The organism is Robinsoniella sp. RHS (genome assembly GCF_001029355.1).
Lineage (GTDB): Bacteria > Bacillota > Clostridia > Lachnospirales > Lachnospiraceae > Robinsoniella > Robinsoniella peoriensis.
In genome coordinates, this window is the sequence record NZ_JNGB01000015.1 from 57672 (window position 1) to 115342 (window position 57671).

General features: G+C 41.8%; 39 protein-coding genes and 1 pseudogene (1 of these 40 only partly in view). 2 read left to right on the forward strand and 38 right to left on the reverse strand.

The window, feature by feature from the left end:
• Positions 1-90: 90 nt before the first annotated feature.
• The 3 genes from RHS_RS07860 to RHS_RS30550 all read right to left on the reverse strand — a co-directional run bounded on the left by RHS_RS07860 (position 91) and on the right by RHS_RS30550 (position 2348).
• A complete protein-coding gene (locus tag RHS_RS07860; RefSeq protein ID WP_395021758.1) occupies positions 91-558 on the reverse strand; it encodes a hypothetical protein in 468 nt (155 codons plus the stop codon).
• 122 nt (positions 559-680) lie between these two features.
• Positions 681-1919, reverse strand: coding sequence for a hypothetical protein (locus RHS_RS07865; protein WP_047832856.1), 1239 nt, complete (start codon positions 1917-1919; stop codon positions 681-683).
• A gap of 297 nt (positions 1920-2216) precedes the next feature.
• Positions 2217-2348: a hypothetical protein gene (locus RHS_RS30550; RefSeq protein ID WP_395021760.1), complete on the reverse strand. Its 132-nt coding sequence runs from the start codon at positions 2346-2348 to the stop codon at positions 2217-2219.
• Between RHS_RS30550 and RHS_RS30555 the strand changes: the two are divergent.
• Positions 2307-2422, forward strand: a pseudogene (locus RHS_RS30555) (DUF6783 domain-containing protein); the annotation flags it as partial. The gene RHS_RS30550 and the pseudogene RHS_RS30555 sit on opposite strands and share 42 nt — an antisense overlap.
• 38 nt (positions 2423-2460) lie before the next feature.
• On the opposite strand, the gene RHS_RS07870 reads toward RHS_RS30555, so the two are convergent.
• From RHS_RS07870 to RHS_RS08020, 32 genes are all read right to left on the reverse strand, one after another.
• Positions 2461-4812 (reverse strand): alpha-L-rhamnosidase C-terminal domain-containing protein, encoded by a 2352-nt coding sequence (locus tag RHS_RS07870; RefSeq protein ID WP_395021762.1) that lies wholly within the window; start codon positions 4810-4812, stop codon positions 2461-2463.
• Entirely contained in the window at positions 4790-6244 is a 1455-nt protein-coding gene (locus RHS_RS07875; RefSeq protein ID WP_044294736.1) for a response regulator, read from the reverse strand. Before RHS_RS07875 ends, RHS_RS07870 begins: the two co-directional genes overlap by 23 nt.
• Complete coding sequence (locus RHS_RS07880) at positions 6244-7914, reverse strand: sensor histidine kinase (RefSeq protein ID WP_047832858.1); 1671 nt, start codon at positions 7912-7914, stop codon at positions 6244-6246. The genes RHS_RS07875 and RHS_RS07880 overlap by 1 nt, the downstream gene beginning before the upstream one ends.
• A 53-nt stretch (positions 7915-7967) precedes the next feature.
• On the reverse strand, positions 7968-8795 hold the full coding sequence (locus RHS_RS07885; protein WP_141728679.1) for a carbohydrate ABC transporter permease: 828 nt from the start codon (positions 8793-8795) through the stop codon (positions 7968-7970).
• Positions 8792-9652 carry a carbohydrate ABC transporter permease gene (locus RHS_RS07890; RefSeq protein WP_027294475.1) on the reverse strand — a complete coding sequence of 287 codons (861 nt, stop codon included), beginning with the start codon at positions 9650-9652 and terminating at the stop codon, positions 8792-8794. The genes RHS_RS07885 and RHS_RS07890 overlap by 4 nt, the downstream gene beginning before the upstream one ends.
• Positions 9653-9723: 71 nt before the next feature.
• Entirely contained in the window at positions 9724-11094 is a 1371-nt protein-coding gene (locus RHS_RS07895; RefSeq protein WP_047832859.1) for an extracellular solute-binding protein, read from the reverse strand.
• Between the two features lie 299 nt (positions 11095-11393).
• The gene (locus tag RHS_RS07900) at positions 11394-12947 is read right to left on the reverse strand and encodes a DUF5060 domain-containing protein (protein WP_395021765.1); all 1554 of its coding nucleotides are present in this window, start codon (positions 12945-12947) and stop codon (positions 11394-11396) included.
• A 145-nt stretch (positions 12948-13092) separates the two neighbouring features.
• Positions 13093-14169 (reverse strand): family 43 glycosylhydrolase, encoded by a 1077-nt coding sequence (locus tag RHS_RS07905; protein WP_047832860.1) that lies wholly within the window; start codon positions 14167-14169, stop codon positions 13093-13095.
• 78 nt (positions 14170-14247) lie between these two features.
• A complete protein-coding gene (locus tag RHS_RS07910; protein ID WP_377146953.1) occupies positions 14248-17220 on the reverse strand; it encodes a family 78 glycoside hydrolase catalytic domain in 2973 nt (990 codons plus the stop codon).
• Between the two features lie 81 nt (positions 17221-17301).
• Positions 17302-19662: a family 78 glycoside hydrolase catalytic domain gene (locus tag RHS_RS07915; RefSeq protein ID WP_047832861.1), complete on the reverse strand. Its 2361-nt coding sequence runs from the start codon at positions 19660-19662 to the stop codon at positions 17302-17304.
• 131 nt (positions 19663-19793) lie between these two features.
• On the reverse strand, positions 19794-22490 hold the full coding sequence (locus RHS_RS30560) for a leucine-rich repeat protein (RefSeq protein WP_395021768.1): 2697 nt from the start codon (positions 22488-22490) through the stop codon (positions 19794-19796).
• 81 nt (positions 22491-22571) lie between these two features.
• Positions 22572-24977, reverse strand: coding sequence for a glycoside hydrolase family 3 N-terminal domain-containing protein (locus tag RHS_RS07925; protein ID WP_047832862.1), 2406 nt, complete (start codon positions 24975-24977; stop codon positions 22572-22574).
• Between the two features lie 24 nt (positions 24978-25001).
• Positions 25002-25937 carry a nucleoside hydrolase gene (locus RHS_RS07930; RefSeq protein WP_047832863.1) on the reverse strand — a complete coding sequence of 312 codons (936 nt, stop codon included), beginning with the start codon at positions 25935-25937 and terminating at the stop codon, positions 25002-25004.
• A 45-nt stretch (positions 25938-25982) separates the two neighbouring features.
• On the reverse strand, positions 25983-26882 hold the full coding sequence (locus tag RHS_RS07935) for a carbohydrate ABC transporter permease (protein ID WP_027294483.1): 900 nt from the start codon (positions 26880-26882) through the stop codon (positions 25983-25985).
• Between the two features lie 11 nt (positions 26883-26893).
• Positions 26894-27835 carry a sugar ABC transporter permease gene (locus RHS_RS07940; RefSeq protein ID WP_044289415.1) on the reverse strand — a complete coding sequence of 314 codons (942 nt, stop codon included), beginning with the start codon at positions 27833-27835 and terminating at the stop codon, positions 26894-26896.
• A gap of 70 nt (positions 27836-27905) precedes the next feature.
• A complete protein-coding gene (locus RHS_RS07945; protein WP_047832864.1) occupies positions 27906-29570 on the reverse strand; it encodes an ABC transporter substrate-binding protein in 1665 nt (554 codons plus the stop codon).
• Positions 29571-29713: 143 nt separating this feature from the next.
• Positions 29714-30496 (reverse strand): response regulator, encoded by a 783-nt coding sequence (locus RHS_RS07950; RefSeq protein WP_027294486.1) that lies wholly within the window; start codon positions 30494-30496, stop codon positions 29714-29716.
• Positions 30477-32138, reverse strand: coding sequence for a sensor histidine kinase (locus tag RHS_RS07955; RefSeq protein ID WP_047832865.1), 1662 nt, complete (start codon positions 32136-32138; stop codon positions 30477-30479). Before RHS_RS07955 ends, RHS_RS07950 begins: the two co-directional genes overlap by 20 nt.
• 503 nt (positions 32139-32641) lie before the next feature.
• Positions 32642-37168, reverse strand: a complete 4527-nt coding sequence (locus RHS_RS07960; RefSeq protein WP_395021771.1) for a glycosyl hydrolase family 95 catalytic domain-containing protein — start codon at positions 37166-37168, stop codon at positions 32642-32644.
• Between the two features lie 376 nt (positions 37169-37544).
• Positions 37545-38759 (reverse strand): hypothetical protein, encoded by a 1215-nt coding sequence (locus RHS_RS07965; RefSeq protein WP_047832866.1) that lies wholly within the window; start codon positions 38757-38759, stop codon positions 37545-37547.
• The gene (locus tag RHS_RS30565; RefSeq protein ID WP_176731124.1) at positions 38759-38911 is read right to left on the reverse strand and encodes a hypothetical protein; all 153 of its coding nucleotides are present in this window, start codon (positions 38909-38911) and stop codon (positions 38759-38761) included. Before RHS_RS30565 ends, RHS_RS07965 begins: the two co-directional genes overlap by 1 nt.
• Positions 38898-39539 carry a DUF624 domain-containing protein gene (locus RHS_RS07970; RefSeq protein ID WP_047832867.1) on the reverse strand — a complete coding sequence of 214 codons (642 nt, stop codon included), beginning with the start codon at positions 39537-39539 and terminating at the stop codon, positions 38898-38900. Before RHS_RS07970 ends, RHS_RS30565 begins: the two co-directional genes overlap by 14 nt.
• 22 nt (positions 39540-39561) lie before the next feature.
• Positions 39562-41688, reverse strand: coding sequence for an alpha-L-fucosidase (locus RHS_RS07975; RefSeq protein ID WP_047832868.1), 2127 nt, complete (start codon positions 41686-41688; stop codon positions 39562-39564).
• 2 nt (positions 41689-41690) lie between these two features.
• Positions 41691-42797, reverse strand: a complete 1107-nt coding sequence (locus RHS_RS07980) for a Gfo/Idh/MocA family protein (RefSeq protein ID WP_047832869.1) — start codon at positions 42795-42797, stop codon at positions 41691-41693.
• Between the two features lie 2 nt (positions 42798-42799).
• A complete protein-coding gene (locus RHS_RS07985; protein ID WP_047832870.1) occupies positions 42800-43792 on the reverse strand; it encodes a zinc-binding dehydrogenase in 993 nt (330 codons plus the stop codon).
• Positions 43793-43805: 13 nt separating this feature from the next.
• Entirely contained in the window at positions 43806-44648 is an 843-nt protein-coding gene (locus RHS_RS07990; RefSeq protein WP_027294493.1) for a carbohydrate ABC transporter permease, read from the reverse strand.
• Positions 44645-45532, reverse strand: coding sequence for a carbohydrate ABC transporter permease (locus tag RHS_RS07995; protein WP_047832871.1), 888 nt, complete (start codon positions 45530-45532; stop codon positions 44645-44647). The genes RHS_RS07990 and RHS_RS07995 overlap by 4 nt, the downstream gene beginning before the upstream one ends.
• A 51-nt stretch (positions 45533-45583) precedes the next feature.
• Positions 45584-46930 carry an ABC transporter substrate-binding protein gene (locus tag RHS_RS08000; RefSeq protein ID WP_044294751.1) on the reverse strand — a complete coding sequence of 449 codons (1347 nt, stop codon included), beginning with the start codon at positions 46928-46930 and terminating at the stop codon, positions 45584-45586.
• Positions 46931-47022: 92 nt separating this feature from the next.
• A complete protein-coding gene (locus RHS_RS08005) occupies positions 47023-48534 on the reverse strand; it encodes a response regulator (protein ID WP_395021776.1) in 1512 nt (503 codons plus the stop codon).
• Entirely contained in the window at positions 48534-50285 is a 1752-nt protein-coding gene (locus RHS_RS08010; RefSeq protein WP_047832873.1) for a histidine kinase, read from the reverse strand. Before RHS_RS08010 ends, RHS_RS08005 begins: the two co-directional genes overlap by 1 nt.
• A 655-nt stretch (positions 50286-50940) precedes the next feature.
• Positions 50941-53088, reverse strand: coding sequence for a ferrous iron transport protein B (feoB, locus tag RHS_RS08015; RefSeq protein ID WP_047832874.1), 2148 nt, complete (start codon positions 53086-53088; stop codon positions 50941-50943).
• A 12-nt stretch (positions 53089-53100) separates the two neighbouring features.
• A complete protein-coding gene (locus RHS_RS08020) occupies positions 53101-53340 on the reverse strand; it encodes a FeoA family protein (protein ID WP_027294498.1) in 240 nt (79 codons plus the stop codon).
• A 122-nt stretch (positions 53341-53462) separates the two neighbouring features.
• On the opposite strand from RHS_RS08020, the gene RHS_RS30570 reads away from it, so the two are divergent.
• Positions 53463-53609: a hypothetical protein gene (locus RHS_RS30570; protein ID WP_176731126.1), complete on the forward strand. Its 147-nt coding sequence runs from the start codon at positions 53463-53465 to the stop codon at positions 53607-53609.
• Between the two features lie 37 nt (positions 53610-53646).
• Here RHS_RS30570 and RHS_RS08025 read toward each other — a convergent pair whose 3' ends face one another.
• The 3 genes from RHS_RS08025 to RHS_RS08035 form a co-directional block, all read right to left on the reverse strand.
• On the reverse strand, positions 53647-55776 hold the full coding sequence (locus tag RHS_RS08025; RefSeq protein ID WP_044289419.1) for a diguanylate cyclase: 2130 nt from the start codon (positions 55774-55776) through the stop codon (positions 53647-53649).
• A gap of 15 nt (positions 55777-55791) precedes the next feature.
• Positions 55792-56145, reverse strand: coding sequence for an Hpt domain-containing protein (locus RHS_RS08030; protein WP_027294499.1), 354 nt, complete (start codon positions 56143-56145; stop codon positions 55792-55794).
• Between the two features lie 218 nt (positions 56146-56363).
• On the reverse strand, positions 56364-57671 hold the 3' portion of the coding sequence (locus tag RHS_RS08035) for an ABC transporter ATP-binding protein (RefSeq protein ID WP_047832875.1). Its footprint extends 552 nt past the window's final position; only the last 1308 of its 1860 coding nucleotides appear in the window; its start codon lies off the right edge, out of view; the stop codon is at positions 56364-56366.

Consider the following 57671-nt stretch of genomic DNA (forward strand, 5'->3'; position numbering starts at 1 on the left):
AAAACTCTGCGGAAACACGAAATAAAATGTGTACCCGCAGAGTTTTTTCTTTCGGTTTAATATACATTTTCTGACTAATATCAGGAATTTCTACTTGCATGAGGCTCCAGCCTGTACATCATATAGAGATATGTTCTCAATAGTTCCATCGTCTTCTAAGATGTACGAGATCATAAACCAGTCATTGGCTTTTTCCACACTCAAAGGATCTACCGAAATATCCCCGTCAAAGGCAATTAATCGTCCATTTCCTTTCGAAGCTACGTTTTTCAGCTTTCCTTCTACATCGCTCCATTTGTCACCCACGTGAATACCCTGATAAGTACTATACTGTTGCATGTCTATGATAAAGAGTACAGCTCTCTCCTCTCCCCCATCTTCTCGGTATAATACGTTGATGTCATCGTTATATTTCAAATAGTTGTACATTCCCGTCAGCACAAGCTTACTATTCGTTCCCACAATCTCTTCTACAGTCTCTTTCGTATCCCCGTAGTAAAACACATCATCATCTGTTGTTGTCACTGCGCGTGGATTTAGTAGCACATCCTTTGACATCGTCTTGTGCCCGCAGCCACAAAGTAGTAAAAGCATGAAAATACATGTTACGAATAATTTTTTCATTAAATGCTCTCCCTTTTTAATATTTTAATCATTTCGTTCTTCAATTTATTCGCGTCTTACTTATTTGAAAGCCTTGGTTTCTTTATATAATTTCTTTCTGCTACATTTTCAAGTTTCTTTCCTAATTGCAATTCTTGAATTACATCGACTTTGGCATGAAACCAGTTCAGCAAATTTTCCATTCTTTTGCTTTCCATGTTATCTTTTTCTAAAAGATCTATAATCAACCGGTCAGATGGAACCTTCGACAAATCAACTGCCCTGAAATCCCTTATATACTTTAGAAGCTCTGGTTCACTTTTTTTAAAGGAAGTCACCGGAACTGAAAACAGACTTGATTTTATTTTTTCTTTTTCGGGCAGAAAACGACGATTCCACAACATACTGTTGCCACTGTCAAAAATTGGTGCCATTTCTATATACTTTAAGGTATTTACATCACGAAGAACACCAAAGTTATTAAAATGCCGGTCTGTGTTCGTTATCATGAAATCAGTCAGTATTTGATATTCCAGGAAGTTACGAACATAATCCATATCAAGTCCATTTATACCACATATGGCTATAAAAGATTCATACTCCGAAAGGTCATTTCTTTTCTTAACGCTTGAAACCACATCATATGCCGGTATAAACTCAACATTTTTATTGGCAAAATTTCTGCACACGCAGCCAAGTGCCTGTTCTTCGTCTAATTCTATTTGAATAAGATCATATGTTGTATAGGACATTTTATTCTGTTTTTCATGAATCCTTGTTGCTATTACTTCATTGATGCTCTGCTGGAAAGACAAGCCATAATTTCCTTTTATCAAATATCTGTCCCCGTCATCACCAATTACCCATTTTTTCTTCAACTCCCCTTGCAACGATGCTCCCGGAACAAATGACGAACCATTATAATCAAATTGGCTGGAAGGGCGAAACTGTATCTCGCCTATGGTATCCCGGAAATCATTCTCATATGGATTTATCTGTTCCCATGATAAACTATAATCGACAGGACATATCCAGTAATGGTCTGACAAACTGATTCCAAGATTTTGAAGCAGTAAACTTTGTGTATTGATTGTACCTGATTCTTCCAGTACTTTTTTGATATTTCCACGAAGCTGTGGTACCGCCCTGCGTATCCACCAACGCCTTAATTCCTCTGTTGAAAGATTGCCCCCTGGTGGCAGCAACTCTCCATTTTCTATTTTAACCTTACGGATAGAACCATCCAATAAATCCATATGCAAAGATGCAACTATTTCATTTTCATGTTTAAGTAAAAATAAATTGTTTTCTGACATTTACTTCCCTTTCTAAAACACACATTTCCTGTAAACTATATTTTCTCTAATACTCTTTTATTGTACTATGTTTTGCATTTTGTGTATAGATATTATAATCAAAAGTATGTCAGCTCTTTCTGTGCATCCTTCATTTGACAACTATTAGTGCATGTAAATAGGTAAAACACCCTGTAAATAGCATACTTTTTCTTCAATATTGACGTTTCCAGCGAAAAGCACAATCATAGTTATGAAGATACGTTTCAAACATAAATTCAAACTGCTTAGAATTCTCTTCATCAGAACATCATTTTTTCATGCAACAGGATCAAACTTTGTAGGATTCAACTTTATATCACCCCTCTTTATTATATCAAAAGCTAAGGGATTATTCATTAAAGAAATGTGCGTTGTAGTAGTTTTAAAATTCATTCCTGCCATCTGCACGCCCCACTTTGCGGCATATTTGCCCCGAATTCAGGTTGCATAGCCCGCTACGCGACTTCATCCGGGACAAATCTACCACAAACTGTGACGCACATCTGTCAGAAAGCAATTTTCAAACACACTCAAGAACTGTGACTCCTTCTCCAATTGGTTTTCGGCATCCATCCGGCATAATGAACTCTCCAGTTAACCCTTTTGGTATATTTACCCTATACCTTCCTTCGCACTTGCAGAAGTCAAAATTTATATTGCCCCTTGGAGTTACTACACTACCTGCTATATCATCTGCATAGTCGAGATTTGGCTGGATCAAAACAGTCTCCCACCCTGGACTTCCCATCTTGATACCTGCAATACTTCTGCTAAATTCAAAAAGTGGTAAGGCGCTCCATGCATGGCATTCGCTTCGTCCGTTTTCAGGCTCTTCCGGGCAAGTTGTACAATCCCACTCAATCAGGCGTTTCCATTTCTCCATAAATCCCTGCGTTAGATAATAGTCTCCAACCCACTCAAATGCCCTGAATAATTCATAAGAGGTAGAAAAAGAACACGGAAGAATATTTGGATAATCAAGTGTTTTCTTCAGTATAATACTTCCTTCTTTTTTGGTAACCATTCTATTTAAAATGGCCCAAGCCTGTGCATGCTGGCTATATTGGTCAGTATCTGGACCTTCTTTATATAAACCATTCTTTTCATCCCAGCACAACTTCTGAACTTGGATCAATACATTCTGTTGCCGCTGTGTGTATTCTTCTGCCATACCATATCTTCCGGTAATTTCGTTAATGCGGGCACCACATTTTAATGCGTACGCATACATCAGATTGATAATCGTTGATGGTCCGGTTAAAGCAGCCGTTGGAACCCCCATATTATCTCTCCAGGCTTCCTGCCAGTCAACAAATTGCCAGTAACCAAGATGTTCCACTAATCCTTCATTCCCAATATGCAGCTCGTAGTACGATAAAATAGAATCAACATCAACCCGGTAACGCAGTAACTCTGTTATATCTTTTGTATGTAGATAATATTCTTCCAGCATATAAATAAAATGTAAGGAAAATGTCGAAATAATTTGTGGAAATGCACTTGGATATTTCCCTTGAATTAATCCATCCGGAATCATTGAATAATGGAAATCCTTGAGCGCTTTCTTTACCAGTCTCACATCACTGCTCACCGAGTAGGTAAACAGCGCCTGTAACCGGGTATCCATAATAAACTGCATTTGTTCATAAAAGGGACAGTCCATATAGGTTTCCATCATACAATTTTGCAGTGTACGAATACACATGTCCCATAATCTTTCAATCCAGATTGTCGAGGATTTAATAGTAGATTCAATCATAAGCGGGTATCCCGTTCTATACATCTGAGGAAGATAAAGCTGTACTTCTTCTTTAGCGGTCTGAACCTCGATACAAATAAATCGAAAGGTCTTCACCCAAAAAGGCTCATAAGTAAATAATTGACCGGGCAAAATTATTTGGTGCGTTTCTCCCCGGAGTTCTCCGTTCTTATAATCTGTCCTTTTTATTTCACTTCCTGCTGCACTATATTTCTCACTATATGTAATACGAACTTTTGCTCCGGTTCCCTTTGAAAACTGAAATTTAAGATAGGCATTCGTATGCTTCTCTGCATCAAGAATTATTTTCTGACAGCTGTCAGGCTTTATCAACATGCATTTTTCTCGTACCAGAAGCTCCGGATTACATTTTTCTGTAAACAACTGCTGTTCTTCATAAAGCAACGGTATCTCACGCTCCTGTATTCTGAAAGCACCATAAAGACCCACCTTTTCCATCAACCCATCCGCTTTTACCAGCCCCCATCTAAGCGGTTCTGCCCATCCTTTGCTATCAAACTGCTCCGTCTTCCATCCTAAAGGGTGTTTTCTAAAATCAATATTTTCTAAAACAGCCCCCAGATTCATTGTTATTTCATCTGATATCAAATAAAAACTACCATCTAGATATACCCGCCAGGGTGCTTTTCCCGTCGTCAGATCTACATCTTTTCCTTTACCGTAAACCTTCCCCTCTACTGCCAGTAAATGCCCTGCTGGCAGCGATGATACTGCAAATATAGGAGCACGTTCCTGATATTGGTGTGATACTGCATTAGGATCACAAAATAGCACCTGAACTGCCAGAATATTTTTACCGGTCTTCATATATCTGGTAATATCCACAGTTTCATAATACTGTCGGTTACGATCTCCTTTACAGGGACCAGATAATACTGAATGACTATTGACCCACAAGCGGTATCTGGAATTAGCGGTTATATTAATTACCGCTTTATCGATTTCTCCACTCTCAACTACGCATCGATAATATGCATAACGTCCATTCAAATCTCCATGCAGAATATTCCATCTGCGTTTCTCACTCATTGGTATCCCCAGCCACATTGCTTCTTTCCATTCTAACTTTTTATCCATCATTCTTGCTCCCATACTCTGTTGGCCTCACATTTGTATACATTTTAAAAACTCTGCTAAAATAAAATTGATCACGAAAACCTACCATTAGAGCTACATCTTTAATTAGAATATCCGGGTCTCTCATGAGAATCTGTTTTGCTTTTTCAATTCTTTTTGATGTTAGATACATATTAAACGACTGATTGGCATATTTTCTAAAAATATAACTCAAATGACTTTGTGACACATGGAATTCATTTACAATTGAATGTAATGAAACATGCTCTGCCAAGTGACTCTCCACAAAACGGCAAACAGATTCGAAATACTCAGGTGTATCCAATTTTCCTCCTTCTTTCTCTTCTTTAAACAGAAAATCACAGATATTTTGAAATAACTCCTCTATACTTAAAGAATGATACAATATCTCATTCAGGAGATATTCACTATCATTGTTATAATAACTACAGCGGCAAATTTTTTTGATCGCAGTTTCTACCTGTACTTGCACAACTCGACGTTTTTCAAAACTTAAACACAGTATTTTAAGCTCTGCTTTTGCTTTAATATATTGTTTTTTACTTAAATAAAATACAATCTTCTGTATTCTGTCCTGCTCTTCCTCATTAATATCAACCGGTTCTTGTTGTTCTCTAAGAACAATATTTTGACTGATTCCACAGATTAAACATTGTTGCAGTGTCTTATAAACTTCACCAATTAATGTCGTCATCATATCGATACCGAAAGCTCTTGGAATTTCAACAATTGTTAAAAATCCCTGTTCCTGATAAAATTTCTCGCTGCACTTCTTTATTATTAATTTCAGTTCTCTTTTTGAATTCAAGCAGCTCTTTGGTAACAGATAAAATGCTTCCTCCTCATCCCTGGCATATAGAAAGTATGAACCATAGATATTAGTCACTACTTCCGCATTTTTATTATCCCGAAACTGAGCAGGCAAATGATTTCTTCGCAACAGAAATGCATAATATTCTTCATTTCCAAAAAATCTCTTAAGTTTTTCTTTTTCCACTGCGATTCCCTGACATAAGTCCTTGAACAGCTGTTTCTTCTCGCTGAGTTCCAGATTTTCCAACATTTGAAAAAGCCTTACCATAATATTTGTAAATTCTTCCGGATCCACGGGCTTTAAGATATATTCAAAAACCTGATTGGTAATCGCTTTCTTTGCGTATTCAAATTCTGAGTAGCCACTTACAATAATGAGCTGAATATCCCGATTTCTTCTTCTTATCTCTTCAATTAGCTCCATTCCACCTATACCAGCCATCTTAATATCGGTAATTATCACATCTGCTCCCGAACGCTCAAAAACTTCAAGGCACTTTTCTCCGCTTTTCGCTGTTCCCACTACTTCAAAGCCTGTGCATTTTGACTCAATAATCCCTTGGATATATTCGATTGCTGCAACCTCATCATCCACTAGTATTACTCTATACATTATTTATCCTCCTGGCATATCTTCACAGTCACTAATGCACCGATGTCATTATTTTCTATATTAAAACTCAATCTTTCTCCATATATCAGAAAAAAGCGCAGATAAGTATTTACAATTCCCATTCCTCCAATTTCAAACCCAGGCTGGCTGCATAACAGTTCATTACGAGCTTCTTCGATTTTCATTCTAACATTCTTTAATTTCTCTTCTTGAAATCCACAGCCATCATCCTGAATAGCTAATAACCAACCATCTGTTAACTTTTCGCCCCTAACCACAACATTCATCTTAGATCCGCCAAAACCATGTTTAATGCTGTTTTCAGCGAGTTGCTGTAATCCAAGTTTGGGGATCATCATATTTTCCATATCTTTGTCAATCATAAATTCATAAGTAAAATCTTCTTTAAACCTCTCACGTATCAGAAAGAAATAATTTTTGAGATACTGTATTTCCTCACTTACAGGGGCTTCCCGTTCCCGCGTATTAGTGGAATAGCGTAAAATGGCACCAAGCTTGCTGCAGATGCGGCAAATCATGTCATCATTCGCTTTCATTCCCCGGTTTGCTATAATATTTAACACATTGAAAATAAAGTGCGGATTAACACCCGCCTGCAACGCATCAAATTGAGCCTGCATCTGCAGCTTCACTGCCCTATTTTCAAGTTCCAGTGAATGATCCAGCCGCTTCAGCAGATGATCAAATGATTTTCCGAGAGATTCAACTTCTTTAATATTTGAATGAAAAACAAAAGGGTCTCTGAGATTTTCAATATCCTTCTTTTCAATTAAATCCGATATCTCAATAATTGGTTTCGTTAAATAACGGGTTGAAAGCTGAACAAAAATCAGAATAACGATAATAAATACCAGGATAATAATTACATCCGGATACGATGCCATACGTGCCTTTGATTTAAGTATCTTACCATCAGCAAGAACAGACGCTTTGATTCCTGTCAAAGATGATGAAAAACTATTAATAATTTCCTGATCATTGCTGTTTTGAATATTATCAATCAGGGGATTCCCCTGACTATCGTGAATAATATAACTTATGTCATCTGGCAGTTCCAACTTTGTAATGTCATATTCTACCTCAATATAAGTACCTTGATATCCTTTGACTTCCTGTACCATGGATATGACATGTTTATTACTGTCATCCCAATTACTTGGATGAACCGAACGAATTATCCTGCCCTGTTTCTTATGTTCAGTCATCTCCTGATAATTTTGTTCCTTTAATTCAGATTTCACAAATTCTTCATTCAGTTTACCTGATTTCGTTATAGCTGTCCCATCTTTGTTGAATACAATTACATTAGAAAAATTACGATTAAGATACCACGCCCCCAAATTAATGCGTATACTTCTAATGGCTTCTGCCACATCATATTTCACTTCAGGACGTTTATTTTCAGATACTAGTATCTTCATGCCGTTAAGAACATCTATATCAGATAAAATAAAGCTTATTGCAAATTCCATCTGTTCCACCGCCGTATTCATCTTGTTACCAATCTGTTCCGCCTGCTTTTTTAGTACCGCCTGTTCTTCCTTTTCATATACTTGAATTTTATGGTTATAGTAAAAACTAAATGATATCACTGCAATAATAATTCCCATTGCTGCAAAGAGGAAAAATACCTTCCGGCTATATTTCATATCATAACCTCCTAATTTAACCTAAGTATATCGGAAGATTCAGCTGCCTGCAATCATCCTTTTACGGAACCTGCCACCATTCCTTCTACAATTCTTCTATTAAAAATCAGAAACAAAATAAGCATAGGAACTATAATTATAATGATATCAGCAAACAATAAATTGTATGAGCTCTGGAAAGTTCCTTTATAATTAAATAAGGTTAACTGAACCGTCGAATTTTCATAACCCGGAAGAAAATATAACGGATTTGTAAAATCATTAAATACTGTTACGGCATTTAAAATAATCACTGTTGCCGTAACAGGCTTAAGCAGCGGGAAAATAATTCTAAAAAACACTTTCCATGATGAACATCCATCTATATAAGCAGCCTCTTCAAGTTCGACCGGAATTGTTCCCACAAAACCACGATACAGCATTATTGTAAACGGAATTAATAGCGAAGTTTCAATCAAAATCATTGCAAACATTGTCTTGTAGATATGAAATATTTTAAGCAGCCAAATCGTTGGTAAGATGGATGGCGGCAGCATTAAACCAATCATAACCATCAGATTAGCTATTTTAGTCATGCCGCTTCTTCTTCTTTGTATCACGTAGCCTGCCATCGAGCAAAAGAAAATGAGTAAAGTCACTGCTCCCAGTGTTAAAATTGCACTGTTCTTAAATGCCATAACAATTTGGTAATTGTTATTTGTGAACACTTCAATATAATTCTGAAAATGCAGTTCCGTCGGCAGAGAGAAACTCAATCTGTTAGCTTCAGGTCTGCTTTTTAGAGAATTAAACAGCATAAAGAGAAAGGGGAGGACAAAAATAAACGTTGCCATGAAACATCCGATACCTTCTTTTAACCAGCATATCTTATACTTTTTCATAATTGTGCCTCCTTACGGTATAAATAGCTCTGCAGCGGTACTGCCAATACGATAATCAGCACTAGCATAATCACATTGCCTGCTGTTGAAAGTCCATAAAAACCACTGACATACTGTTTGTATACTATTGACGCTAACGTATCTGTTGCAAATCCAGGACCACCACCTGTCATAGACCATATCAGATCAAAACTTCGAATTCCCCCAATAAACGATAGAATTATTACAGAATTTCTGGCACTTGCAGATAACGGTACGGTGATATACCTCATCTTCTGCCATTTATTGGCTCCATCAATCTCAGCAGCTTCATAATAGGTACGATCGATTGACTGTATTCCAGCAATATATATAATTACTGCAACACTCAACCCTTTCCATATATCCACTAAAACAACAGAATATAATGCAATATCCGCATTTCCCAGCCAATTCACGCCAGCTAATCCAAACAACTCTATTATTTTATTAATCATACCTTTTGTTGGATGCATCAAGCTGCTAAACGTAATCCCAACTGCAATAGTACTAACAAGATTCGGAAAAAACACAGCAGATCGAATATATGTCTTGCTCTTTAATCTTCCTGTTAAAAATAAAGCGATAACAAATGCCAGCAAAACTTTTGTACCACTCGTTAGAATAGAATAAATAAGTGTGTTTTTAATTCCTATCGATAAAGATGAATCATCAAAAAACATTTTATAATTATCAAATCCACAAAATGTAGCCGTGTCAAAGTTCCAAACCGTCATACTATAGTAAATAGATATAACAGTTGGAATCATAAAGAACACCCCAAATACAATCATTGCCGGCAGTAAAAATTTATGTGAATACATTTTTTCCTGTTTCATGCTCAATTCCTTTCTGCTTTAAAACAGGCTGTGAGCCTTATTATTCAAGACACACAGCCCATATCCTTTTGCTATTCACTCCAATCCAGTCCCAGCTGTACAGCTTGTTTATAACAATCCTTATCATATTTCACAGCTGCTTCCTGACCAGTCACTTGTCCGTTAGCTACTTCAACACATATAGATTCACATCCCGGTCCCTTCACTGGTGTTTCATATTCCTGCGCCAGCGCTGTTCTCCCCTCGTCAAAATACACCTGCATATCTTCTTCTACCGCTTTAAAAGCTTCCCCTTTTGATGCATATCCAACGACGCTGTAAGGACCTGTTGGTAACTGAATTTCACTGTATGCATCCAGGGCTTCATCAGATATGTAAAACTCCAGAAATTTTACCGCTGCATCTATTTTGTCACTGTCCTTGCTTACATATACTGCATTTGGAGGCCATACAGTCATTCCGTTTTTATCTGCATCATCACCAGGAACCGCAAAAAAACCAATCTTGTCTACCACATCTTTACCGTATAATGAATAAATATTAGATAATGCCTGTGTTTGCATAAAATAATGACACCCTTCTCCTTCGGCCAGCATCACACATCCATCATCATAGGTAGCCACTGCATAATCTTCATTGTAATAAGGAATAATATCTGCATATTTTTCAAAACTGCGGACTGCTATTGGTGTAGTTGCATATTTCGCTTTTCCAGATTCAAATTCTTTTGAAAAATCCGGTTCTTCAGCAGTGATATTGTAATAATCCGCCAAAAATACCAGCTGGCTTGTCCATGAAGAGCCAAAGGTTCCTATCACTGCAGTTTCTTTTGCTTCTTTTAGTACTTCACAATTCTGTAGGAACTCATCCCATGTTTTCGGCACTTTCAATCCGTATTTCTTATACATTTCTTTGTTGTAAAGAACCCCTCCACCCATTGATGCAGACTGAGGTATTCCATATACTGCTTTATCTACTGTCACAGAACTCTTAAAAGTATCCTCGATTCGATTCATCAGGTTTTCATAGGTACTTATATCAATGAAATATTCCGAGGGATTCAAACGCTTCATAAGACTTCCAGAATTATAAAATATCAAATCGGGTGCCTCACCGCTGGCCAGCAGCGAACGCAGGGTTGTCTCATCTGCATCGGAATACGGCTGAGCCACTATTGTTATCCCCATCTGCTCTTTCGCCATCTCTGCCACTACCTCAAAAGCATCCGGTACAAAACTGGTAGGATATCCTACTGTCAATGTTACTTCTTCTTCATTTTCAGTTTCTGGTCTATCCGTTTTCTCAGTGTCTTTTCCCTTATCTGTAACCTCCGTCGTCTTAACTGTTCCCGTATTACCACCATTGTCATTTCCACAACCTGCCAATGCAGTAACTGTAATAATTACTGATGCCATAACTAATGTTACTAATTTCCTTTTCATATAATCCTCCTTTAACATGATACATCGATGTGTACTTTGTAGTGCTATTCTAGATGATTATTAAAACTTTTGCCATAGAATTTTAAAGGAAGTTGCATGTAAAATCCAAGGATAATTTTTTAATACAGAACGTACAATGGAATGTGTTTTAAAATTGCTTCTGACAGCATGCAGATGGCAGGTATGAATTTTCAACGCGTTCTATCCGCACTTAATCGAAATAAGCCAAGTATCATATTGATACCCGGCTTTATTTCTCATGTTAGAAAACATATTAATATTGCATAGCAATCCCTTTACTATTCCCCAGTCTCCCTTGCCGCCAGTATGGCAATCCCCGGTTTTCCCGGAAGTTTCACTTCAAAAATACCATTCACATGTTCAGCTGCAACTGTCCTAGTCATCTCCCATACATCGATGATCTCCACGGTATAAAGATGTTCTTCCGGTAATTGCATTTTACCATAAATCGTACACATGTCTCCAAAGTACTTCAGATACACCTCTTTCCCCACATGAATAACCGGATCTGTGAAGAACTCCAGCATATGGGTGAATTCTTCATCTGTCATGTTCGACATGCAGATATATACAGGATTATCACTGACGCCGGGTATATTCTGTTCCAGCATTTGTTTTAACTGCGCCCGGTTCTCTATTTGCAGACTGTCTTCCGGCTTAAATAAAACCGGCGTTCCCGGAAATGACTCTGTCAATTTTCTTAAGAAGCCTATCCGCTCCATACTTTGCCCTTTTAGGATTCCGCCCTTACTCCACCATAGACATTGATCATCATTCATCTCGTCCATATAAGTCTCCCCATGAGTGGCATATCCCCCATAGCAGACGATCTTCCAGAAACGGTTCACCATTTCAAACGCAGACAGATTTCCCCAGCTGTAGGGAATATTTCCTTCATAGCCAAGTTCATCATAGATAACCGGTTTACCAAATTTCCTGAACAATGCCGGTATTTTGGGGGCATCCGCATCCTGCAAGCAGACATGGGTGGTATCCGTATTGGAAAAATCCCACGGATGTACAAAATTGTGGTTGCTTAACAAATGCCCGCCCCCATCATTTCTTCCTAAAAAGGCCGCCATTTCTTCCCAGCGTTCCTTTGTAAAATCTGTCATCTGTTCGTATTCATTAGCCAGTGACCACCATACGTTTGGATATGCTGAAATCCTTCGCATCACATACTCCAGATAAGTAAGGCATTCTCCCTGATTAAGATGCATAAACCCCCAGTGATCATAGGGATGGAATAAAATTAAATCTACCTGTACCCCCATTTCATCAAACTGTGAAATGCGCAGCTCCAGTTCTTCCCAGAATTCCATGCATGGACGGTTCACATCCCAGCTGCCCTCTTCATTTTTCTCGAATGCAAAGAGCTTTGGTTCGTTATCATTAAATGCATAGTGTTTGGGGAATACGCAGAAGCGGATCTTGTTAAATGGTGAACCCTTCATGGTCTCCATAGTTTGTTCCACTACCTGATGTTCCTGGTGCAGCAAAGCATACACAGTGGTACCAAAAGGCAGGTATTTTGTCCCGTCCTGGTATCGGAAAACAGTTCCTTCAGCCTTTACCATCCCGTGCCTGCCATCGGATGCCGGTTCTACCTGTTTTTGTCCAGCCGCCTGCACAATCCCGCTCACATTATAGTGCAGAATACCCGGCTCTTCCGGCATAAACCGCACTTTGTATCTTCCCTTTCCGGCATAGAAACCTTTTCTGGTATAATGCTTTCCATTCAGTACAAATTCCGCTAAAACATTTACATGCACCCAGTCATTTCCGGGATCGCATCCTATTAAATCTATTTCTAATACATCATATTGCTTCATCTATATACCTCCTCAATAGCGCAAGCTTGCTTTCTTCTTTACCATTCAACCGTTTACTCATAATCCTCGATCTTCCATTCCTCTTTTCCATTCAGCTGCTTACTCATAATCCTCGATCTTCCATTCCTCTTTTCCATTCAGCCGCTTACTCATAATCCTCGATCTTCCATTCCTCTTTCCAATCCACATATACCATGCCGTCCGTAAACCGCAGTGGCAGCCATACATAATCAGCAATAGAAGTATTTCTGTTTACATCATGGACCAGATGCCTGTCCAGCCCTTCTGAGGATATGATTTCATCAATATCCTTCCTTTTCTCTTCATCCGGATGAAATGCCATCTCAAATACTTTCCGGTAATCTTCGTAGCCGGTGTGTACGAATTCAGGCAGCCATCTGTCGGCGCAGGCGATATACAGGTCTTTCTTTCCCTGCACTTTGAATACCGACGAAATTTGTGAATGATAAGATGTCCCTGATTCATCATTGGGATGGGGATTTCCAAGTACACGAAACGGACCGTGCCAGGTATCCGCCACAGCAACTTCTGAAGGATTGGGAAGGTAGCCGCTTGTTCCCGATGTAAGCAGGTAATGTTTGCCTTTTCTCATGAAATGTGCTGTTGCCTCCCTTACATAGGGTGGTCCACTATGGGGAAAATGCGTACTGTAATATCCGGTTACGTCCGTATAGTCAGGCGTCAGATCAGCACAGATCGTCTCACTGTGTACCCGTTCAAAATAATAATAGGCTTTTCCATCCGGTGCCACCGCTAGGTCGAAATCCCCGGCACTCATATTTAATGGTTTCAGCCCTTCCCGGACTTTTGTATATGGTCCTAATATGTGATCGGACGTCAATATCGTTTCTGTCTGGGAGCCATTTTTGTTCATTATTTTTAACCAGCAAACATACTTTTTGGTATCCGCGTTGTAAATAATATGCGGGCGGTCCATCATCGCTGTGGGATGCAGAGAAGATGCAGGAGCTTCTGTATCCGGTTTTATGATCAGCCCCTTATCCTCCCAGTTATACAGGTCTACCGATGCATAGCACCGCACTCCCCAATGCCAGATATCATCTCTGCCGGTTGTTTTTTCCTTATTTTCACCGTACCAGTAGTAAACGCCGTCCAGATATATTACGGAACCACCGTGTGCCTGTATTCTGCTGCCGTTTGTATCCAGCCAGATTTGGCAGGGACGTATTGTATGATACATTTATATTACCTCCTCAAGTCTGTCTATTGATTCATTCCTGATATCCGTTCGCTCAGGAACCGGTCTGAAATTGCATGTTCACCTTATTCTTGTTACCGGTATCATTTGAAGCCTGCGTTCCATTTGCTCAAGGTCCATAAGTTCCCGAATTTGTTCCAGGGCAGCCGGATCCATTTCCTTAAGGGCATCACTCAGTGGTTTATTAAGATCCGGTGCCAGATCCTTTGACATGATCCCAATCCTATCCGTCAGATCATATAAAACATCTGCCGCCTCGGGTACCGATATCATTTCATTCACCGAATAATCAAATGAATAGCACGCCCCTGCATCCCATTGTAAATCATAGGTTATCTGATACTCTCCTGCCGGAAGATCTGCGTACCTGTACCCGCCGCTGGCTTCCTGCAGGAGCTGACTGTCGATCCCCACAATTGTTTCCGGTTTTGGACAGGGAAGGTAAACTGCCGCCTTAGCATCAAAGGGTATCGTAATATTCATCTGCATCTTATTATCCGCCACCTCCCAGCGGCTGTGAATAGAGCCTGCCGGTGACTGATAGTCTGCCTGTGCATATTTCAGCTTTTTGCAAAGAGTGGGTTTTATCACAAACTGCTTAAATCCCGGATATTGTTCCTGAATCTGCAGTCCGCAAACGCTTTGGTACAACCACTCTACAATTGACCCATAGGCATAGTGATTCAATGAATTCATACCGGTGTCTGATATTCTGCCATCCGGTAATATGGAGTTCCATCTTTCCCAGATGGTTGTCGCTCCCATCCTGATCTCATACAGCCATCCCGGATAATCTTCCTGAAAAAAGATTCGGTATGCATGATCTGCATAGCCATGCGCAGACAATACCCGGCAGAGATACGGTGTTCCAACAAATCCTGTTGTCAGGTGCATGTTATCCTCTTCCACCCGCCTTGCTAAGTCCTCCACCACTCTTGTTTCCCACTCTTTTGGTATCAGCTCCATATATAAGGCGAGAATATATGCCGTCTGGGTTTTGATTGTCAATCTGCCGTTGGGTGAAAAGTATTCATTTAAAATCGCTTGTTTTACCCTCTCCGACAATTCCCGGTAGTATTCTTCATCATCCGTAAAACCCAGTACCTTAGCACTTTTGCTGACCAAATCCGCCGAGTAGGAATAGTAGGCAGATGCAATGTAGACTTTATCTGTGCCTCCCTGGGTTCCGCCTGCTGTCCTGCCATCCAGAGCCAGCCAGTCACCAAATTGAAATCCTGTCCTCCATAGCCAGGAACTGCCATCCGCCTCATCCTGTCGCCTGATCCAGTCTACCCAGGCCTTCATGCTCTCATACTGGCGCTTAAGAATCGTGATATCCCCATAATGCAGATACAGGCGCCAGGGTATTATAACCGCGGCATCCCCCCATGCAGCAGATCCACCCTGAATCGGATCGCTGACATCCGTTTTCCTTTTCGTAAAAGATGGAATGATATTTCCGACCATTCCATTCTGAAGTTTTTGTTCATTCCAAAGGTCCTGCAGATATTTCGTATAAAATTCGTAAGTTTCCATATTATAGGAGGCAGTTTCGCTAAAAACCTGAGCATCTCCTGTCCATCCCATCCGTTCGTCACGTTGCGGACAATCCGTCGGGACGTCCACGAAATTTCCTCTCTGACTCCATTTGGCATTTTCAAACAGTTGATTGACCTGTGGATCAGAAGTGGTAATCTGACCGGTTTCTTCTAAATCAGAATACATCGCATATCCGGTAAAATCCTCTATGACCGGCTCTTTCGTAAATCCCTCCAGTTTAACATAACGAAAACCATAGAATACGAAATGCGGCTCTGCAATACGTTCTTCCCCATTGGCAATATAGATGTACTCCTGTTTTGCACTTCGTAAATTCTCATTATAAAAGCAATCATCCTGCAATACTTCTCCAAAACTAAACTTTAACCTGGTACCATATGGCTCATGTATCCGTACAGCCAGCCCCCCTGCTAAGTTCTGTCCCATATCAAGCACCAGTTCGTTCTTCTTCGTTCTAAAAAGCGAGACAGGTTTCACCGTTTCTTTTTTGCATACCGGCAGCGACAGCCGGTCCACAATCCTGCCTAAGTTTTCCGGCTCCCACCGCCGTACTGCATCCAGGTCTGCATTGTCCGGTTCAAGTGTACCAGAACCTTTATCCAAATTGTCCGGTTCCGTTGTTCCAGAACCTTTATCCAAATTGAATTCAGACCTCTGACCGTCACGGATTTCTTTGCGGGCATCATAGATTTCTCCGTCATAAAGGCTATCTGCTATGACCGGTGCTTCTATACATTTCCAGTCAGTATCCGTCCCAATCTCCATTTCACTGCCGTCTAAAAGAGTGATACGCAGTTCCATCCGTAAAGCAAACCTGTCTGATGCCTGTGAGTGCACATCCGGACCAAAGACACCGAAACGTCCTTTTGCCCAGCCATTGCCTAAAATAGCCCCGATTACATTTTCTCCTGTTCCCAAAAACTTTGTGATATCATAGGTGTAACACTGTATTCCCTTTTCATATACGGTACAGCCCGGTGCAAAATACTCATTGCCCACTTTGGACCCATTTAACATTAGTTCATACATCCCCACGCCAACTGCATAGGCTCTGGCTGATCTGACCGGCTGTTCCAGGGTAAACTTGTGCCAAATATATGGATGAATGGCGTTATCTTCCCATGCAGGTGTAATCCAGTGAAACTTCCACGGTACATCACGACGCCCCGTCTCAAACCACGAAACCTTAGAAACCCCTTCATCGCCCCCATCTCCCCAAACTGATACCTGCCAGTAATATCTGGTAAACGGCAAAAGTTCAATGGGGATGGTCGTACCTAAGCCAGACAGTGTGTTATCCTTACCGGTGTCATATATGATCTTGTTCAATTGGGCATCCAATGCCACTACTATTCTGGCTGTTTTCTGCTTCTTATCCAAGGTTTCCGTTACTGTCCATGATATAACAGGCTGTTCAAACCAAAATCCCAACGGGTTTTTCATATGATTTGTTCTGCATCTTACAATTTTCATTATTTTCTCCATTCTGAGTCTTTCAGTCCACAAAGGTTAAATTCATGGACTATCTCTGTAATGCCGGACTTTCCCCGGCAATTAAGCTTTACTCTCTTCTCTGATCTGATGGCCATCAACAATAATCTCATTACTTTCTCCCATATTTAATGGTATTACTGCCCCTTCCCCGTCCGTATAAGATGCTTCCATACCCATAGGAACAAAGATTTCCCCGCGTATTGCCCCCTGCTTCTTTTCCATCTGAAAACGCAGAATCCCTTTTGGTGTGATCATTTCCCCTTTCAGATCACTGACAAAAGATAAATGGGGTTTTATGCTGATCTTTTTCCAGCCCGGTTCTTCTATTTGGATTCCCAGGATATGATGAATCAGCTCATAGATCGGCTGGGCACTCCATGCATGACAATCACTCCGGCTGTTTACCGGCACCTCAGGACAGGTTGTACAGCCCTTGCCCTTAAGATCCTGCCACTGTTTAAATATGCTTTTAGCCAGTTCATATTTTCCGGCAAGGGCAAGTGCTTCTAGCAGCTCGAAGCTGGTGGAAAAAGAATACGAAACCACACCGGTACCAGCTAATGCCCGTTCCATTAACTCCCCTGCCAGGCGCCCTTCCTTCATTTTATTTAAGACCGCCCATGCCTGTGCATGAACGCTGTATTGTTCAAACTCCGGTCCTTCCCGATATAGCTTCCTCTTCTCTGACCAGCAAAGTTTCTCCACTGCATCACATATGCTTCTCTGGCGGTTACGATACTCTGCTGCCACGCCGCACCGCCCGGTTTCCTCATTTATATCCGCCCCACAGGATAGTGCATAAGAATACATCAGATTAATAATCGTAGAGGCACCATAAGCCGTGGCCTCGGGGGAACCATTTTGTGCCTCCCATTCAGGCTGCCAGTCAACAAATTCCCAATAGCCCAGATTTTCAACAAGCCCGTTTTTGATCTTGCGGTCATAATAATCTAATATCAGATCCACATCCGGGCGATATCTTCTGATCGTCTCCCGGTCACCGGTCTGGATATAATATTCCTTAAGCATAAAGATGTAGTGCAGTGAAAATGTGGAAATAATCTGTGTATGGGAACAGGGGTATTTCCCCTGAACCAGCCCGTCCGGAATAATACTATAATGAAAATCTTTAATTGCCTTTTTTGCCAGCCGGGTATCATTGCTGCAAATATAGGTGTACAGTGCCTGCAGACGGGTATCCATGGGAAACTGCATCTGTTCATAATAGGGACAATCCATATAGGTCTCATTCATGCATCTCTTTAGCGTATTTACACAGATTTCCCAGACTTCCTTCACCCAGCTGTTAGAGGAATCCACCCAGGTCTGTACCTCAATGGGATATCCGGTTTCCATAAAATGCGGTTCTCGAAAATACACCTCATTGTCACCGGTTTCTATTACAATCTTAATAAAACGAAACGTGCGGTACCAGAAAGGTTCATATAGCAATTCCGTACCATCCAAAAAAATTTCATCCTGCATCCCGTCCAACGTGCCGTTTATATAATCATCCCGCCTTACATCCACCTGCCCTCCCATAAACCGTTCTGCATATGTAAAACTTACCTTTGCATCTTTTCCAGAGGAAAATGCATATTTCACAAAGGCTGTTTTTATTTCACCCGCATCCAGGATAAACTCCCTTCTGGTATTTTTCCCGATATGAATATCCCCTGGAATAACCTGCTCCAGCAGTTCTTTTTGAAAGGTATTCTCGGTTTCATAGAGCAGCGGTATCTCCCGCTCTTTCATTACAAGGGCACCGATATTACCAAAACCTGCATTCCCATCATCTGTCTGTACCGGTTCCAGCATCTCTGCCCTTTGAAATTCTATCCGGCTTTCTGCCTTCTTCCAGGAAAAAGGCACTGCTGTCTTGGGAATACGCTCTGCTATTGCCCCAAACCAAGTGAGATATGGTTCCTGAAACTCCAACTGATAGCTTCCTTCCAGACGCACCCTCCAGTCAGCGATACCTGTTGTAATATCGGCAATTTTTTCTTCCTTTGCGTTGAATATACCTCCCTGGACTGCAAGACGGTGTCCCAGGGGAAGACCTGCATAGGCAATCAAAGGCTGGGTGCCGGTTTTCATCCTGTTATTCACAATATAAGAATCGCATGCCAGCACCTGAATGGCAATTCTGTTTGTTCCTGTCCACAGGTATTTTGATACCATGATTTCATCGTAATACTGTCGATAACGGTCTCCTTTGCAGGGTCCTGATAATATAGAATGCCCGTTTACCCACATGCGGTACCTTGCTGCGGCAGATAAACATATCTTCAGCACACCGGTTTCTTTTAGCGGGATATCCAGATAAAAATAAGCAAATCTGTTGTTCTGTTCTCCCTGTAAAATATTACATCTTTGAAGCTCCTGCTTTGGAACTCCAATCCAATTTGCATTTTTAAACATTGACTAAAACTCCCTTCACTCATCATACATTTCTCTTTCTGATTATGTAGAACTCTTTATCTCCACTTTAAAATAGTCTCCCGGAAAATCCGCTTTTATCAGAGATTCCGAGAGGCTATACTTGAATCAGTTTATCTGTTTTTAATCTTCACGGTATTCTTTTGTCCTTTATTTTTCAGAAGATCTGTATAAGCTTTTAATTTTTTCCCGGGAACTATGATTTTGGCATTCCTGTTGATTCCTTTGAGCGCTTGTTTTCCCGTTTTCCTTAACACTGTGCTTTTTATTGTAATCTTCTTTAATCCTTTACAATTCTGGAATGCTTTTGCCTCAATCGTTTTCACATTTTTTCCAATGGATGCTCTGGTAGCTTTTTTGCAGTTCTTAAATGCACCAGTTCCAATGGAAGTTATCTGAAATGACTTTCCTCCGATCTTTACGGTATTCAAAACGGTGATGGATTTTAATGCTTTTGTTTTAACACCGGTTACGGTTACCGTTCCTTTTCCATTGACACTGGCATTCGTCACTTTATACCTGTAGTTGCCTATTGTGTAGCTCCTGCCTTTTTTCATATTGATTGCAAATGTGGTGGACAGGCTGCCCTGGTAATTACCCTTGCCTGTTATTACCACTTTTGCTTTACCGATATTGACATTTTTGCTGTAAGAAATTGTATAATCTTTATCTTTGGCCATTGTCTTGCCATTGCATGTTAATCGAACCTCTGGTGTAATGGCTTTTCCGGTAAATACCTGTGAGGCAATTTTACTTAAAACAGACTTGGAGATATCAATTTTAGCATTTTCTGGTCCTTTTTCAGTCTCTTGTTCTGTCTCTGGTTTTGTTTCTGGTTTCGTTTCTGGTTTCGTTTCTGGTTCCGTTTCTTCCGGATCCGGTTCCTGGGCTTTTACAACAACACGTGCACGTCCCAGATTCTCTACCCTTGCAAATGGTGTGTCTGAATCCCCTTCACGCTGAGAGGCTACCCGCACCTGGGGATAAAAAGTACCAGGCTGGGTATATACTGCAGAGCCCCTGACGATTACACTACCGTCAGACAGCGTTTCATAATCTGTATCAACGAAGTTACCATCACCATATAAATCCCACTTGGCACTTACAATAGAACCGGTTCCGGGCGGTACCTGAACTGCTGCTTCTAACGTAACGGTATCGCCCGCTGCGATGTCTGCCCTCTTGGCACCATCTGCATACAGATCAACTACCGGCTGTATTCCCCAGCGTGACGCAGCATCATCCGGCAATACAAACTGACTGTCAACTACTTCATAACTGGATGACTGAGGAGGTTCCACACCTTCCTCCACCCAAGCCGACAGATCACGCAGCGCCTGTTCCAGACTGCCCACATAATTGATTAAACGCTCCGGAAGATCTTCCAGGGGATATGGATGATCTAAATGCATATATTTGTTCTCCTGATGATCCGCATACTGGTTAACCCAGATTCTAAAATCTGATTCAAGTCCCTGTTCCCTTACCCTTTGCCTGTACCAGTCCCCGTCCGTTGGAAAGGAATCAACGTCCATCAGATTCTGAATCATAATAACCTTCATGCCAATCATCCCGGAGTAAGAGGCGCCGCCTGACATCATAGACGCTGTTCCAACGCCTGAATGCTGTCCTCCGATCTGTGCATAGTAAGGTGTCCCCTCAGCATCTTTTAAATGATCCCAGGTATGATAGGTCATCCCTGGATCTATATGCCTGTGATATGCAATATTCGAAAGTCCGTCCTGGTTGATACCCGAATCTCTTAATTTTCTAAAAAGCCTGCCAAGCTCTGAATCTTCCGTCCCCAGGTACCCCGGCTCAGTCCAGAATTTTTCATTATATGAATTGGTCGTAATACCTTCTGCATCAGCCAGGGCATCTTGCAAAGTTTTATGATTATTCATCAAAAGCAAATATTCATAATTCTCCCATGCCTGCAAAGGCAAGCCTAACTTCGTAACTTCACGCAGAACTTCGCTTTCCATATCATTTAGCACCGCGTAAGGGTCACCGCTGCCTCCGGGACTCACCGCATCCTTAATAAGCGGCGCTTTCTCTTCCAGAACAGCACGGGCAAATAATCTGATATTAAAATTGCCAAGTGAAACCGGAGAGGCTGTAATATACGGTACCGCTCCATCCCATATATTCTGCAGTTTGGTGTTGGTGGTTTCCATTGCCCCGACTACTTGCATGGAACCGCCGCTGCCACCATAAATATAGCCATAAATCTTATCCTCATAACCATAGTAATTTTTCGCAATCGTTCTGGATATATGCGCTGCAGCCGCGTCAAGATTAATTCCAACCTTAACAAAGCCGCTTCCGCTTGTCTGCAGGGTATATGCCCCGCTGTCATAAGCAAGCGCTATATTATGATCGGACACATTCCGGTCCAGAAATGTTGGGTGCACCAATTGGTAAAAGCGTCCCTCAAATTTATCTTTCGGAGGAAGATGCACATCAAATCCGCCTAAGCTGCCAATTGTAACCATAACTTTAAGATGCGGTACCGGTGCAGTAAGTTCTTCTATAGACGTAATGGTGGGGCTGTCAGCCTGGTCTATACCCGTCGTATTGGCATAGCCCTCCAACAGACCCTCAGCAGTTACTTCTCCTTCTGCCACACCCTTCTGTTCTGCTGCCATAAGGTCTGATTGCGCTTCCACTTCTATTCCCGTTTTACTTTCTGCCTCCCTTTCCAGAATGATATCTGATTCTTTAGCCAATGCCGGCAATCCGGCATTCATCACCATTGCAAAAGCCATAAAACCCGCTAACACTTTTTTCATAAGATTTAATCTTCTCAATTTCCTTCCTCCCAATATTCCTCTTTCATTTTCAAGTAAAAAAATCTTCTATCCCAATAAACTCATCCCGTCACTTCTAATCTATCCCTCCACCTTTGCATAAAATCCCCGCTCATTCCCCTCAATAAAAAGGCTATCCGTTATTACAAAACAATCCTCTAAATGAATATCTTCTGAGGAACTGCCTATCATTACTTTGAATTCACCTGCTTCAATCTTCCATTTCATATCTTTATCCAGAAACGCCAGCTGTCCGGGCTCCACTATAAATTTCACCTGCTTCTTTTCTCCCGCCATCAGAGTCACCCTGGCAAATCCCGCCAGTTCCTTAACGGGTCTTTGTAAACTGGCATAGCTGTCGGAAAAATACAGCTGTACCACTTCTGTTCCATCCACAGATCCGGTATTTTTAACTTCGCAGGTTATCATAATGGTTTCATCCGGAGAAACCTCTTTCGCTTGGATATGCAAAGCGGAGTACTCAAACTGCGTATACGACATGCCATAGCCAAAACAATAGCGTGGTGAATGAGGTAAATCCACATAATCCTGAAAACCTATGCTGCGTCCCGTATGCCATGCTGATCCCCAGGGATGATTATAATATACAGGCAGCTGTCCGGTGTGGTAAGCGACTGACACGGGTAACTTTCCGCATGGATTAAATGCTCCCAGCAGCACTTCGGAAATTGCTCTGGCACCGCCCTCAGCTGGTGCCCAGGCTTCCAGTATTGCGTCCAGGCATTCATCTGCTGCATCACTGGATATGGGACGGCCGTTAAAATGTATACCCACCATGGGCTTTCCAAGCTTTGCTGCCTCTCTGATAAAATGTTCCTGACACGACGGAAGATTAATATCTGAACTGTCTACACCTTCCCCCATAGTCGCAATGGAACAGCTGCAATACCTGCCGCCAAGGGTCATAATTACCAGGTCGGCTGCTGCTGCAACCTCCAATGCTTTCCCATATCCGGATTCATCGCTGCCCGCTGCGGGATAACCGTATGCACTGCTAATTTCCACATTTGGCAGATCTTTTTTCAGTTGATCCAGTAAACTCAGAACATTTGGTTTCTGAAGCTTTAATAACTCCATAAATTCTTCTGTCTCATCACTTTGAACCTGGGTGCCCGATATCAGAACCGCGTCTTTATTCCCCGCAGTTCCTGATTCACCAATTCCTGCTATGGAGTTTGCCACTGCCAGCACTGCTGAAGACATACTCAAATGGGTATAGTCACCAAAGAAGACCCTGGCATTCTCAGCATGACAACCAATAACGGCAATCTTTTTTATACCTCCTTTGAGCGGAAGTATTCCATTATTTTTAAGGAGGATCAGAGACTCCCTGGCTGCCTGTAAAGCAATTTCCTCTTCATCCCCTGCCAGAAATGTCTGCTTTAATTCCTGACCGGCAAGTGCATAAGGATTTTCAAATAATCCCATTCTGAACTTCGCAGTCAGCACACCCAGAACTGCCTGATCTAAACGCTTTATGCCCTTCTCACTATTTTGCAGCCTGATCATTAGTTCATCGTTAAAAGCCATACGGTTTGGCGTCTCCACGTCCATTCCTGCCAGCAATGACAGCTCGCCTGCATCTGTATAGCTTTCACAGACATGCTGCACTTCGTGAATATTGCTGATTGCACTGTAATCCGAAACGGTCACGCCATCGAACTTCATTTCATCCCGCAGCAGCCCGGTCAGAAGTTTTGCCGATGCTGATGCCGGTTCTCCGTCTATGCCGCAATAACAAGGCATAATTCCCTTTAGCCCGCTTTCGCTGATTGCAGCCTGAAACGGCTTTGCGTGCACTTCACGCAGCAGACGATCCGGAATTTCCAGGTGAGTGCCATGAATTCCTCCCTGCGTATGATGGGATCCCAAAAAATGTTTCGCCACTGCTTCAGACTTTCTTCCTGCAGTTTCTCCCTGCTGAATCCCCCTCGTATAGGCTGCTCCCATTGCGGATACCAATGCTGCATCTTCCCCGTAGGACTCACCTTGCCTTCCCATGCGGGGATCTCTTGCCACATCCAGTACCGGAGCTAACGTATGGGTAATCCCCACTGCCCGTTCCTGCCTCGACACAACATCTGCAATTTTTTCCTCCAATTCAACATCCCAGGATGAGCCTCGTGCAATTCCAGCCGGGAAACTGGCTGCTTCCTGTATAAACGCACCGCATAAACCTTCCATATGAAAAATTGCCGGGATGTGATGGCGGCTCTGTTCCATAATGATTTTCTGAACATCCCGCTGAAAATCAGCCACTGCTTCCAGACTTTCAATATTTCTCATTTCCAGCGTACTGATCTCACCAATACCATTCCTGCACTTCTCCTTTACTTCCGCCATCCGATCCTTTGCAGGCAGGAAACAGGTCAGCTGTGCAAGCTTTTCTTCTGTGTTCATTTCCTGTAAAAGCAATTCTGCCCGCTTTTCACTGCTCAGTTGCGTATCCCTATATGATTGATTCATAAGCTTTATTTCTCCATTCATTTTTTACATATTATCCCGTTCGTTACGGGATACTCCATTCTGTGCAAACAATGCCAGCTTGCAATAAAAGTCTTCCAGCAGAAGCCGATGGTCAATTTGATCATACACCCGGATGGGACGGCTGACTCCATGATGTACATAGGTCATATCAGAAGCTATCCGCGGTGCCTGCCGCCACTCATAACTGGCGCTGTCTCCATACAAAAGCACGCCAACCGCTGGAGAGTCACCCAGAATATACCTTTCTCCGGTAAAATAATCCATCTTACGAACACCTTCGCATTGGTTGAATTCATCCAATTGCTCAAACAGATATTTTCCGATTTCACCCTGAGGACGAACCCGGTATTCCAGTTCGGCAAGCGTAACCGCTGCCTGCTTATATACATTTTGTGGAATCTGCCACAATTCAATTGGCGAGGAAAACACAACATTTGCTGCATTGATATCATTCCAGAGATTAAATTCATTCCCTCCGAGGGGATATGGCCCTCCTCCAATCCAGACAGCGGTTAAACGCTTTGCAATTCCAGGCTCCATCAGATAGGCACTTGCCAGATCGGTTATGCCGCCCAGGAACAGTACAAACAAAGGTCGTTCATCCTCTTTTAGTGCTTCTTTTATAATAAATTCTGCCCCCTCAGAAATCTCTGGGGTAAGCTCATCCCTTAACGCACTCTGCGCCCCATGATACAACATATCCTCTTTCTTTAAGCCCATCAAATCAAATATTTTCTCCAGTTCAGCATAACTTCTGTCCACACTGTCCTCTAAGCATCCATAACGTGCGGCAATGAATCCTACATTGTCCAGCTTCGGACTCAGTAAAGCCTGTACAATGGCATACTGGTCATCTGCTTCATTCTTAGCATCCGTATCAATAATAACCCGGACCTGCTTTTCCTGCGGGATTGTAAATGAATAATTACTGTAAATCATCGGTTTCTTCCTCCTGTATTTCATACCGTGTAATAAATAACGCTGCTACTCCTTTACACCTCCAAGTGTAATTCCTTTTACTAAATATCTCTGGAAAAATGGATAAATGGCCACTATGGGGATGATACCAATCACAGCAATAGACATCCGAATTGTTGTGGATGGCAATTTTACATTCGTCGCCATTGCCGCACTGCTCGTTGCTGCAGCGGAAATCGCACGAATATCATTGCTGATATTATTCAATACAATCTGAATGGTATAATACTCCGAACCACCTCTTGCTGATAAATAGTACAGACCATTCAGCCAGTCGTTCCAGTAGCTTAGAGCAGTCATCAGTCCGATGGTTGCAATGATCGGTTTACTAAGTGGAATCACGATAGATATTAAGATCCGCACCGCACCGGCTCCGTCTATTCTCGCTGCTTCTTCCAAACTGATGGGAATACTGTTGATAAAATAATTCCGGATCAGTATGATATTAAATGCATTCATCATCATATTCGGGACAATTAATGCCCATATGGTGTCCTTAATATTCCAGATCTTGTTATAACAGTAGTAAGTGGACACCAGACCTCCATTGAACAGCATGGTAAAAATCAACAGAAAGCTTACAATTTTCATACCCGGAACCCACTGCTTGCTGATGCCATAAGCAAATAAGACGCTGATGAAAAGGCATGCCACTGTGCCTGCTGCAGTTACAATAATGGTCATCAAATAAGCATGGCCAATCGTCTGCCATTTCATAGCAATGTACTCATATGCTGATAAGCTCCATTCCTTTGGAAAAAAAGTAAATCCGTTGACGGATGCCCAGCTATTATCTGTAAATGAGGCAATAATCAAAAGAATGAATGGTAAGAGTGCAACGGCAGTCGCAATGATACAGATTGCATTCGTGATGATTTGTGTCCTCATATTTTCTCTTGTTTTCATTTATGCCTCCTTTAGAACAGCGCACTGCCTGCCTGATACTTTTTCACAATCTTATTTGCGATTAAAATTAGGATGAAACCACAGATAGACTGGTACACACTTGCTGCTCCTGCCATTCCGTAATCCGCATTCTTCATCAATGCCTGATATACATATACATCTATTGTTCTGGTGAATTCATACAGCGGCCCGCTGTTTCTTGTCACCTGATAAAACAACCCGAAATCAGAACGGAATACCTGGCCTACACTTAAGATAAACAGCGTAATTACAGTAGGTTTTAATAAGGGCAGCGTGATATATCTGATTTGTTTCCATTTCGATGCTCCGTCAATCCGTGCTGCTTCAAAAAAATCCTGACTGATTCCCACGATACTGGAATAATAGATAATCATACTGTATCCTGCATTTTTCCATGTATTTACAAATATCAGAATCAGCGGCCAATAAGTCTTATCCTGATACCAATTAACCGGTTTCAGCCCCATCGCCGGAAACAATGTCTTGTTCAAGAATCCGCTTTCACTGGATAAAAATGCATATCCCAGATAACTGACAACAACCCAACTCATGAGATAAGGCAGTAAAATAAATATCTGGTACAATTTAGAAGTATGCTTTGAGCGAATTTCATTGATCGAAATCGCCAGCAGTACTGCACAAACAGTTCCAATGACAAAAAAGGCTATATTGTAACAAATTGTATTTCTGGTGATGGACCAGGCATCCTTTGATGCAAACAGAAACCGAAAGTTATCCAGGCCACTCCAGTCACTTCCAAAAATACCTTTGGTATAATTCATTTTCTTAAATGCTATGACAATACCAAACATCGGCAAATAGTTATTAATCAATAAGTAAATTAATCCAGGCAAAACCATCAGATAAAATGGCAGTACCTTTTTCAGTCCTATTCTCTTCTTTGCTGCCGGTAATTTTCTTTTTCCGATCATGTTAATCTCCTATAATATTTCAGGCTGCCGCTAACTTTTGTAAGTAACAGCAGCCCTTTGTCATGATAGATTATTTACTTGCTGCCCATGCATCAAGCTGCTTTTGGTTTTCTGCAATTATTTTATCAATGCCTGCTGATTTTAGCGCGGCATTAAATTCCGGCAAAGCTTTTTCAGGATCCAGTGCTCCTGCATTAAAGCTATAGCAATACTGTTCCATCACGGTCTCAACTGCAGCAATTTCGGTGGTTACGCTGCTGGCATTAAAGCTGTAACCCATCGCCGGTGAATAACGGCTTTTGGGCAATGCATTTTCATAATCAAGCCATTTTTTACTCAGATCGATATCAGCAGGATATACAGCCGGCAGAGTCAGGCGATTTCCCCAAAGACCGTATACATTGCTGTAAGGAAGCTGTGTAATGTCATCAGCCAGATACTTAATTACCTGATATTCTCCATTATCCTCCACTACTTCATACTCTTCCCCTTCAAATCCGTATTGAATTAAAGTACCTGCTTCATTATTTGTAAGTACATATGCGATTGCTTCTACTGCTTTCCCCGGATTTGCAGAGGTAATAGGTACATTCCAGTTAACATTAGACCCGCCATTCAGCCTGATAAATCCATCAACTGTACGGAACTGGACTACATCCTGTCCCCAGGTGGAGTTTGTTGTCAGCATACTGCTCTCCGGCTCACAATAACCAAAGCTTCCCAAATAATTTTCTTCCATAGCACGGTTTGAAAAGTCTGTATCCACTGCTGCATCAGGTGCAATATATCCCTTTGCTGCCCAGTCGTACATCATTTCACAATATTTCTTATATTCCTCTGTTTCAAAATAATTATAAATGGTCGTATCCTCAAAACTTCTGTTTAACATCAATACGCCGGCTGAAAAACTTCCCGATAACATATCGTATTCCTGATAGCTGTAGTTCAAAGGCTCATATGTATTATTCCAGGGAGTCATCATATAGAAATCCTTGCCTTCTCCTTCTTTTACAATTTCGAACATCTTTTCAATTTCTTCTAACGTATAAATTTTATTGTCATCCTGTTCAAATCCATACTTATCACAATATTCTTTTTTCATATTGAATCCATAAGTCTGATACAGTTTGTTTACGCAAGATGGAAGGGAATACAGCTTGCCATCATAATAATTTCCACTGATCCAGTTTGGCTCAATCTTACTGCCATACTCCTCCATGTATTCATCCAGAGGTAAAATCAGACCATCTTCAACCAGATTTCCCACACTTGTGAAGGCTGTCAGTGAAACATCCAGCTGTTCTCCGGATGATATCATCAATGTAGCATCCTGCTGGGAAGTCATAAGATCTGTGGGTACAAAGGTTACGTGAACACCGATGTCTTTTTCCATCATCTCGTTCAGCGCGTCTTCCATCCGGTAAAATCCTTCCGTCACCTCGCTGGTTGCCGGATACTGCCAGAAAATTTCTACAATATCTCCATCTGCTTTCGACTCGGTACCAGCAGCTTCCTCTTTCCCTGTCTCTGAACTGCTTTTCGCTGTATCATCCTGCGATGTCACAGCTTCCGTCTTTGTTTCATTATTTGATTCCTCATTTGTTTCTTTATTTGTATCTTTATTTGTTTCCGCTTTTGTCTCGTTCCCGTTCGTCTCCTTTTGTTGTCCGCATCCTCCTAAAATACTTACCGCCAGGCTGCTGCATACTAATAAAGCAACTACTTTCCTCTTCATAAATTTCCTCCTTAATAGGTATTTGTTTCTATGCTTTATTTATACTTTTTTTTGACTCTAAATACCATACTATTTTCAAACTGGAATCTCTCGAAAACGAACTACTTTTTTTATTGCATATGAAAAACGGCTCTACTTATCCTTTAATCTTCTCCACTATATTGGGATGGTGAACACCCAAATGATTTCTTAAACATAGAATTAAAATTAGCATAACTCTTATAGCCAACCAGCTCTGACACAGCATTTGCGCTAAGATTCCTGGTCTTTAGCAGCTCTGCTGCCATCTTCATCCGCTCCGTAATTATATACTGGCCAACGGTTATATTCTTTTCCTTTTTAAAAATCCGATTTAAATATGCCGGATGTATGAACAGCTTTTCAGCTATTTCATTTAAAGAAAGCGTCTCACTGGACAGGTTCTCTACAATATAGCTTATCGCTGCATCCACCGATTTTTCCGTTTTCTTCTGTCCGAAATTTTCTGTTGCCAGTTCCACTTTTTCCTTAACCGCCTGCCTGCCGTATTCCTGAAAACGGGCAGACTCCCGTTTGTCTTTAATCCGGTTAACCACCTTAAGAACAGCCGCTCCGATATCCTCGTACATGGCTGGCATCAGCAAATAGTCCTGGCAGCCCAGCTGAATCGCTTCCTTTGCGTATTCAAAGCTGGCATGGCAGGTTAAAAAAATACATTCAATCTCCTTTTTGTTCTCCCTGACCCAGCGCAGTACTGCTATCCCGTTTTCACCAGGCATCTCAATATCACAGAGCATCAGATCAATGGGATTTTTCTGGATACAAAGCTTGGCGGCTTCTGCATCATAAGCGGTAAATACCTCTTCCACCCCATACTGCTCCCATGGAATATCTGTTTTCATTGTCTCAACTGTTAAAATAGCATCATTAATCAATAGTAACTTCATTTTCTACCTCCAAATTGTATGGGAATTGTATGATCACAGAGGTCATTTCCCCCTGTACTGACATTATTTCAATCTTTGCTTCCGGACCATAAAAATGCCTTAATCTCCGTATGGAATTGGATAATCCGATGCCAGAGGTAAAATTCTCCGGCTCTGTGTCTCCCTGCAGCAGCTTCCTGCATTTCTCCAGGGACTCCCCGCTCATGCCATTGCCGTCATCCGTAATCTGAAAGATCACTTTTTTATCCGCATATCGTCCTGTAACCGTTATATGGAGCATGGTTCCCTGCTTCACTCCATGCTTAACTGCATTCTCAATAAAATTATGTATCAGCAGCGGCGGAACCCGGACATATTGAACCTCCGGTTCTATATGATACTCTGCTTCCACGTTTCCTGAATAATTGATGCAAACCATCTTTACGTAACCCTGAATCAGCTTAAGCTCCTTGGGAAAAAGCTCTAATTCCTTCTCACTTCGGAAAATATACCGAAAATATTCTGAGAGGTATATGATAATCTGCTGAACCGCAGTCATCTCTTTGCGCTGTGACAAGGTATATATCAGGTTAAACGTATTCAGAAGGAAATGTGGACGAATCTGCAGCTGCAGATTGCGAAGTTCTATTTTCTGCCTTGCAATTTCCTTTTCATAGCCTTCAATCCGCAGGGCCTTGATGTTATCCGCCATCTGGTTAAAAGACTGGTATGCTTCCATATACTCCACAGAATTAGCTTTATCACTGATTCTGTAGTCCTGATTGCCTTTTTTTATCTGGCGGTGTGCATGATTTACTATTTTCAACGGCTTTATTAAAATGATTTTCAAAAATAAAAACAAAAGCGGTATCAATGCCAAATATAAGAATGCCATGGTCTGCAATGCCGTGACATATTTAGATATTCCGCCTACAATTTCACTTTTCTTTACACTAATCACTAAATTAAGCTTCTTCAAATTCGCTGAAACAACAATGCGATCGCTGGTATTCGGAGGGCTCATACCCTCTGACAAATCAATTGAATAATCAGTATAGCTCAATCTGTGTTCCAGTTTCTTCATAAGTGCATCCAGATTAAACCACCCTCCATAGACCATACTTTTTTGCTCCACTATTAAAAACAAGTATTTATACGAATTGAATTCATAAATATGCCACCCGCCTGTAATTCCGTCATCCAGCTGTTTCTCTATAAATTCATTCATCGTATGGTACAGGTTATTACTATCCTTAGGGTTTTCATCATAAACAACCACATCTTTCATCTTCTTCATATAATAAAAATAGCCGTCTCCACCATCCGTCATGCTTCCCATAGATTTCAGGCTGAAAAACAATTTTTGCTTCGAGCTTTGATATGTATAATTATCTTCTTCCTGAAGTTTCATTTGGATACAATCCGGATTCTTGGTTAAAAAATAATATAATAAGGTATGGGTATTCGTCATCTGGGTTTCGATTTCTGACGTAAAAGTATCCGCCAGAGTCTGGGCGGACATTTTATTTTGGTTTACCATGGTATCAATCACCTTCTCATTTGCGATGATGGCAATCAGATTCAGCGGCAGCACCATTACCAGCATAATCAAAATAACCTTGGTTGATATGGAGTTAAACAAATGGCAGACTCTCTTCTTCATAAATAATTCCTCCCTTTTCAGGTTAATTACAGCAACCTTGAAACCAGTTATACATACTTTGAGTTCCTGATTTGCATTAACCTTAGTTTATCATATCTTGACCAAAAAACCGAGTAATAATCTCTTTTGAAATTAAAATATCATACATTATAAGGTAACAAAGAAAAAAATAAACCCTCTTTTAAAAGACTAATCTATAGTCAGATAAAAGAGGGTTTATTTTTCTATATTTTTCTATATTTTTTATTATCTTTGCAGGAGACGTAAGTCCTCCTGTGAAATGTCTGTTATTTCTACCCAGTCATCCTGTGTGTTATGGTAGTAATAAGCCTTGCAGGATTTTGGGAACGTGACATTCCCCTTTGCATTAAGGCTGCAATATCTGCCCACCAAATCACACGCATTTAATTTATCAACTAAAAAGGAATTGTCACACTGCAATAAACACTGCAGTGCGCAATCCCTTAGTCCCTTTATTTCAACCGTATCATGTCTTTCCGAGCTCAGAATGACTTGATTTTCTCTGATGCATACTGGAGGATGACAGCTGTATCGCTTCCGTCTGCCAATCCATCCCTATTTACATCTGCTGTCTGGATTTGTACTTTTGAGAGTTGTTCCAGTTCCGCGCTGTATCTAAGCAGCTTTGCCGCATCCCGGGTATTCACCATACCGTTCTGGTCCACATCACCCATGAGGCGTACCTCCAGGATTTCTCCAACAAGTTTCTTCAAAATTTTCCCTATTTCATCTGCATCTGCGTTCTGATTCTCATACACAGCATGTGCACTGTCTGCCACTTCCCGGAGACCTTCCATACTGCTTTCCAGATATTTTCCGAACTCTTTCAGAATCTCATCCGCTTTATCCAGTGCGGCCTTCAACTCTTCTTTGTTTCCTTTTCTCACAAGGGAAGTCATTGCCTCTGACAGGTTCCTATATGATTCATTGATGTCTGCTTCTTCTGCCTGTCCACTCTCCGCAATTTCCCTGGACGCTTCCAGTGCGTCTCGAAGCTTCTGTACGCTTGCAGGTGTGTACTGATCTTCTTTCTCCAGAATCTCTTCTGCCGTCTGTATAAGGATGCCAAGTCTTGTGTCATCTTCTTTCACCAGCATAGACGTTACCGCAGTGAGCAGATTTTTGGTCACATTGTTGATCGTTCCCTGGTCGGAACCGCTGTTTTCAAATATCTGCTGCGCTGCCAGAAGGGCTGTTCTGACCGCCTCCACACTTTTTTCTGTGTACTTTGACAAACTCTCTGTGTCTGCAAGTATCGCCTCTGTGCCTTCTATAGCTGCTTTCAATCCCACCTTCTGTGTCCCGTTTTCCAGCATATTACATGCAGTTATGAGTGCCAGAAAAGCTTCGTCAGCCTGTTTCTGATTGATATCCTGGTTTTCCATAAGTTCCTTGGCTGCGTATAATGCCTGCTCCACCGAAGCCCAGCTTTCCTCTGTGTAACATTTGTTTTCTTCCTGCTCTGCCGCCATACTTTCCGCCATAACAACCGCAAGTTTCAGGCTTGTCAGATCTGTATCTTCGGAAGGTTCCGGCATTTCTTCGCTGCTGCCGGTAAGCATATAGGTGCTTCCTGCTTCTGTGATGAAGGAAAACCTTCCCTCTTTTTCTCCGGTAGTTTCCACTTTTACCGGAGTTCCGTTCTGATCCGTAATAGAGACACTCTTCCATCCTTTTCCCTGGACCGTACATTCACCTCCGTTATTGGATATGATTTGTGCTGTCTTCAATTCACCGTTCTCCCAGCTTTCACTGATTTCAAAGTTTCCTCTTGCAACCAGACCACTCACCGATCCGGAAACCCATTGATTCTCAGGAAGTGCAGGAAGCAGATTGATATATCCCGCATTCGACTGCATAAGCATCTCAGCGACCCCACTGGTATATCCAAAGTTTCCGTCAATCTGAAAGGGTGGGTGAGCATCCCACAAATTGGTATAAACGCTGTTGTTAAAGTAGGAATTGATAATCTGGTAAGCACGGTTTCCGTCTCCGACTCTTGCCCATGTGTTCAGCCGCTGTGCCACACCCCATCCTGTTGCATCGTCACCTCTGTCGTTTAAGGATACTTTTGCCGCTTCCATATACTCCTCATTTTCCACTGTAATCAGATCTCCCGGATACAGTCCCAGAAGATGGGACATATGTCGGTGTCCCCCTGAATGATTAGGAATAGTGCCTGATGTGTTCTGTCCAAAGCTTGTCTCGTCATACCATTCTTTAATCTGTCCGCTGTCTCCGATTTCTATTGGTTTTAGTCCATCCATAAATTCTTTCCAGGTATCAATCTGTTCCTGCGATACTGTTCCCGGTTCTGTTTCGTTCAATATTTCTGCTGCCTCTATGCAATCGTTAAATAACTGCCATACTAATGTATTTTCATATGTATTTCCCGCCGTATATGGACCATGTTCCGGGGAAAAAGCAGGTATTGTAACATAGCGCTCAGTTCCGTCTGGATCCACTGCTTTTTTCAGAATGGACTGATAGAATTTTGCCTCCTCTTCCATCATAGGAAAGATTTCATTCTTCAGTTTGTTAACATCTCCTGAGTATTCATATGCCTCATAAACATTCTGGAGCATCCAGGGAACACCTGCCGGTGACCACCCCCAGGAAAATGTCCAGCCCGGACAGGTCCAGCCAAAAGGCGTATTCTGGGTATTTGCTGTGAATCCATTCTGCTGTCCCTCTGAATTATCAACTCCGAAGTATACCTGGGCCGTCTGCCGTCCCGGTTCCCGCAGTCCCTCCATGTACCGGATCATTGGTTCAGCACATTCTGCCATATTGGTCACATAAGTAGGCCAGTAATTCATCTGCATATTTACATTCAGGTGGTAATCTGATCCCCACATTACCGGATCGTTGGCAGCACCGGAATTGTTCAGCCATACCCCCTGGAGATTGGCCGGTAGTTTATCCCCTTCTCTGGAGGATGCAATCTGCAGATAACGCCCGAACTGGAACATCAGGGTTTCCAGATAACTGCGTGCAGCGGCATCGGCGCTACCCTCCTTATAAGACGCCATTAACTGGTCCGCGGTCATACCTGTTTCCTGTTGACCCAGATCAATTTTTACTCTGTCATAGATTTCTTTATAATCAGCAACTGCATCTTTCTTTACTGTTTCATATCCTTTTTGACATGCTCCCTCCAGAATCCCCTCCACACGCTGTGACAATTCCTCTGATGTTTCCCCTGTACGGTAAACCGGATAATTGGTGTCATAATCCGTTCCCGCTGACACGAAAATGTAAGCTTCCCTTGCACCTGTCACCGCAAGTGTGTCTGTGGTACCTGCCAGCGGTTCCACCTTTCCCTGTCCATCCGGCAAAACGACCTTCAGTCTTCCATTGAACTGCATTCCATTATCCCTGAGTTTACCGGAAACGATAATACTGTCCCCTGATGCTTCATAAAGAACATCCTTACCCAGGCTTTCCGCATTTTTTTCGGGCTGATCTATGGGGAAATTAACCTCAAATTCCAGTGGACGCATCTGCGTATCCTCCCCAGCGCCTTCTGCCTTTTCTGCAGTCAGCTTCATCGCAATGACCCCATCGGGATAGCTGGCAAGATATTCTCTGTGATAATGTGTGTTATCCCTGTCAAATGAGACCTCTGCGATGGAGTTGTCCAGATTTAGCTCCCTGCTGTAATTCGTTACTTCCGTATGCTCAGGACGGGGGAGCTCCGCCTCCATATCGTAAGGGTTGACTGCAATACCGTCAAAGGATACCTTACTTCCCTCCACACCCCTGATTTTCAGAGTATGCTTTGTGTTCTCCAGGTTGTTCACCTGCAGCTGGCATCTGCGGCTGTAGTAATCAGAGTAGGTATTGACTGCCGTGTATTCCTCTGAGTCATCCAATGCATATTCAAATGTACCTACCTGAAAACTCATAGCGCCAAACAGCTTAAATCCCGTTCCCGTAAATGTGTAGGTCAGTGAAGCATCCTTCGCTTTATCGCCATCCACATAGACTTCGTCTGTTCCAAACCAGGAATTCCCGTCAGATTCCTCTGTACGGTCCCATCGTTTCCATTCTCCTGTAAATTCCAGACCTTCTTCGGGTGCTTCCACATTCCAGTTTACATTTGTCTCTCCAAACAAAACCTTCAGGTAATCAAAAGATGTTTTCTGTGCTCCACTTTCATGTTTCAGAGACTCAAATGTGAGAACATGCTTCCCGTATTCCAAATCACATATTTCAAAAAGTACCTGATTTTCCATTTTTTCAGAAGCATTCATAGTTCCTGAATCTACCACTTCTCCGTCCACGGTTACCCTGTAGTCTCCCATATTGGAAGCCTTTACCCCAATCATCTGCATTCCGGTTCCCTGAAAGTTCACTGTAAAAGTACCCGGTGCCTCATTGTAATGCTCTGAACCTGCCTCCCAGGAGCCCTGGTCCCATCTTTTCCAGCCATCTCCATATCGAATACGGTCGCTGGTATCGCTGATAACACCATCAGAAGATTCTGGTTCATACATATAATCTCTGTTAAAATCCAGATATATATCTCCCCATGCCTGATAAGCACCGTATTCCCTGCTCTCTTTTCCAACCAGGGAATCACACATGGAAGCCGCATTTCCATCTCCGTTTAGAAATGCATTCTGCACAGACTGCATATATTCAGCCATAGGCTGACCGTTTACTTCCTCAATGTTCCCACCGGTATAAGGCTCTGTCTCTGAGGGTCCTCCATTCCACATTTCCTTGTGATTGAAAGTAAGATGTTCTTTCTCAATCTCTCCATAGACATTTGCACCCATGTAAGAATTTCCTATAGGAAACGATAACTGCTGCCACCGTTCCGTATCACTATCCCCACCACTTACATGCCCCTGTGATACCGGTTCATCAAATACAATACTCATCGGAGCCTGATTAACCTTTTGATACGCAGCCTGCACAGATACACTGCCGCTAAAAGGAATTGATGCAACTGTCAATACAATTGCCATACCCTTGCTAATCCCTCTTTCTCTACTCTTCATAATTTCCTCCATTCTACTATAATTTATTTATGATTATTAATGCTATCATATGGGCAATAAACAATTCTAATCTTATAGTAGCGCGGTATTAGAAATTTCTTTAGTACTTTCTTGACCAAATTTTTCAATTTTTTAATGTGATTGTTGAGTTTTAGAATTTATTTATGAATTTAGTATTTTGTTAAGGATGCTAATCACAAAAAACTATTTCATAAGCTATAAGAGGGACAGCCCAGATTCTTCCCAGTCTCTGGTTCGGTTGGTGATTGCTCCACCTCCTATTGCTGCCCTGCATCCGCTCCTTCGTCTGCCCCGGCAGGCCCTGTGGCTATGTATTATTGATTCTTTAGTTCTCATGCTGTATGCACTTGAAAAGCTATTCCAAAACCAACTCTGGATTTTCCGCAAAGTGTTTTAGAATTACAATGTTTTCCGTGGATGACTCATTGATAATTTCTACTCCTACTTTTGCAGCACGTTCTGTCACGAAAAATTCATCATTTGTCAATTCGCCCAGATGAATCAGAGACGGTGTTTCCAATTTCCACTGTCCAAATGTTCCATGTCCCTCCAAACAGATAATACCGTAGGCAGCCGCATCTTTGATTACCACTTTCTGTTCCGGAAATACAGTTAAGCGCTTTGCAGAAACGGTACTGCATTTATAGCAGATCCACTCCTCTATATACCCTTCTGACAGCATATCTTCTACCACCCTCACCGGTTTTGGCCTCATATAATGTTTCTTATGGAAATCTGCATCTGTATTTTCCTCCCAGTCAATTACGTCCAGCAAATATTCATAGTTTCCGACTTCTTCTTCCGGAGTGTTCTTCCACAGCAAATCTTCTCCGATTACCTGACCGTTTAGCAGCACTGACTGATACATGGCATACACGTCTGAGGCAAACTGCGGTTCATAGGTACAGAGACTTCCGGGAGCATGCATCACTCCGGGGGGAACATCAAATCCTGTATCCAGTTCTAATTTATAAGCTCTGGATAAACCAAGAATATTATTGTCTCCTTTGGTGAAATTTTTGAGTACATCTAATACTTCTTCTTTTTCTGTTTCCGGATTAAATCCAAAGAAAGTAAAAGGAAACTCTCCACCATGGTTATTAACCTGGGATGGAAAAAAATACATCTCTGGCTTGCCGGAAGCCCCTACCCTGGCTGCGTGTTCTGCCCGGTGATGAATATGGTGAGAAAGAGGCCCTGCATTGTCAAAGAATTTGGAAAACATGGGCCACCCCCTATACTTCTCCCACAGATAATCGCCCACGATTTCTGCTCCCAAAAGCTCTATTGCGTCCTTCAGAAGGATTTTTTCTTTGCCTTCCTGATCCACCACAATATAACTCATGCCTTCATCTTCTGGTGTCCCTTCTCCGTTTTCCGCCCAGGTTGTGGATGCAAACCATCTTTCATCGATACCGCCCCTCTCTGCCCCCAGTGCATAGTAATCATCCGGATGCAGCTTAATCCTCTTTCCTGGTCTGCAAAATGACCTGGGAACCCAGGTAGGTGCCAACCGGAATATACCTTTTCCTTTCTGTAATGCTTTTACTGCTAATTCCTTTTTCTCCATCAATATCCTTCCTTTCTAGAGTACTCTGCCCTTTCCTTGTACAAGGCAATCTTTTCTTCCTCTTCTAAAATTTCCGCCGTAAATGTAAACGCCTTTGTTTCTTTTGGTTTTCCCATATAGGCAGAAAGCTTCTCCCGATCAGATAACTTCATGTCTTAACTCCGTTGCCCTTAACACACCATATTTCTGAAAAACATGCCGGTATATGACGCTCATCATATAAGAAATACCTGCCACACCTATAAAAAGCAGCAGCAGCGCCGCTGGAAGTGGATAGCACAGTGTGACAGCAATCAAAATACCACTTCCTAAGAGAAGCACTCCCGTCCAGGGTAGTGCCGCCACACCAAGGAAGGCTGATTTCTTCAGCAAACTCCCAAGTTTCCTGTCACCAGTCCATGCCAGAAGGGGAAAGGCAAAAACCGTACAGGCCAGGAAAAATACCTCTCCAATCATACTCCCTGCTACAATTACACTACTTCCCACCTGAAAGCCACTTGCAAAGAGCGCACAGAGCAGTGTCTGTACAGTCAGAAATAATAACCAGAGCTTTGTACTCTCTTTTTGATTTTTGGCAAAGTATCGGATATACGTTCTGACTACATAAGCTTCCTTATCCTCTGTCATTTCGATCAGGACATCAAATAATGCTGTAGTGGATGCCCCGATTGTAATAATCGGCAGGGAACAAATCATCCACATGAGATTCAACAGCAGAAGGTCTGCTGCCTTTGACATAAATTGATTGAACTTCCCATCCAGTGCAAATAATTTTTCCATAAGCATCCTCCTTCACAACTTTTTACCACTGAATCTGTAACATGGCAAAAACAGATATTTTATCCAGATGTATTTTTAAACATCCGTCTTCATAGCAGTAAGCTATTTCTTTTTTCTCCGGCAGCATGCATACATTTGCCGGTTTCACAGGTGTATTGAGTGCAATGTCTATATCATGGGTGTCTGCAATGGTATAACCGTTTCTGGTTTCAATCAGCCCCACTAACAGGGATTTAGCCAGTTTATCTTCGAAGATTATAATCTCTACTGTTTCACTTGCTTCTACCTGAATGGAAAACGCACCACCGGCAAGCATTTTCATTATATTTATAAATACCTCTCCATGCTGGAACCTCTCAGCTCTTTCAAGAGGCAGGGCAGACCATATGACCTTTCCTTTCCCGCAGATGGTATACAGCATACCCGGCATCTCTGTCTCTATTCCAGGAGGATTTGCGTGTATGGTAGAAAATGGATATGCATCTGAATTTACGTCCACATATTCCTTCTCATGAACATCCGTAGGGAACATAGACCAGTGAATGCCTGGTTTTGTATAGGGGAACGTCAATGTTGCCATTTTAGTTCCCATGTATCCTGGTTTTAATTTTACTGCCGGTTCAAACATCACAAGCGGATATTTTCTGGTACTATATCCTTCCATAATCCCCGATTCCCCGCAGGGTGCCAGATATGTCATTCTTCCATCTGTATACCCATCCATTTCTGTATGAAAGAATTTCTGCAGGAGCCTGTTATCTGTGTAACCGCTTAAATACAGATTTCCTCCATCACGCACATAAGATATCACATCCGATATTTCTTCTTCAGAAAGCCCTGGCGCATCCATAATTGCCAGAACCGGATGTTTCTGTATTTCCTCATGCCTCCAGTTATTTACTATCCCATAGGGAATATGATGGGCTGCCAGGATATCAGAAGCTCCCATCAATGCATCGAAATGAGGCATGGTACCTGCGCTGCCTTTATCCCTGTCCAGGCGGTGATCCATTACATGAATTCCCTCTTGTCTGGGGTCATATTTTCCGTTTAAATTGAAATATAAGCTGATATCAAAGGATAGTTCTCCTTCTGTCATGTAAGGCTCATATTCTTTCATTTCCCCGTAGATTTTTCCAATCAGTTCGTATACCCGCTCATCCATGGTTCCCACTGGGTCAATGGCATCAATCAACAGGCTCGCTCCGTGATGAAGATATGTCATGGCTACACATTGCCGAAGCTGGTCATAGGATTTCATAGAAGTATGTTCCGCGAGGGTTGGATAGCATCTGCTTGTCATATACTGGAAAGGTCTGTTCTTGGTAAGATGGTACCAGGCTTTACAAGCAAAGGACTGCTGCCTGATTCCTCCGTATAAGTCCGTGCCAATATAATCACTTGCCATAGATACATTTTCGTTATTTCCAAATCTCCAAAATGCAATGGAGTTTCCATACTGATGCTCTACGGTTGCTTCGGGAGAATACTTATGTACTTCATCGGTACAGAGGAATGCAAATTCCTTTATCCACTCATGGCGCTCCTGGTCAAAGGCCAGCCATTTCTCATCGTTCCAGTCCACTATTTCGGGCATTGGCTCCTGATGTTTTTCTCTCCAGCGCTTCTGGCATGATTTGCAATAACATACCTCCGGCCAAAAGGTCATATCAAAGAATACACCTTCAAACTGGAAATACTGGGAGAATTCCCGAATCTGTGCTTTCACAAACTCCCGGTATTCTTCATTGTTGGGACAGCACAACCCATACCGCCCTCCATTCGATCTGGAATCCTGTCCATTTGCATCCTTCATTCTCCACTCCGGATGGCGTTCATATTCCCGGTTATTGAAAATGATGCTATAATACAGAACCGTTGGCATTTCTGCCTCCCGGCACATATCAAAAACCTGCTTTACCATGTCTTCTTTTCCATGGAATGCTTTGTGCATGATGCCAGTCTTTGTAGGCCAGTAACAGAGCCCCACATGAGACTGCACGTATATCATCGGTGCTGTAATTTCAGCTTTTTTCAATAGTTCAAAATACTTCTTGGGGTCATATTGGGACAGGAATTCTTCATTCCAATCTTCAATATGCATGTCCAGTAATGTTCTTCGGTAATGCTTCTTATACCATTTATCCATAATTACCTCCATTTTCTGTAAGTGACTCTATGTAATCTTTTCCTGCATTCTTCCAATGCTTCATACTTATTGGGCCAAACCCGCGGAAAATCCACTCTGGTACAGTCAAGGGCACTGCTATAAATGCCTTCCAGCACCTCAAATCCATGATATGCTAATTTTACATCGCAGTCGTGGCGCTCTCTTTTTCCCAACATCCACTCCCCAAACTCCTTCGTATAGCGGACTTGTGCTTCAAATTGCTCCCGCTGGAAAAAATCCTGATAATCTCCATGCCTTATCTCAGGGGATGTTTCTGGAGAAAAGACCGCATATTTCCCATTGCAGGAAGCCCAGGCATATCCTTTTGATCCATAGACCGTCAGCCTGTCATCTGTCCAGTAAGCAGGCTCCCCGCTGCCATGGCTAAAGCAAGCCTGATACTTTTCCGTCTGCTTCGCCAAATACCCACATTCTAAAAATCCCCGTACACCATTTTCAAAAATTAACTGTCCCATAACATAATCGGGTGAAGGATGGCTGTCCTCTAAATAAAAACTGCCATGAATATGTCCCACTCCGCTTACAATCTGTTTTCCTCCATTAGCCCATATCATGTAGTCTAAATAGTGGGTTCCAAGCTGGGAAGCCTGGGGCTGGCAGCTTGCACGGATATCTGTAATCTGCCCCAGTTCCCCGCTGTCCAGAGCTTTCCTTAATTCCAGGAAAGAATTGAGGTATTTATGCTGGTGGCAAACGATGGTTTTAATTTCATGTGCCTCACACAAGCGTACAATCTCATCTGCTTCTTCCAGTGAAACTGCCATTGGCTTTTCAAAAAGCAAACCTTTCACCTGATATTTAACTGCCAGTTTCACCAAGGGCAGACGAATATGAGGCATGGTCACAAAAGCCATCACATCGGGTTTAACCGTTTTCAGCATTTCCTCTGCATCTGTGTAGCAGATATCAGGGCTGATGCCATACTGCCTGACAGACTCCTGAAGATGCGCTTCTCTCCTGTCACAGATTCCTTTCACTTCAAACATATCTCTATTTTTAAGGAATCCGTGGAGATGTACCTTTCCCCGTTCTCCCATTCCCACTATGACGGTAGATAAACACTTCATTTCTACACCTTCCTCTCCAACAAGACCTTGCCGGTTTTTCCCTCAAAAAACATCTTACATGCCAATGGGGCTTCGGCAAGGTTCCAGATATGGCTGACTGCTTTCCCCGGTTCAAATCCTCTCCTGTACAATTCACAGAGACTATAGAAATCCTGTCCTGTAAAATAAAAAGCTCCGGTCAAAGTAATCTCCTTATGTATAATATCCTCGGAAGGTACAATCGTCAGCCCTTTGTAGTTCTCTCCGCAGAAAACTACGGTACCTTCCGGCCTCACTGCATGAAGTGCATTTTTCTGTCCCACCGGATTTCCGGAACATTCCAATACCACATCCGCCCCCAGGCGATTCGTCAATTCTTTTATTCTCTGTTCTGAATTTAAATCTACAGAATCCATTGCTTCATCGGCTCCGGTCAGAAGTGCATATTTCCTCCGTACCGGATTCATTTCCCAGACCACAACATAATATCCGTAATATTTTAGTAGTGACACGGCACCCAGACCAATTGGCCCAGCCCCAATTACCAATGCCACCCTCCCCATCCCTGCCGGTAATTTCTGTACTGCACGATATGCAACCCCCAGGGTATCACCACCCAGCAATACCGCAGCCCGATCCTCTACATCTTCCGGTATCTCCAGACAGCATTCCTCTGGTACACAGACATATTCCGCATGCCCTCCCTGACAGATTATCATGGACTCACAGAATTGGGATTTTCCCATTCTGCAGTAATAGCACTTCCCACAGCCTTTTATTACATTTACAGCTACCCGGTTACCGGGCTTTGACTCTCTGCAATTCTTTGCTTCCCTTACAATTCCCACAAACTCATGACCTGACACGAAGGAACAGCCTTGTTCATAATCATTTCTTTCACTGCCGCAGAGTGCAGATAAGGTTACCTCTATTAATACTTCCTTCAGTTTTGGCCTGGGAATCTCCATCTCCATGATCTTGACCTGTCTATTTCCTACATAATGTAAACCCTTCATAACATCATCCTACCTAACCCTTCACTGCTCCTCCAGCCAGACCTGCTACAATATATTTCTGTAAGAACACATACATTACCGTCAGTGGAATAGATGACAATACTATGGCCGCAAACAGCAGGTTATACTCAATGGAATACTGTCCTTTAAAACTGTAGATGAATAATGGCAGCGTCTGTGTCTTCTTGTCCGCCCCCAGAATCATCAGTGAAATAAGGAACTCATTCCACATCCACAAAAAATTAGTGATAATGATGGTGGCTGTCATCGGTTTCATGATTGGATATACTATAGAAAAAAAGGTTTTCCAGGTGCCTGCACCTTCCACATAGGCGGATTCCGCAAGTTCTTTTGGCACTGTCTTCAGATAGCCGTTGCACAGATACACCCCCTGTATCAATGGATAAGTGATAAATATAATAACAATACTGAGCCGGTTTCCTAAACCCAGAGCTTTCATAAACATGGATAAAGGTAATGCTACAATCTGGAAAGGAACAAACATCGCTGCTGTTATATAGTATAAAGAAAATTTTCCCGTTTTAAGATGGATCATCTGGTTCACCGCATAGGACACTGCTGGCACGAAAACGGCTACTATGATAATAGAAATCAATGTAAAAAAGATGGTATTGCCCACTGCCTGTACAAATCCGCTTCTCTGGAATACAGCAATATAATTATCGAGCTGAAATGCCTCCGGAAGTGTCAGAAAGCTTTTGCTGGATTCTACCTGTGTCTTAAAAGAATTGACTATCGTTACATATAACACCAGAGCAATACATAAAAACCAGAATACCAGAAAGAAGTAAGTCAAAATATTTGTAATTCTTTTCTTCGTCCGCATATTGTTCATTGTTGCTCAATACCTCCTCTCCCGATTACCTTCATGATGATAAATGATACCAGGGCAATGATAAAAAATAAAACAATTGCCGTGGCACATCCCTGGGAGAACTTCATGTCTGTACTTCCCATCAGATAAATCTTATATCCCATAGAGGTGGTTGCTTTAGCAGGTCCCCCCTGTGTCAGCGATATAATATAATCAAAGACTACCAGGGCATCCCGGATTCCTTTTACGAAACAGATCACCAGGGTAGATGCCAGAAACGGAAATGTCACGACGCGAAATCTGGCCATCACACCTGCCCCGTCTATCTTCGCCGCTTCTGTCAGCTCCTGGGGTACACTCTGCAGTGCAGCAATCAGCAAAACGGTAGGAATGGATAAATTCTGCCAGAACCCCAACAGGATTACGGCTATCACTGCCCCAGTCTTTGTAGATAACAAACTGGTCTGCAAAAATCCAATTCCCAAACCATCCCCAATCATAGGAAGCATCCGGCGAAAGATTTCATTAAAAATCAAGCCTAGAGATAACATGGAAATAATGGCCGGATAAAAAAACACAGAACGGAAGAAATTAACACCTTTTAATTTCTTTGTCAGAAAAACACCTAAAATCACCGAACAGGGTATCGTTGTGGCATTGATAACTACTGTATAGATAACCGTAAATTTCACAGAATTAAAAAGGTCTTTATCCTGAAATACTTTCACAAAATTTTTTAAGCCAACGAAATTGTATTCCAGAGAAAAACCATTCCAGTCTGTCAGGCTAAAATAGAAGCTGTAAACAGCCGGAACAATAAAAAATACGGTATATAAAAGTAACGCTATAGCGATGACAGGCATATAAGAAACATTTCTTTTGTGGCTGATACTGTTCTTTCTCATATAGGCCTCCTTTCTGTTTTAGAAAAGGCGGGAATTCATCCCGCTTTTTCCTTATTCCTTACGCAGTACAATTTCTTCCTCACCTGTTAAGAAAGTATCCAAATCACCATCCATTAAAAATGCCTGTGCCAAATCTGCTTCATCACTGACTACACCAGTACTGATATAATCACGCCACCAGGGAATTGCTTTCCCTTCTTCAATATAACTCAGCATCAGATCAATGGTAGGATTGTCCGTCTTTACCCCTTTAATCGGGCTTGGGGACTTATCATAATCTGTATAAATTTGTGCATTTTCTGTTCTGGTCACAAACTCCAGGAATTTTGCTGCATACTCTTCTTTCCCGGTTCCTGTCATGGCTGCAATACCAGGGTCAATTCCGGAAATCAACATATTAACTCCATCATCTGCCGGCATTGCAAACATGCCCATCTGAATCTCCGGGTTGTTCTTTTCAATGTCTGACTGTGCCCAGGTTCCGGCAATCATCATTGCTCCCTCACCATTTGCGAACATCTGCATTGCCAGATCATAATTAGTGCTCATAGGGTCTGGCTGTGCATATTCACTGGAAAGAAGATACAGACGTTCAGCAGCCTTCTTCGAGTACTCATTGTCTGCAAATTTTGCTCCACTTCCCTCATACATTCCCACATAGAAATCATATGGATTCCACTTGTCATCTGCAACCGCTGCGGTCATAATATGGAATTTCTGAGAACAGTTTTCTTTATCACCATTACTGAAAATAAATGGAGTAACTCCTGCTGCTTTCAAAGTATCCGCTGCCTTAACCAACTCAGCCCAGGTCTTGGGAACTTCCAGATTGTTTGCCTCAAAAATTTCTTTATTATACGCTACAACGCCTGCGTTAATAGAAAGGGGCACAGAATATAACTTTCCGTCTACGGTAGACATGTCATAATAGGTATCAATAATATTGTCATTCCATGCATAATCAGACAAATCCACCATTCTGCCTTCCTTGCACATAGCCCTGAATTCAGCCTGTGATGGCCAATGCTGCACTAAATCCATGGGTTCGTTGGTGGCCATTCTGGTCTGGAAAATCTGCTTTCCCGTATCCGAGGAAGTTGCTGTCAATTCAATTTTTATATTGGGATTTTCCGCCTCGAATTTGTCAATAATCTCCTGAATAACATTGGTATTTGATTTTTGCCAGAACAGCTCCAAAGTGACCACGTCCTCTGAAGAACTTTCACTTGATGTTTTTTCAGCCCCTTTCGTATTTGCTTCCGTGTCCTTAGCCGTTGTCTCTTTTTGTTCCGGCACCTTTGTCGTTTCTGTTGTCTGAGTCTGTCCACTCACACATCCAGTCAAAAGCCCAGCTGTCATCAGTGCAGTAAGTCCCATTGCTAAACCTCTTTTTCTCATTCCTTTTCCTCCTTTGTTTCATTTGGTAACTTAATTTTACCTTTTATTTGTTTCCGCTTACAGAGGACAAAAATTCGATTATGTGCAATTTTTTACGATATCTTACATTCTCCGGTTTTAACATATTCACTGGGCGAACACCCGCATTGCTTTTTAAATACCTTGGTAAAATACTTATAGTCTGAAAATCCAGTCTTCTCTGACACCTCATAAATAACTGCGTCCGGCACACGTAGCAGTTCCTTTGCCTTTCTGATTCGCACTTGATTCAAATATTCATTAAAATTCACACCCATTTCTTTTTTAAATATGCAGCTAAAATAACTGGTAGATTTATTGACATTCTCTGCCAATCGTACCAGAGACAATTCTTCTGAATAGTGCTGATTAATGTAATCCACCGCCTTTGAAATAACTGCACTGTATCTCTTCCCCGACAAATCTTCAAATCCCTTTAACAGAAGATAACAATAATCGGATATCCAGGCTTCGTAATCTGTAATAGAAGAAAAGGACATCTGCCCGGAAAACAACTCCTGATTTTGATTCAAAATTCCTGCAATGTCCACCCCTCTCTCCATCATGCTCTCAAATAAAATATTCTGTATCCCCAGACACAGTTCCTGAACAACCCTTTCTTCCATGCATCTTTCTTTCCTGAGAAACTCAAATTGCCTGTGAATCTGATCATGCAGCAAATCTATCTGAAACAACGAAACACTTTCCGAAATAGCCTTTTTATCTAAGTTCAATAAAGGGTAAAATTTTGTCTCATTCTCCTCTACTTCTTCATGAAATATACAGTTTTCGTTTCCTTTATAAAAGCGGTGTTTCAATGCCTCCTGTGCCTGTCGGTACAACCGGCAGATATCCTTAAGCTGCCCTCTTTCACTGACCCCTATGGAACAGCTGCACCCGGTATTCTGCCTTCGGTTTATTGCATGTAGTTCCTGATAGAATACATTATGATACTCTGTACGATCATCTTTTCCCTTTATTTGAAAAAGAAGAACCACTTCATTCTCCATCTTTGTCAGAATTTGCATATATTCTGTCTGTATTTCTAAAACGGAAAAGCATCTGCCATAAGGAACATCTCTCTCTAATACAGCCAGAAGTACTTCTCCCTGGTTCTCTCCAAATAATGTTCGCAGAATTCCGGGAGATTTTGTTCCCCGTATCACTTCCCATACCATTTCCTGGTTCTGTAATTCCTTCTGCCTGGACTCCAGACGGATTTCTTCTACCATTCTTTTCAAAAGAACTGATAATTCTTCCAGCTTCACTGGCTTAAGAAGATAATCCACCACTCCCAGACGGATCGCTGTTTTGGCATATTCAAACTCAGAAAAACCGCTTAGTATCACCACTTTTTTCACTTTGGCCTTATCAATTGCTGCCTGTGCCAATGTAAGTCCATCCATTCCAGGCATCCGGATATCCGTAATTAGAATCTCCGGCTTTTCCTTTAGACAGACTGCCAGTGCTTCCCTGCCATCTTCTGCGGTAAATATCTGTTCAATTCCAAGTTCTCTCCACTTTACACTTTTCTGCAATCCATTTCGGATATGCATCTCATCATCTACAATCAACGCTTTCATCATTAGTCCTCCATTAATGCCCTGGGAATCTGAACCACTACCTCTGTTCCTTCTCCTACTTTGGATTGAAAAGTTACCCCATACGCTTCTCCATACTTAAGTTTAATCCTATCATTTACATTTTTCAGTGCGTATATCTTTCCTGTCTGTTTTTCTGTCCTCAATATCTCCCGTATTTTTACCGCATCCACTCCTACCCCATTGTCAGTAACCCGGTAAACAATTGCTCCCTTCTCCCCTGTCACAGAAACCGAAATCTTTCCTCCCCCAATTTTTTCTTCCAACCCATGAACAAACGAATTTTCCACCAGCGGCTGAAGAATCAGCTTCAATACCCGACATGAATATAGCTGTTCATCCACATTCATCTCTACCTGTATCTTTTCCCCAAAACGGCAGTGCTGTACTTCCAGATAATTTTTCAGATGTGCAACCTCTTCCTCTACTGTGGTCACTTCTTTACCGTTATTTAAAACGTGGCGGAACATACTTGATAATGCTTCTATCTGACATGCCAGCAACTCCTCTTGATGCTCTATGGCTATCCATCTCATGGTATCTAAAGTATTATACAGAAAATGAGGGTTAATCTGAGCCTGAAGAGACAGGATTTCCGCTTCTCTCATATGAATCTGCCCTTTGTAGACAGTCTCAATCAAATCCCGGATACGGGAAGTCATCTGAATGACACTTTGATTTAACATTCCAATCTCATCTTGGTTTCCAGTATGAAGTTTAATGTCATAATTCCCCTCATCCACCTTTTCTACGTCACTTGCCAATCTAACTACCGGATCAATGACAGAGTGTTTCTGTACTATTGAAAACACAAAACCAAAGAAAATTGCCAGCGTCAGACACATCCAGATAATATTGTTGATCATGCGAATCTGTTCCTGCAAAACACTCATACTTTTGGTCCGAACTACCGTCCAGCCTGTAATCGGAACCTTGTAATAAAAAACTGCCTGTCCGTGTTTTTCTTCCACGAAATATCCATCCTGTCCATTCACTCTCTCTACAATCTCTTCTGATACATTCCCTGTTAGCAGCTCTTTTTCTCTGGCAGAAACAATTCTTCCATCTTCATCAAATATGTATGACTGATCTTCTTCCGATGACTCCGCAGACGCATATAATGAGCAAAGGTATTCTTCACTGATACTGATTCTTTCTGCTCCCACGGGAGTCAGACGATACAGATGATTGATAATACGGTATACAGACACCATGGGGCAGTTTTCTTTTCCAGCTATATATCCCCTATGCATTCTGGCAGAATCCCACATGGGTTTTCCATTCAGTTCGCCCAGCTCCTTTTCCAGCTCCGGCAAATCAAAGATATCTTCGCTCTTATAATATCCTCCATATTGATACAGAGTCTTTCCCTTGCTGAATAGGGACAGGGAGGAAATATAACGTTTCATATAGATCATTTCTTCAATGTATATTTTAGCTCTGCTCAATGTCTCCTCATTCACCATACCTGACTTCTCATATTCCTCCAACAGTGCCTGAACTTCTTTGTTTCCCACAATATTTCTGGATAAAGTCTGGGTATCCTCCAGCACATTTTCCAGGCTGGGCTTCGACTGTTTTAATACTTCCAGTTCCTTTTCATATTGCTTCTCCATAAATTCACTGGCGATTACACTGTTCATGATACTAAAAAGAAGTACCAGCGGCAGTATCAGGCTGAATAATATTGTGACAGAAAACTTCCTGGCAAGTCCCATATTCTTTAGTTTTTTCATCCACTTCTCCTTTCGCTGAAGATTGGTTCATTCCTTTTAAATTTCTGTGTATTACTGCAACGGCCACAAAGCAGGCATTTTGTATATCCCCGCTGCATACATTTCTATTCTATTATCATTATAGCAACCAGCGTTTCTTATTGAAGTGGAAAAATATTCTAATTTGTGCTATTTTTTATGATTTACTAACTGATTTAATCCTGCCCTGACGCAGTTTTGAATCACTTACCATGTCGTTTTTTGTAATCTACCTTTTTATTGACAATATGTTTAGAATATATTATTATTACTATACTTATTATGTGACAGCGTCATTGAAATGGATCACGGAAAAGTGATTAACACATATAGCCAATCAAATTCAATAGAATGAAGGTAGATGTCAAGCCATTGCGTACCAGGTCAAGGGATTCAAATTTAAATCCGACTCTTATTCACATCAGTGTCATCGACATTGATGACGGGCTGATTAGGATACCACAGTTCATGTCGGCAAAACTTTCATTCGAGTTTTCAAAGCTTCAAATCTTTGTTGAAGGACAACAGAACCTGCTCCTGTTATTTCACAGGAGTTGCAATAAACCCAATCTGACTTACTGCCTGCCAGGTTCTGCAACTCCTGAATTCTCATTTTCCCACTTATTTCATAATAATCTCACCCAATCCCAAGCAGCCTTACCACCGATGTAAACACAAAACACACCACGATCCCCACAACTGCTGGTACCACCACCGAGACCAGCGTCCACTTTATGCTCTGCGTCTCTTTGTGTATGGTTAAACACGTTGTGGAACAGGGCCAGTGCATCAGCGTAAACAGCATGGTGCTGACTGCCGTTACCCAGGTCCATCCATTTTGTACCAGCAGCTGTTTTAGTACATCCAGGTCATTAATTTCCATCAGACTGCCCTGTGCCATATACGTCATGATCATAATCGGGATCACGATTTCATTTGCAGGCAGACCCAGTATAAACGCCATCAGTATAACGCCATCCATACCCAGCATCTTTGCAAAGGGATCCAGTGCCTGGGTGCAGTGGGTTAATATGGTCATATCTCCAATTGACAGATTTGCCATCAGCCAGATAACCAGTCCTGCAGGTGCTGCAATCACTACTGCACGGGCTAATACAAAGAGTGTACGGTCAAAGATGGATCGCACAATCACTTTTCCGATCTGCGGTCTTCGGTAAGGCGGCAATTCTAGAGTGAAGGATGATGGCATTCCTTTTAATATTGTTTTGGACAGTATTTTGGATACTACCAGGGTCATTATTACGCCAAGTACAATAATTCCTGCTAAAATGACTGCTGACAACAGGGAGGAAAACACTCCGGTTACCTTTCCTACAAAAAACATGGAAATTACTGATATTAAGATTGGCAGTCTTCCATTGCAGGGGACAAAATTATTGGTGATGATTGCTATGAAACGTTCCCTTGGAGAATCTATGATGCGGCAGCCGATGATGCCGGCTGCGTTACAGCCAAACCCCATGCACATAGTCAAAGCCTGTTTCCCGCACGCCTGGCATTTTTTAAAACACCTGTCCAGATTAAATGCGACTCTCGGCAAATATCCAAAGTCCTCTAACAGTGTAAACAAAGGGAAGAAAATTGCCATTGGCGGCAGCATGACGGACACTACCCATGCCAGTACCCGGTATATTCCAAATACCAGAATTTCATATAATATTGTGGGGGCACCTATTTTTTGAAAGAGTAATACTAATTGGTCTTCCAACATGAATAAGCCCTTGCTCAAAAGCTGTGACGGATAATTTGCCCCGGTGATTGTAAGCCAGAAGACAAACAGCAGGACCAGGAACATTATCGGAAACCCGCTTACCTTACTTGTGAATAAACGGTCTAGCCGGCGGTCTTTTCGGTTATAGGATTTATCTTCGAAAGCAACCGTATCTCTGCATAGATCTTCTGCTTTCTTTACAAAGGCAGAGGCGATATCATCACTCAATTGTTCTCTGGAAATTTCTGAGTCTGACAAATTGGATTTAATATCGGAAAGGATATTATGTATCTCTTCATTTTCCAGAAGATCATTTCCGATATGCAGCCGCATTGATTTACGCAGGCAGTCATCTGCATCCAGCAGTCTGGCACACAGCCATCTGGAATTTGGTACTCCTTTGCATAATTTTTCTACGGCTGGCTCCAGTTGGTGAATGGCATCTTCAATATAATCAGGATAGGTCACCAGTGGTTCCTTGTTCTCTGTTTGGCCCCAGATTTGATTCAGACCTTCAAAGATCTGATCCAGACCTTTTTTGCTTCTTGCTGTTATTCCGATTACCGGAACCTTTGTCTTTTCAGATAATGATTCTAATTGTATCTTAATCTGCTTTTTCTTTGCTTCATCCATAAGATTGACACAAACTACTACATTGGCACAAGCTTCCAGTATCTGCAATACCAGATTCAGATTACGTTCGAGACAGGTTGCATCACAAACTACCACGACTGCATCCGGATGTTCAAAACAGATAAAGTCTCTTGCCACTTCTTCTTCAATGGAATGTGCCATCAGGGAATAGCATCCCGGAATATCCACCATTACATAACCCTGATTCCCATAAGAGCAATATCCCTGGGCATTGGCAACCGTTTTCCCCGGCCAGTTACCGGTATGCTGCTTCATGCCCGTCAGCTGATTAAAAACAGTACTTTTCCCTACATTGGGATTTCCGGCAAGTGCAATAACCTTATCTTCTTCTCTTTCTTTTTGAATTACGAGTTCTTTGTCAACAGAATTCATTCCTGATGATGTCCTGTTTAGTCCCATAAGCACCTCCTATTAATCACTGCATTCTACCATTACACTTCCCGCATCCTCTTTTCGAAGAGCAATTACTGCACCTCTTATTAAAAAAGCACAAGGGTCGCCCAAAGGACTTTTTCCCACACATTCTACTGTTGTCCCCTCTATCATTCCCATATCCTGAAGCCTGCGCCTCATTTCTTTAAAAGAGATCAGCTCTGTAATCACTGCTTTTTCTCCCCTTTTTAATTCAGTAAGTTGTACAATATGCGTCATATATTTCTCTCCTCCGGAATATAATTAGAATAGAGCAGTATGATACTATATTCTAATGTATGCTGCCGGAGGCCATATGGTTACATGAATACTAATATTTTTGAATGATTGGAGATGTATATATGACTGTAAACGAAAATATTGCCTTATTTTTAGACTACCGCTTCTTTCAAAAATTATTTGAATACTATTACCGTAAAAAAATAAATACTCCCTGCTTTTTAATGAAACAAAATGAAAAATGGACGATTGTAACATATAATGTTTAAATAAAAGGGTAAAAAAAATAAGGCAGTTATATCCGCCTTATTTTTCCATACCCGCATTATTTAAAATCTTGGCCAGTTCATTTTCGGTCTGCACAAAGCTGTCCACCTCTGATAACAGAGAACGAAATGGCATCTCTGCCGTATCATCACCATAGATCACATACTGGTCTTTTCCTGCATTTTTGGAACAATATAATGCCTGATCAGCCCGGCTGAGCAGTTCTTCATAAGTCTTTCCGGCTTCGGGGAATACCGCAATTCCGATGCTGACGGAATAGTTATATCCCTTAAATCCTTTTCCGAGAGTATGACAAAGCTGTGATGCTTTTTCCATCATATCCCGAACCGATTTTATATTGCGAAGTAGTACAATAAATTCATCTCCGCCTATTCTGCCGGTAATATCTGTACTTCTGACACAGCCTTTCAATTGTCTGGCAATTTCAATTAATAATTCATCTCCGTAAGGATGTCCATAACCATCATTTACCTGTTTGAAATCATCCAAATCTATAAAACAAAGTGCTGACTGCTGTGCATGCTCGTTGACCAGCACCTCACTGATCTTCTCTTCCAATGCCTTTCTATTATACAGACCTGTTAATGCATCGGTATTGGCTACTTTCTTCCATTGCTCCAGTTCTTTGTAACGCTGGTCTACGTTGACCATCTTGCCCATCAGGGTCAGGCACTCACCGGTTTCCTGATTCCAGATGGAATGGACATAGACGTCAAACCATTCATAAGTATCTTGAGTTACCATCAGACGCACCTGAACTTTACAGGTTACATTCTGACTGGTAAGAATCATCAGATGCTTTATAAACTTGCTTTTGTCCTGCTCATACAAAAAACCACTGTTCTGCATCCAGTGCCGGGCATCTTCTATTATGATATTTCTTCCAAAAACTTCCCTGAATTTCTCTGAGAAGCTTAGCAGATCTCTCTGCGTGTCATAGTCAAACACGATATCACCTGACAGTTCCGTTATAATTCTATATTTTTCCCGCTCAAGCTCCAATAGCTGTAAGGTGCGGTCGGAAATATTTGTCATATTGGCCGTAGTTTTTTGCTCGTATTCGTCCTCATAACCGAAGGTACTTGCATTTTCATCCGTCAAATTTAAAAGATACTGATACATCTCATCTGCATTTTCCATGAAACATTTCAAAAGCCGGGGATTAAATATACCGCATTCACCATTCTGAATCATATATAAGGCTTCCTGATGGCTGTAAGCCCGCTTATACACCCGTTCGCTTGTGAGCGCATCATAGACATCTGCAAGAGATACTACCTGTGCCCATATGGAGATCTCATCCTCTTTCAGACCGTCAGGATACCCTTTGCCGTCCCAGCGCTCGTGGTGGTGGCGGCAAATGTCCAGGCAGTATCCCATAAAGTCCTGGTTTTGTATATATTTTAATTTTCTTGCTACCTCACATCCTTTTACCGTATGAGTTTTCATAATCTCAAATTCTTCAGCGGTAAGCTTTCCCGGTTTATTTAAAATTGAATTGGAAATAGCGATTTTTCCGATATCATGCATTGCAGCAGCTTCTGATATGGTATCTATCTGCTTTGCGGTAAGATCATATCCCGGAAATTTCTTAGATAATTTTTGTAGTAAAAACTTTGTTATGATACGAATTCTGAGTATGTGCTGACCCGATTCCATATTTTTAAACTCTATAATACTGCTAAGGGCATCCAGAAGCTGTCTGGTCTGATTGCGCAGCGCCTGTGTCTGTTGTTCAACCAGTTCTTCCAGGCTCTCCTGCCTGCTGTATAAAGCAAGTACATTTTTTACACGCCTTCTTACAATGTCTGGATTAAAAGGTTTCGTTATAATATCCGTAACTCCCATTGCATAGCCTTTTTTCATAACGCTTTCCGAATTCTCTGCCGTAATCATAACCACCGGCAGGCGCTCCATCAGATTCTGCCTCTGCAGACTTTCCAATACTCCAAATCCATCTATTACAGGCATTACAATATCCAGCAGTATAATATCAATCTCATGCTTTTTCTGAGAAATTAACTGCAGTGCCTGCTCACCGTCACAGGCTTCCAGTACATTGTAATTCTGATAAAACATCTCATTGAGGATTGCTCTGTTCAGCTCCATATCGTCGACTATTAAAATGGTTCTTCTTTTTTGTTCCATAGTCCACCCTCTGCCCTAATCCAGTTTTTTGATTACTTGTATGATATTCGTATAGGTGCTTTTTACACGCTCAAATAACTCCGGAATCTGCTCATTATTATCTAATCTGATACAGCCAACCAGTTCCGCACATTCTGACTGCAGGCTGCAAAATCCCAGATTACCGGCAACCCCCTTTAATGTGTGGGCATTTATCTCTATACCCTGCCGGTCTCCTGCGCTGACAGACTCTTCCAGTTTTTCATACGTAGGATCCAGAAGAAATTTTTTCACAAATTTCTCTAACAATTTTTCATTGCCACAAAAACGATCTTTAACGGCGGAATAATTTTCCTGCCCTAATTCCTCATATACGTTTTTTATTTCCATAACCTTCTCCTATCCTGTTCACTTTATATCTATTATAAAGGTGTAAACCTGAATAGTCAATGATATTTGGGCTCAGAGCAGGTTTTTAAAATGCCTGTTTATTCCAGTACAGCGCCTGTACTCCCGGAAGTTACACTTCTTGCATATCTCGCCAGATATCCTTTATTAATCCGTGGTTTACGTGGCATCCAGGCTTTATCAAAAATATTTTGTTGTCCCTATGACAATTCGAACATACCATTATAAAGCTGATAATATTTACCTTCTTGTTCCAATAATTCCTCATGGCTTCCACGCTCAATAATACAGCCATTTTCCAAAACCATAATGGCATTGGCATTTCGAACGGTGGACAGACGGTGAGCTATGACGAATACAGTTCTTCCCTGCATCAGTTTATCCATGCCTTTTTCGATCAGCTTTTCTGTACGGGTATCGATGGAACTGGTTGCCTCATCCAGTATCAGTACCAGGGGATCAGCAATTGCCGCACGGGCAATGGACAATAACTGGCGCTGTCCCTGGGAAAGATTGGTTCCGTCACTGTGCAGCATGGTCTGATATCCATTTGGCAGCCTCCGGATAAAGGAATGGGCATTGGCAAGCTTTGCTGCCGCAACCACCTCTTCATGATCCGCATCCAGTTTTCCATACCGGATATTTTCTTCAATTGTTCCGGTAAAAAGATGGGTATCCTGTAAAACCATTGATAATGAATGGCGCAGGTCATCCTTTTTGATCTGCTTTATATCAATTCCATCATAGGTGATGACGCCTTGATTAATTTCATAAAAACGGTTGATCAGATTTGTAATGGTAGTCTTTCCGGCTCCTGTTGAACCCACAAAAGCAATCTTCTGCCCTGGCTTGGCATAGAGATTTAATTTGTGCAGAATTTCATGATTTTCTTCATAAGAGAAGGATACATCATGAAAACGTACATCTCCTCTCATGGGAACCAGAACTTCTTTTCCATCTTTGTCAGGACAACTCCATGCCCAGTGATGATCCCGCTCCCTGCATGGCACCAGGCTTCCATCTGCGCCTTCAACCACCGGCGTCAGTGTAGTCTTTCCAGCATCTGCCTCTTCTGCTTCTTCAATAACTTCAAATATCCGCTCCGCACCTGCGACTGCCGCCAGTATAAAATTCATCTGCTGAGTAAATTGATTAATCGGCATTGCTGTCTGCCGTACATATACCAGATAACTGGATAAGCTGCCAAGATCCATCAGCCCGCTGATTGCAAACAAACCGCCAATGCACGCTGAAATCGCATAATTCAGATAAGAAATGCTGACAATTACCGGCACCATTCGTCCCCCATGAGTGAGCGCTTCTGTTGCAGATGCCCGGAGTTTTTCATTTCTCCTCTCAAATTCCCGGATATTTTCTTCTTCATGGTTGAACACCTTGACCACTTTAGCGCCTTCCACCATTTCTTCTACAAACCCATTCAGGCTTCCCAGATATTTTTGCTGCTGTGCGAAATACTTCTGGCTTTTTTTGCTGCTGTAACGGATGAA

Coding starts and splice junctions, on each gene's coding strand:
- RHS_RS07860 (WP_395021758.1), bottom strand. CDS start 558: ATGTCAAAGGATGTGCTACTAAATCCACGCGCAGTGACAACAACAGAT.
- RHS_RS07865 (WP_047832856.1), bottom strand. CDS start 1,919: ATGTCAGAAAACAATTTATTTTTACTTAAACATGAAAATGAAATAGTT.
- RHS_RS07870 (WP_395021762.1), bottom strand. CDS start 4,812: ATGGGAGCAAGAATGATGGATAAAAAGTTAGAATGGAAAGAAGCAATG.
- RHS_RS07875 (WP_044294736.1), bottom strand. CDS start 6,244: ATGTATAGAGTAATACTAGTGGATGATGAGGTTGCAGCAATCGAATAT.
- RHS_RS07880 (WP_047832858.1), bottom strand. CDS start 7,914: ATGAAATATAGCCGGAAGGTATTTTTCCTCTTTGCAGCAATGGGAATT.
- RHS_RS07885 (WP_141728679.1), bottom strand. CDS start 8,795: ATGAAAAAGTATAAGATATGCTGGTTAAAAGAAGGTATCGGATGTTTC.
- RHS_RS07890 (WP_027294475.1), bottom strand. CDS start 9,652: ATGAAACAGGAAAAAATGTATTCACATAAATTTTTACTGCCGGCAATG.
- RHS_RS07895 (WP_047832859.1), bottom strand. CDS start 11,094: ATGAAAAGGAAATTAGTAACATTAGTTATGGCATCAGTAATTATTACA.
- RHS_RS07900 (WP_395021765.1), bottom strand. CDS start 12,947: ATGAAGCAATATGATGTATTAGAAATAGATTTAATAGGATGCGATCCC.
- RHS_RS07905 (WP_047832860.1), bottom strand. CDS start 14,169: ATGTATCATACAATACGTCCCTGCCAAATCTGGCTGGATACAAACGGC.
- RHS_RS07910 (WP_377146953.1), bottom strand. CDS start 17,220: ATGAAAATTGTAAGATGCAGAACAAATCATATGAAAAACCCGTTGGGA.
- RHS_RS07915 (WP_047832861.1), bottom strand. CDS start 19,662: ATGTTTAAAAATGCAAATTGGATTGGAGTTCCAAAGCAGGAGCTTCAA.
- RHS_RS07925 (WP_047832862.1), bottom strand. CDS start 24,977: ATGAATCAATCATATAGGGATACGCAACTGAGCAGTGAAAAGCGGGCA.
- RHS_RS07930 (WP_047832863.1), bottom strand. CDS start 25,937: ATGATTTACAGTAATTATTCATTTACAATCCCGCAGGAAAAGCAGGTC.
- RHS_RS07935 (WP_027294483.1), bottom strand. CDS start 26,882: ATGAAAACAAGAGAAAATATGAGGACACAAATCATCACGAATGCAATC.
- RHS_RS07940 (WP_044289415.1), bottom strand. CDS start 27,835: ATGATCGGAAAAAGAAAATTACCGGCAGCAAAGAAGAGAATAGGACTG.
- RHS_RS07945 (WP_047832864.1), bottom strand. CDS start 29,570: ATGAAGAGGAAAGTAGTTGCTTTATTAGTATGCAGCAGCCTGGCGGTA.
- RHS_RS07950 (WP_027294486.1), bottom strand. CDS start 30,496: ATGAAGTTACTATTGATTAATGATGCTATTTTAACAGTTGAGACAATG.
- RHS_RS07955 (WP_047832865.1), bottom strand. CDS start 32,138: ATGAAGAAGAGAGTCTGCCATTTGTTTAACTCCATATCAACCAAGGTT.
- RHS_RS07960 (WP_395021771.1), bottom strand. CDS start 37,168: ATGAAGAGTAGAGAAAGAGGGATTAGCAAGGGTATGGCAATTGTATTG.
- RHS_RS07965 (WP_047832866.1), bottom strand. CDS start 38,759: ATGGAGAAAAAGGAATTAGCAGTAAAAGCATTACAGAAAGGAAAAGGT.
- RHS_RS30565 (WP_176731124.1), bottom strand. CDS start 38,911: ATGAAGTTATCTGATCGGGAGAAGCTTTCTGCCTATATGGGAAAACCA.
- RHS_RS07970 (WP_047832867.1), bottom strand. CDS start 39,539: ATGGAAAAATTATTTGCACTGGATGGGAAGTTCAATCAATTTATGTCA.
- RHS_RS07975 (WP_047832868.1), bottom strand. CDS start 41,688: ATGGATAAATGGTATAAGAAGCATTACCGAAGAACATTACTGGACATG.
- RHS_RS07980 (WP_047832869.1), bottom strand. CDS start 42,797: ATGAAGTGTTTATCTACCGTCATAGTGGGAATGGGAGAACGGGGAAAG.
- RHS_RS07985 (WP_047832870.1), bottom strand. CDS start 43,792: ATGAAGGGTTTACATTATGTAGGAAATAGACAGGTCAAGATCATGGAG.
- RHS_RS07990 (WP_027294493.1), bottom strand. CDS start 44,648: ATGAACAATATGCGGACGAAGAAAAGAATTACAAATATTTTGACTTAC.
- RHS_RS07995 (WP_047832871.1), bottom strand. CDS start 45,532: ATGAGAAAGAACAGTATCAGCCACAAAAGAAATGTTTCTTATATGCCT.
- RHS_RS08000 (WP_044294751.1), bottom strand. CDS start 46,930: ATGAGAAAAAGAGGTTTAGCAATGGGACTTACTGCACTGATGACAGCT.
- RHS_RS08005 (WP_395021776.1), bottom strand. CDS start 48,534: ATGATGAAAGCGTTGATTGTAGATGATGAGATGCATATCCGAAATGGA.
- RHS_RS08010 (WP_047832873.1), bottom strand. CDS start 50,285: ATGAAAAAACTAAAGAATATGGGACTTGCCAGGAAGTTTTCTGTCACA.
- feoB (WP_047832874.1), bottom strand. CDS start 53,088: ATGGGACTAAACAGGACATCATCAGGAATGAATTCTGTTGACAAAGAA.
- RHS_RS08020 (WP_027294498.1), bottom strand. CDS start 53,340: ATGACGCATATTGTACAACTTACTGAATTAAAAAGGGGAGAAAAAGCA.
- RHS_RS30570 (WP_176731126.1), top strand. CDS start 53,463: ATGACTGTAAACGAAAATATTGCCTTATTTTTAGACTACCGCTTCTTT.
- RHS_RS08025 (WP_044289419.1), bottom strand. CDS start 55,776: ATGGAACAAAAAAGAAGAACCATTTTAATAGTCGACGATATGGAGCTG.
- RHS_RS08030 (WP_027294499.1), bottom strand. CDS start 56,145: ATGGAAATAAAAAACGTATATGAGGAATTAGGGCAGGAAAATTATTCC.